This is a genomic window from Paraburkholderia steynii, assembly GCF_900100565.1.
Lineage (GTDB): Bacteria > Pseudomonadota > Gammaproteobacteria > Burkholderiales > Burkholderiaceae > Paraburkholderia > Paraburkholderia terrae.
This window is the reverse complement of sequence record NZ_FNDI01000001.1, coordinates 146777-204447: the sequence shown is the minus strand read 5'-3', so window position 1 is coordinate 204447 and position 57671 is coordinate 146777. Positions and strand designations below refer to the sequence as shown.

The 57671-nt window shown below is 64.1% G+C and carries 48 protein-coding genes; 33 read left to right on the top strand and 15 right to left on the bottom strand.

Translation table 11 applies throughout. The features are described from left to right. Positions 1-89 precede the first annotated feature (89 nt). From tsaB to BLT65_RS00915, 4 genes are read left to right on the top strand one after another with little or no spacing between them, the layout of a single operon-like run. Positions 90-962, top strand: coding sequence for a tRNA (adenosine(37)-N6)-threonylcarbamoyltransferase complex dimerization subunit type 1 TsaB (gene tsaB / locus BLT65_RS00930; RefSeq protein ID WP_091774117.1), 873 nt, complete (start codon positions 90-92; stop codon positions 960-962). Further along, entirely contained in the window at positions 959-1453 is a 495-nt protein-coding gene (gene rimI / locus BLT65_RS00925; protein WP_042307202.1) for a ribosomal protein S18-alanine N-acetyltransferase, read from the top strand. The genes tsaB and rimI overlap by 4 nt, the downstream gene beginning before the upstream one ends. Beyond that, on the top strand, positions 1440-2465 hold the full coding sequence (locus tag BLT65_RS00920) for a uracil-DNA glycosylase (protein WP_091774115.1): 1026 nt from the start codon (positions 1440-1442) through the stop codon (positions 2463-2465). Before rimI ends, BLT65_RS00920 begins: the two co-directional genes overlap by 14 nt. Beyond that, on the top strand, positions 2462-3442 hold the full coding sequence (locus BLT65_RS00915) for a DUF1853 family protein (protein WP_091774112.1): 981 nt from the start codon (positions 2462-2464) through the stop codon (positions 3440-3442). Before BLT65_RS00920 ends, BLT65_RS00915 begins: the two co-directional genes overlap by 4 nt. A gap of 22 nt (positions 3443-3464) precedes the next feature. Here the strand turns inward: BLT65_RS00915 and thiD are convergent, their stop codons facing one another. Beyond that, the gene (thiD, locus tag BLT65_RS00910; RefSeq protein ID WP_091774110.1) at positions 3465-4271 is read right to left on the bottom strand and encodes a bifunctional hydroxymethylpyrimidine kinase/phosphomethylpyrimidine kinase; all 807 of its coding nucleotides are present in this window, start codon (positions 4269-4271) and stop codon (positions 3465-3467) included. 96 nt (positions 4272-4367) lie between these two features. Beyond that, a complete protein-coding gene (gene lplT / locus BLT65_RS00905) occupies positions 4368-5675 on the bottom strand; it encodes a lysophospholipid transporter LplT (RefSeq protein ID WP_042307210.1) in 1308 nt (435 codons plus the stop codon). Positions 5676-5894: 219 nt separating this feature from the next. Between lplT and alr the strand changes: the two genes are divergently transcribed. The 3 genes from alr to BLT65_RS00890 all read left to right on the top strand — a co-directional run bounded on the left by alr (position 5895) and on the right by BLT65_RS00890 (position 8782). Then, entirely contained in the window at positions 5895-6965 is a 1071-nt protein-coding gene (gene alr / locus BLT65_RS00900; RefSeq protein ID WP_091774108.1) for an alanine racemase, read from the top strand. 35 nt (positions 6966-7000) lie between these two features. Beyond that, positions 7001-8377, top strand: coding sequence for a DNA repair protein RadA (radA, locus tag BLT65_RS00895; RefSeq protein WP_091774105.1), 1377 nt, complete (start codon positions 7001-7003; stop codon positions 8375-8377). 141 nt (positions 8378-8518) lie between these two features. Beyond that, entirely contained in the window at positions 8519-8782 is a 264-nt protein-coding gene (locus BLT65_RS00890; RefSeq protein WP_007580542.1) for a DUF2866 domain-containing protein, read from the top strand. Positions 8783-8819: 37 nt separating this feature from the next. On the opposite strand, the gene BLT65_RS00885 is transcribed toward BLT65_RS00890, so the two are convergent. Both BLT65_RS00885 and BLT65_RS00880 read right to left on the bottom strand, forming a co-directional pair. Continuing rightward, positions 8820-9872, bottom strand: a complete 1053-nt coding sequence (locus tag BLT65_RS00885) for a CaiB/BaiF CoA transferase family protein (protein WP_091774850.1) — start codon at positions 9870-9872, stop codon at positions 8820-8822. 91 nt (positions 9873-9963) lie between these two features. Beyond that, entirely contained in the window at positions 9964-11901 is a 1938-nt protein-coding gene (locus BLT65_RS00880) for an ATP-binding cassette domain-containing protein (RefSeq protein WP_091774103.1), read from the bottom strand. 126 nt (positions 11902-12027) lie between these two features. Here BLT65_RS00880 and BLT65_RS00875 point away from each other — a divergent pair, with 126 nt between their 5' ends. Further along, positions 12028-12519 carry a glutathione peroxidase gene (locus tag BLT65_RS00875; RefSeq protein ID WP_042307219.1) on the top strand — a complete coding sequence of 164 codons (492 nt, stop codon included), beginning with the start codon at positions 12028-12030 and terminating at the stop codon, positions 12517-12519. Between the two features lie 7 nt (positions 12520-12526). On the opposite strand, the gene cls is transcribed toward BLT65_RS00875, so the two are convergent. The 6 genes from cls to dapC all read right to left on the bottom strand — a co-directional run bounded on the left by cls (position 12527) and on the right by dapC (position 18938). Continuing rightward, positions 12527-13966 (bottom strand): cardiolipin synthase, encoded by a 1440-nt coding sequence (gene cls, locus BLT65_RS00870; protein ID WP_091774101.1) that lies wholly within the window; start codon positions 13964-13966, stop codon positions 12527-12529. 294 nt (positions 13967-14260) lie between these two features. Continuing rightward, entirely contained in the window at positions 14261-15148 is an 888-nt protein-coding gene (gene prmB / locus BLT65_RS00865; protein ID WP_091774098.1) for a 50S ribosomal protein L3 N(5)-glutamine methyltransferase, read from the bottom strand. Positions 15149-15163: 15 nt separating this feature from the next. Then, positions 15164-16303, bottom strand: a complete 1140-nt coding sequence (dapE, locus tag BLT65_RS00860; protein WP_091774096.1) for a succinyl-diaminopimelate desuccinylase — start codon at positions 16301-16303, stop codon at positions 15164-15166. 129 nt (positions 16304-16432) lie between these two features. Further along, positions 16433-16798: an ArsC family reductase gene (locus BLT65_RS00855; RefSeq protein ID WP_091774094.1), complete on the bottom strand. Its 366-nt coding sequence runs from the start codon at positions 16796-16798 to the stop codon at positions 16433-16435. After that, positions 16798-17625, bottom strand: a complete 828-nt coding sequence (gene dapD, locus BLT65_RS00850; RefSeq protein WP_091774091.1) for a 2,3,4,5-tetrahydropyridine-2,6-dicarboxylate N-succinyltransferase — start codon at positions 17623-17625, stop codon at positions 16798-16800. Before dapD ends, BLT65_RS00855 begins: the two co-directional genes overlap by 1 nt. Before the next feature lie 95 nt (positions 17626-17720). Beyond that, positions 17721-18938, bottom strand: a complete 1218-nt coding sequence (gene dapC / locus BLT65_RS00845) for a succinyldiaminopimelate transaminase (RefSeq protein WP_042307226.1) — start codon at positions 18936-18938, stop codon at positions 17721-17723. A gap of 278 nt (positions 18939-19216) precedes the next feature. On the opposite strand from dapC, the gene BLT65_RS47075 reads away from it, so the two are divergent. From BLT65_RS47075 to BLT65_RS00830, 4 genes are all read left to right on the top strand, one after another. Then, positions 19217-19378: a hypothetical protein gene (locus tag BLT65_RS47075; protein ID WP_167306433.1), complete on the top strand. Its 162-nt coding sequence runs from the start codon at positions 19217-19219 to the stop codon at positions 19376-19378. Beyond that, on the top strand, positions 19375-20352 hold the full coding sequence (locus BLT65_RS00840) for a DMT family transporter (protein ID WP_042307227.1): 978 nt from the start codon (positions 19375-19377) through the stop codon (positions 20350-20352). Before BLT65_RS47075 ends, BLT65_RS00840 begins: the two co-directional genes overlap by 4 nt. Before the next feature lie 167 nt (positions 20353-20519). Next, positions 20520-24038 carry a chromosome segregation protein SMC gene (gene smc, locus BLT65_RS00835; RefSeq protein WP_091774089.1) on the top strand — a complete coding sequence of 1173 codons (3519 nt, stop codon included), beginning with the start codon at positions 20520-20522 and terminating at the stop codon, positions 24036-24038. Positions 24039-24206: 168 nt separating this feature from the next. Next, positions 24207-25445 carry a cell division protein ZipA C-terminal FtsZ-binding domain-containing protein gene (locus BLT65_RS00830; RefSeq protein ID WP_091774087.1) on the top strand — a complete coding sequence of 413 codons (1239 nt, stop codon included), beginning with the start codon at positions 24207-24209 and terminating at the stop codon, positions 25443-25445. Between the two features lie 137 nt (positions 25446-25582). Here the strand turns inward: BLT65_RS00830 and BLT65_RS00825 are convergent, their stop codons facing one another. After that, positions 25583-26422 (bottom strand): alpha/beta hydrolase, encoded by an 840-nt coding sequence (locus BLT65_RS00825; protein ID WP_091774845.1) that lies wholly within the window; start codon positions 26420-26422, stop codon positions 25583-25585. Positions 26423-26673: 251 nt separating this feature from the next. Between BLT65_RS00825 and ligA the strand changes: the two genes are divergently transcribed. Next, positions 26674-28725, top strand: coding sequence for an NAD-dependent DNA ligase LigA (gene ligA, locus BLT65_RS00820; RefSeq protein WP_091774085.1), 2052 nt, complete (start codon positions 26674-26676; stop codon positions 28723-28725). After that, on the top strand, positions 28722-29255 hold the full coding sequence (def, locus tag BLT65_RS00815) for a peptide deformylase (protein WP_007580570.1): 534 nt from the start codon (positions 28722-28724) through the stop codon (positions 29253-29255). Before ligA ends, def begins: the two co-directional genes overlap by 4 nt. A gap of 81 nt (positions 29256-29336) precedes the next feature. On the opposite strand, the gene BLT65_RS47070 is transcribed toward def, so the two are convergent. The 3 genes from BLT65_RS47070 to map are packed head-to-tail and all read right to left on the bottom strand — an operon-like array spanning position 29337 to position 34944. Further along, complete coding sequence (locus tag BLT65_RS47070) at positions 29337-31520, bottom strand: pseudouridine synthase (protein WP_167306432.1); 2184 nt, start codon at positions 31518-31520, stop codon at positions 29337-29339. 6 nt (positions 31521-31526) lie between these two features. Beyond that, positions 31527-34106, bottom strand: coding sequence for a [protein-PII] uridylyltransferase (locus tag BLT65_RS00800; RefSeq protein ID WP_091774079.1), 2580 nt, complete (start codon positions 34104-34106; stop codon positions 31527-31529). A gap of 25 nt (positions 34107-34131) precedes the next feature. Then, positions 34132-34944 carry a type I methionyl aminopeptidase gene (gene map, locus BLT65_RS00795; protein WP_091774077.1) on the bottom strand — a complete coding sequence of 271 codons (813 nt, stop codon included), beginning with the start codon at positions 34942-34944 and terminating at the stop codon, positions 34132-34134. Between the two features lie 446 nt (positions 34945-35390). Between map and rpsB the strand changes: the two genes are divergently transcribed. The 16 genes from rpsB (at position 35391) to BLT65_RS00715 (ending at position 51643) form a co-directional block, all read left to right on the top strand. Then, a complete protein-coding gene (rpsB, locus tag BLT65_RS00790; RefSeq protein WP_042307235.1) occupies positions 35391-36143 on the top strand; it encodes a 30S ribosomal protein S2 in 753 nt (250 codons plus the stop codon). A gap of 189 nt (positions 36144-36332) precedes the next feature. Continuing rightward, on the top strand, positions 36333-37214 hold the full coding sequence (gene tsf, locus BLT65_RS00785; RefSeq protein ID WP_042307269.1) for a translation elongation factor Ts: 882 nt from the start codon (positions 36333-36335) through the stop codon (positions 37212-37214). 242 nt (positions 37215-37456) lie between these two features. Next, entirely contained in the window at positions 37457-38170 is a 714-nt protein-coding gene (gene pyrH, locus BLT65_RS00780) for a UMP kinase (RefSeq protein ID WP_007585409.1), read from the top strand. Positions 38171-38264: 94 nt separating this feature from the next. Continuing rightward, positions 38265-38825 carry a ribosome recycling factor gene (gene frr / locus BLT65_RS00775; RefSeq protein ID WP_007585407.1) on the top strand — a complete coding sequence of 187 codons (561 nt, stop codon included), beginning with the start codon at positions 38265-38267 and terminating at the stop codon, positions 38823-38825. 73 nt (positions 38826-38898) lie between these two features. Then, positions 38899-39681, top strand: coding sequence for a polyprenyl diphosphate synthase (uppS, locus tag BLT65_RS00770; RefSeq protein ID WP_091774074.1), 783 nt, complete (start codon positions 38899-38901; stop codon positions 39679-39681). Next, on the top strand, positions 39675-40496 hold the full coding sequence (locus BLT65_RS00765) for a phosphatidate cytidylyltransferase (RefSeq protein WP_007585403.1): 822 nt from the start codon (positions 39675-39677) through the stop codon (positions 40494-40496). The genes uppS and BLT65_RS00765 overlap by 7 nt, the downstream gene beginning before the upstream one ends. A gap of 21 nt (positions 40497-40517) precedes the next feature. Further along, positions 40518-41723, top strand: coding sequence for a 1-deoxy-D-xylulose-5-phosphate reductoisomerase (locus BLT65_RS00760; RefSeq protein ID WP_091774072.1), 1206 nt, complete (start codon positions 40518-40520; stop codon positions 41721-41723). Positions 41724-41730: 7 nt separating this feature from the next. Continuing rightward, positions 41731-43119: an RIP metalloprotease RseP gene (rseP, locus tag BLT65_RS00755; protein ID WP_042307237.1), complete on the top strand. Its 1389-nt coding sequence runs from the start codon at positions 41731-41733 to the stop codon at positions 43117-43119. A 65-nt stretch (positions 43120-43184) separates the two neighbouring features. Continuing rightward, on the top strand, positions 43185-45497 hold the full coding sequence (gene bamA / locus BLT65_RS00750; RefSeq protein WP_042307238.1) for an outer membrane protein assembly factor BamA: 2313 nt from the start codon (positions 43185-43187) through the stop codon (positions 45495-45497). An 86-nt stretch (positions 45498-45583) separates the two neighbouring features. Next, positions 45584-46075 carry an OmpH/Skp family outer membrane protein gene (locus BLT65_RS00745; RefSeq protein WP_007585396.1) on the top strand — a complete coding sequence of 164 codons (492 nt, stop codon included), beginning with the start codon at positions 45584-45586 and terminating at the stop codon, positions 46073-46075. A 125-nt stretch (positions 46076-46200) separates the two neighbouring features. After that, positions 46201-47277 carry a UDP-3-O-(3-hydroxymyristoyl)glucosamine N-acyltransferase gene (gene lpxD, locus BLT65_RS00740; protein ID WP_091774070.1) on the top strand — a complete coding sequence of 359 codons (1077 nt, stop codon included), beginning with the start codon at positions 46201-46203 and terminating at the stop codon, positions 47275-47277. Positions 47278-47446: 169 nt separating this feature from the next. Further along, entirely contained in the window at positions 47447-47908 is a 462-nt protein-coding gene (fabZ, locus tag BLT65_RS00735; protein WP_007585391.1) for a 3-hydroxyacyl-ACP dehydratase FabZ, read from the top strand. A 172-nt stretch (positions 47909-48080) separates the two neighbouring features. After that, a complete protein-coding gene (lpxA, locus tag BLT65_RS00730; RefSeq protein WP_042307240.1) occupies positions 48081-48869 on the top strand; it encodes an acyl-ACP--UDP-N-acetylglucosamine O-acyltransferase in 789 nt (262 codons plus the stop codon). Between the two features lie 3 nt (positions 48870-48872). Continuing rightward, the gene (gene lpxB / locus BLT65_RS00725) at positions 48873-50042 is read left to right on the top strand and encodes a lipid-A-disaccharide synthase (protein WP_091774068.1); all 1170 of its coding nucleotides are present in this window, start codon (positions 48873-48875) and stop codon (positions 50040-50042) included. After that, positions 50039-50788, top strand: a complete 750-nt coding sequence (gene rnhB / locus BLT65_RS00720; RefSeq protein ID WP_131242619.1) for a ribonuclease HII — start codon at positions 50039-50041, stop codon at positions 50786-50788. The genes lpxB and rnhB overlap by 4 nt, the downstream gene beginning before the upstream one ends. Positions 50789-50857: 69 nt before the next feature. Beyond that, positions 50858-51643, top strand: a complete 786-nt coding sequence (locus tag BLT65_RS00715) for a TrmH family RNA methyltransferase (protein WP_091774839.1) — start codon at positions 50858-50860, stop codon at positions 51641-51643. Positions 51644-51659: 16 nt separating this feature from the next. Here the strand turns inward: BLT65_RS00715 and ppsR are convergent, their stop codons facing one another. Next, entirely contained in the window at positions 51660-52475 is an 816-nt protein-coding gene (gene ppsR / locus BLT65_RS00710; RefSeq protein WP_042307243.1) for a posphoenolpyruvate synthetase regulatory kinase/phosphorylase PpsR, read from the bottom strand. A gap of 537 nt (positions 52476-53012) precedes the next feature. Here ppsR and ppsA point away from each other — a divergent pair. From ppsA to BLT65_RS00690, 3 genes are all read left to right on the top strand, one after another. Further along, on the top strand, positions 53013-55418 hold the full coding sequence (ppsA, locus tag BLT65_RS00700; protein ID WP_042307244.1) for a phosphoenolpyruvate synthase: 2406 nt from the start codon (positions 53013-53015) through the stop codon (positions 55416-55418). Positions 55419-55537: 119 nt separating this feature from the next. Beyond that, entirely contained in the window at positions 55538-55990 is a 453-nt protein-coding gene (locus tag BLT65_RS00695; protein ID WP_091774064.1) for an NfeD family protein, read from the top strand. Between the two features lie 67 nt (positions 55991-56057). Further along, positions 56058-56984 (top strand): SPFH domain-containing protein, encoded by a 927-nt coding sequence (locus BLT65_RS00690; protein WP_042307245.1) that lies wholly within the window; start codon positions 56058-56060, stop codon positions 56982-56984. Positions 56985-57671: the final 687 nt, after the last annotated feature.

The following is a 57671-nucleotide window of genomic DNA, read 5'->3' as shown; positions in this document are numbered from 1 at the left end:
ATTCTTCCAAACGCCGGGCGCGGCTGTCGGGCACGCGTCGGGTTTTGTTCGCATCCGGCGATGCAGGGTGCCGCATTACAATAGCGGTCATGACGAAAATCGTGCTGCTTGCCCTCGATACTTCGACCGAATTCTGCTCGGTCGCACTCCTGTCCGCCGAATCCGCCGACGCTGCGTCATCGGCCGATGCGGACGCGCCTGCGCCCGAACCGCGCGTGTGGACGCGTCACGAAGCGACGGGCGCCGTCTCCAGCACGCGGCTTCTGCCTGCCATTCGCGAACTGTTCGACGAAGCGGGTCTCGCACTCGCCGACTGCGACGCGATTGCGTTCGGCTCGGGTCCCGGCTCGTTCACGGGTTTGCGCACCGCGACGGGCGTCGCGCAGGGTCTCGCGTTTGGGTTGAATTGCCCGGTGGTGCCGATCGGTACGCTGCTCGCGTGCGCCGAAAGCGTACGGCTGCGCGATCCGTCGGTAACACGCGTGCTCGCCGCGCTCGACGCCCGCATGGACGAGGTCTATTGGGCCGACTACGCGTGGGACGACGGCGCGGGCGAATGGCGTACGGTTCATTCCGCGTCGCTTGGCGCGCCGGATGCGCTCGCGTTGCCGGATCAGCCGTTCGCGCTCGCGGGCAATGCTGCTGCCGCTTTTGGCGAGCGGCTCACGGCGGTATCGGCGGCGCGTAGCGTCGATCGGGAAGCCGTGCCGCACGCATTGCCGGTTGCGTTCGCCGCGCTGCGGGCGTTCCGCGCGGGGCGTACGCTGCCCGCCGACCAGGCCGCGCCGGAGTACATCCGCGACAAGGTTGCGCAGACCACGGAAGAGCGCATGGCCGCGAAAGCGGCGCAAGTGCAGGCAGCGGCAGCGCTGAAGGGGCAGCCGGGCAACGAGTCCGAAGCTGGTAAATCGGGTAAAACGGGCCAGGCGGCCCAAACCGCGCACGACGAGGGCACGCGATGAGCGGTGTGTTGCTGGCGGACCGTTACATGTCGCCGATGACCGAAGGTGATCTCGACGAGGTCGCCGCTGTCGAAAAGCTCGCTTACGAGTTTCCATGGAGCCGGGGCAACTTCGAAGACTCGCTGCGCAACGGCTACTTCGGCATGTGCCTGCGGCACGTGACGGGCACGCTGATCGGCTATTGCGTGCTGATGCCCGTCGTCGATGAAATGCATCTGCTGAATCTGTGTGTCGCGCCCGTGGCGCAGCATGCGGGCGCGGGACTCGCGCTGCTGCGCGAAGCCGTGCGCGTCACGCACGGCGAAAAGCTCGCGGGCATGCTGCTCGAAGTGCGGCCGTCGAACCATCGCGCGATCAAGCTGTACGAGCGCTTTGGCTTTACGTCGATTGGCCGTCGTAAGAACTATTATCCGGCGCGGCATCGCAGCCGGGAGGACGCCATCGTCATGCGTTTCAGTTTCGCGAAGGAGGGCGCAGATGGCGCTGCATGAATCTGCATTGGAAGAACTCGGCCTGGCGGCGAGGTGGGTGCGTCGCGGGATCACGCAGGACGCGGCAGTCGAGCCTGCACCCGAAAGCGCCGCCGATACTGCGGTGAGCGAAGCGCCGCTTGCACGCGCCGATAGGGCCGCGGCCGGAAGCAATGAAACGGTGCGCGCGCAAGCAACCGGTTCGATCGAAGCGCAGTCGGGCGCTGCAATGTCGGGCGACATCGTTGAGCCCGCAATCAAACCCGTCGCGCGAGCCGAAGCGCAAGCGGCGCATGCGCCCGAATCCCGCCGCGCGCCACCTCCCGCATCGGACGCGCCGCCGCCGTCATCCGATGACGACTTTGCCTGGTTCGACGACCTTCCCGCCGAACCGCCTTCGCATACGTCGGAGATAGAAGCCAAAGCGGACAGCCCCGGACAGCCGTCCATAGATACGCTCGACTGGCCCGCGCTCGAAGCCCGCGTATCGGCATGCGAACGCTGTCGTCTGTGCGAGCGGCGCACCAACACGGTGTTCGGCGTCGGCAATCGCGAAGCCGACTGGATGCTGATCGGCGAAGCGCCCGGCGAGAACGAGGACAAGCAGGGCGAACCGTTCGTCGGCCAGGCGGGCAAGCTGCTCGACAACATGCTGCAATCGCTCGATCTCGCGCGCGGCACGAACGTCTACATCGCGAACGTGATCAAGTGCCGGCCGCCCGGCAACCGCAATCCGGAACCGGACGAAGTCGCGCGCTGCGAGCCGTATCTGCAACGCCAGGTCGCGCTCGTGAAGCCGAAGCTGATCGTGGCGCTCGGGCGCTTCGCCGCGCAGAGCCTGCTGAAGACGGAGGCGAGCATTTCGTCGCTGCGCGGACGCGTTCACGAATATGAAGGCGTGCCCGTCGTCGTCACCTACCATCCCGCGTATCTGCTGCGCAGCCTCGGCGACAAGTCGAAGTCCTGGCAGGACCTGTGCCTTGCCCGCGACACGTGGCGCAACGCAGCCGCGCAAGGAGAAGGGCCGAAATGAGCGAAGACGCCGGGCCGACCGCTTCGTTCGAGGCGCCGTCAGCGGCCCGGCTCGATGCGCTCGCCGATGCCGCCGTGCGCGACATCGCGTGGCTGCTGTTCAGTCCCGACCTGTTGCGCGCGCAACGGCCACCCGGTGTGCTCGCGACACCCTTCGAATCGCCCGATGAAGTCGCTGCATCGCTGGACTGGCTAGAAGCGCAGGACGCCGACCCCGCCGCGTTGCATCGGCATATTGCGGCGGCACGCGTGACGCGCCTCGGGCGCTACGCCGAGTGCCTGCTCGGATGGTTTCTGCAGCAGGGTCCGGCGGCGCGCCTGATCGCGGCGAACGTCGCGTTGCGCCGCGCCGGCGTCACGCTCGGCGAATGCGATTTTCTCGTCGAGACGCAGGCGGGCAGGCGGCTGCACTGGGAACTGGCCGTCAAATGCTATCTGCACGCAGGCGATGGCCGCGGCGAACTGGCCGACTACGTGGGCCCGAATCTGCAGGACCGCTTCGATCTGAAGCTCGCGCATCTGCTCGATCATCAACTGCCGCTCAGCGCGCGCGAAGAGTTTGCGTCGCTCGGACATCGCGGTCCGTGGGACCCGCAGATGTTCGTCAAGGGGTGGCTGTTCTATCGGAATGGCCTTGCGGAGCGCGACCCCATCGAAATCGATCCTACGCACGCGCGCGGATGGTGGACGACGCGCGCCGAGTGGCCGTCGTTTTCCGGCACGCAGGCCGATGCGTGGATGCTGCTGCCAAGGCTCGAATGGCTCGCGCCGCGCGTGCGCGATGGGCGTCACGCGCCGGGCTTCGTATCAGCGGATGCGCTCGCGCAGCAACTCGCGCAACAGACCGGCCCGACGATGGTCGCAGCGTTCGTCGAGCGTGCTGATGGACTGTGGACCGAGCGCTCGCGCGGCTTCATCGTGCCCGACGACTGGCCCGAGCGGGCGCAGGCATTTGCACGCGAGCAGACGGCCCGCTGACAAAGCGCTCAGCGGCTGCGTTCTACCACCAGCGATAGAAGTGATGCACCGGCCCGACGCCATGACCGACGTCGAGTCGGCCGCTCTGTTCTAGCGCGCCCGTCAACCAGACTTTCGCATCGGCGACGGCGCTCGCGAGGTCGTCGCGCTGCGGAATCAGCGCCGCGATCGCCGACGACAACGAGCAACCCGTGCCGTGCGTATTCTTGACGGGCACGCGCGGACCGGCGAGACGCATCGTGCCGCTGTCCTGAATCAGCCAGTCGGGGCTGTCGGCGGCGGCGAGGTGGCCGCCTTTCATCAGCACCGCGCGCGCGCCCAGCTTGCGCAGCGCTTCGCCCTGATCGACCATCGCGGCTTCATCGGTCGCGCTCGATGTGCCCAGCAGCGCGGCCGCTTCCGGCAGGTTCGGCGTCAGCAGATCGGCGAGCGGCAGCAGTTCGCTGCGCACGGCGTCGACGGCTTCGGGCGCGAGCAGCGCGTGATTGCTCTTCGAAATCATCACGGTATCGAGCACCACATGCTTCGGCTGGTGACGGCGCAGCGCGTCGGCGACGGCGCGCACGATCGATGCGTTCGCAAGCATGCCGATCTTCACGGCGTCGATGCGGATGTCGTCGAACACGGCATCCAGTTGCGCGGTGACGAAGCCGGGGTCGGGCGTGTGGATGGCCGTCACGCCGCGCGTGTTCTGCGCCGTCAATGCCGTGATCACGCTCGCGCCGTACGCGCCGAGCGCCGAGAAAGCCTTGATATCGGCCTGAATGCCGGCGCCGCCGCCGGAGTCGGAGCCGGCGATCGTCAGGACGTTGGGAATCGGTCGGGTCATGGAAGAACCTGAAAAGCGGAGCGCGCGTGGCGCGCTGGGACAGGACGGATACGCGGCGGCAGCGAAGATGCGGCAGCGGCGGGTGTCAGTGCCGCGTCAGTGCCGGGCTTCGCCGATCAGCGACACGGAATCGAACGCACGCTGGTTCGCCTGATGGCGGCGCATCACGAGCCACATCATCACGCACACGAAGGTGCCGAACAGCACGATCACGATCGCGACGGGCACGTCGAGCCACACGAGCACGGCGTACAGGCACAGCATGATGAGCACGGAGAGATTTTCGTTGAAGTTCTGCACGGCGATCGAGTGACCCGCCGACAGCAGGACGTGCCCGCGATGCTGGAGCAGCGCATTCATCGGTACGACGAAGAACCCCGACAGCGCACCGACGATCATCAGGAAGATATAGGCAAAGATCAGATAACCGGGGACGTGCATCTTGCCGAAGTAAAAGCCCCAGTGCGACGGGAACATATGCTTCGTATAGAAAGCCATCAGCATCACCGCGATGCCCATGATGATGCCGACGGGCAGCACCGACAGCGACTTCTTCAACGGCACGCGCGCGGCCGCGATCATCGCGCCCGCCGCGACGCCCACGGCGACCACGGCCTGCAGGATCGCGCCTTCCGACAGCGACATGCCGAGCGACACTTCCGCCCACTTCAGCACGATGAATTGCAGCGTCGCGCCCGCGCCCCAGAACAGCGTCGTGACGGCGAGCGAAATCTGGCCGAGCTTGTCGTGCCACAGCACGACAAAGCAGTCGGCGAAATCAGTGATGAGCTTGATCGGTCCGTGCGCCTGACGCGGATAGCGGGCGCCCGTGTCGGGAATGCGCAGATTGAAGAGCGCGGCAATGATGTAGATCAGGATGATGATGAGCATCGCAGCTTCCGCCGGCGTATGGATCGCGGACGGCGTGTGTTTGATGACGTGCGATGCAATATGTGGGCTGATCAGTGCGCCGCCGAGCACGGTGCCGAGAATGATCGAGCCGACGGTCGTGCCTTCAATCCAGCCGTTCGCGGCGACGAGGCGGTCAGGCGGCAGCAGCTCGGTGAGAATGCCGTATTTGGCGGGCGAGTAGGCGGCGGCGCCAAAGCCCACGATGCCGTATGCCAGCAGCGGATGCGCGCCAATCAGCATCGTGAGGCAACCGACCACCTTGATCGTATTGGTCACGAACATCACACGGCCCTTCGGACGGGAGTCCGCGAAGGCGCCGACAAAAGCCGCGAGCACGACGTACGACAGCACAAAAAACAGCTTGAGCAGCGGCGTCATCCAGTTCGGGGCGTGAAGATCTTTCAGCAGTGCAATAGCAGCGATCAGAAGCGCATTGTCGGCCAGCGACGAAAAAAACTGCGCGGCCATAATGGTGTAAAAACCTTTTTTCATCTGATGCGATGCTTTCCTCGCTGCGGTCTGTCCGCCCCGGCCGTGAGGTGTGCGTCCGGGCTTATTCCGTTCGAAATGGGTTGTGCGCACGGCTTTATATCACGAAAATAGCCGAATCCCGACTAGCAGAATCCTTGATCGCATTGTCGCGGTTGCCTCGGGGGCGTTGCAAACGCCCTGTAAGCTGCTGATTCGACAATGTCTTTACGAAAATATCCCATGCCGCGCCCAGTCTCAGCCACGATTCATACCGCCGCTCTCGCCAATAACCTCGCAGTTGCCCGCCGTTATGCGCCGAAGTCCAAAATCTGGGCCGTCGTCAAGGCCAACGCCTACGGTCACGGACTCGCGCGAGCGTTCCCGGGCTTGCGCGCAACCGACGGCTTTGGTTTGCTCGACCTCGAAGAAGCCGTGAAGTTGCGTGAATTGGGCTGGGCCGGGCCAATTTTGTTGCTCGAGGGCTTTTTCCGGCCGACGGATATCGACGTCATCGACCGCTACAGCCTGACCACGGCGCTGCATTCGGACGAGCAATTGCGCATGCTGGAAATGGCGCGTCTGTCCAAGCCCGTCAATATCCAGCTAAAAATGAACAGCGGCATGAACCGGCTCGGCTACACGCCCGAGAAGTTCCGCGCCGCGTGGGAGCGCGCGCGGGCCTGCCAGGGCGTGGGCCAGATCACGTTGATGACCCATTTCTCGGACGCTGACAGCGAGCGCGGCATCACCCATCAGATGGAAGCGTTCGAGCGCGGCGCGCAGGGCATCGCGGGCGCGCGCAGCCTGTCCAATTCGGCCGCTACGCTCTGGTATCCGGAGGCGCATTTCGACTGGGTGCGCCCGGGCGTGATGTTGTACGGCGCGTCGCCCTCGGGCTTGAGCGCGGAGATCAAGGACACGGGCCTGCAACCGGCAATGACGCTGAGCTCGGAACTGATCGCGGTGCAGACGCTCAAGGAAGGCAGCACGATTGGCTACGGCTCGATTTTCACCGCGCGCGCAGGCATGCGCGTCGGCGTCGTTGCGTGCGGTTACGCCGACGGCTATCCGCGTGTCGCGCCGGAAGGCACGCCCGTGATCGTCGACGGTATTCGTACGCGGATCGTCGGGCGCGTGTCGATGGACATGATCACCGTCGATCTCACGCCGTGTCCGCAGGCGAATGTCGGCTCGCGCGTCGAGCTGTGGGGCGCGCAGTTGCCCATCGACGACGTTGCGCAGTCAGCCGGCACAATCGGCTACGAGCTGATGTGCGCCGTCGCACCGCGCGTGCCTGTGCGTGCCGAATAATCCACATCAAGAACCACGACGCGTGACAAAACAAGTTGGCTAAACAAAAAACGTTGTACATCTGCACGGAATGCGGCGGGCAGTCGCCGAAGTGGCAGGGCCAGTGCCCTGCGTGTCATGCGTGGAATACACTCGTCGAGTCGGTTGCGGAGTCGCCTTCCGCGCACCGCTTCCAGGCGCTCGCCAAGAGCCAGCCGGTGCAGCGGCTCGCCGAGATTCATGCTTCGGACGTGCCGCGCTTTTCGACGGGCGTCGGCGAGTTCGATCGCGTGCTCGGCGGCGGGCTGGTGGCGGGCGGCGTCGTGCTGATCGGCGGCGATCCGGGGATCGGCAAATCGACGCTGCTGTTGCAGTCGCTTGCGGAAATCGCCAGCGAACGGCGGGCGCTCTATGTGAGCGGCGAGGAGTCGGCGGCGCAGATTGCGTTGCGCGCGCAACGGTTGTCGCTGCTCGAACCGGGCTCGCACGCCAGCGAGCTGAAGCTGCTCGCCGAAATCCAGCTGGAGAAAATCCAGGCGACCATCGCCGACGAAAGGCCGGACGTCGCCGTGATCGACTCGATCCAGACCATCTATTCGGAAGCGCTGACGTCCGCGCCAGGATCGGTGGCGCAGGTGCGCGAATGCGCGGCGCAACTGACGCGCGTCGCCAAGCAGTCGGGCACGGCCATCATCATGGTCGGCCACGTGACGAAAGAGGGCAGCCTCGCGGGCCCGCGCGTGCTCGAGCATATCGTCGATACCGTGCTGTATTTCGAAGGCGACACGCATTCGTCGTTCCGGCTCGTGCGCGCGTTCAAGAACCGCTTCGGTGCCGTCAACGAGCTGGGCGTGTTCGCGATGACGGAACGCGGCTTGCGCGGCGTCGCGAATCCGTCGGCACTGTTCCTGTCGCAGCACGAGCAGATCGTGCCCGGCTCGTGCGTGCTGGTCACGCAAGAGGGCACGCGGCCGCTGCTGGTCGAAGTGCAGGCGCTCGTCGATGCGGCGAACGTGCCGAATCCGCGCCGGCTGGCCGTCGGCCTCGAACAGAACCGCCTTGCGATGCTGCTCGCCGTGCTGCATAAGCACGCAGGCATCGCCTGTTTCGATCAGGACGTGTTCCTGAACGCAGTGGGCGGCGTGAAGATCACTGAACCCGCCGCCGACCTCGCCGTGCTGCTCGCGATTCATTCGTCGATGCGCAACAAGCCGCTGCCGAAGGGGCTGATCGTATTCGGCGAAGTGGGATTGGCGGGTGAAATCCGGCCGTCGCCGCGCGGTCAGGAACGTCTGAAGGAAGCCGCGAAACTCGGCTTTTCGATTGCGCTGATTCCGAAGGCGAACGCGCCGAAGCAACCCATCGACGGATTGCAGGTGATCGCCGTCGAGCGCATCGAGCAGGCCATCGACCGTATCCGAACGCTCGAATAAGCCGGACTCAGACGTCTGCGGATCGCGTCGGCTTTCTGGCGTAATCCGCTGTAAATTTCTCAACCGCGGCTGTAACCCAAGCGACTTTCGTTTTCCCTATCCTCGTGAAATGGAATGTCACGAGCGGAAAAAGGAAGCGTCTTGAAACAGTCCCATGAATCCTCAGCCGAGTTTCTCTCGAACCTGCGCGGCTGCCGCGTATCCGCGCCCATCCAAGGGCTTTGGGGCGGCGGCTGCCGGATCGTCGAATGGATCGACACGACGGGGCAGATTTCGCGGCGTGTGGTCGCGGAAGATGTGACGGCCGATGAAGTGCGGGCGACCATCCGGCATCATGTGGAAGGCCGCAAGCACCGGTTGATCGACGACGAGCGGGAGCCACGGCAGACCTTGCCGCGGCGTTAAAGCGGCCTCACGGCGCTCACCGCGCCCGCCAGGCGCCTTAGTCCGATTCCCCGTCGCTTGCCTGCTGCTCCATCAGCGCCTCGCGCGCGGCCGCATTGAAGAGCGGATGCTGGGCGGCTTCCGCCGGCGTCAGCACGGGCGACACGCAACAATCCAGCGGCACCAGCAGCGCGGCCCATTCGTCGAGCGCCCGCGTGGCGATTACGTCGGCCACGTCCTTGATCAGCTGCACCGCGTCCGGTCCGGCGATCGCCTGGCCGAGGCTCCAGTGGCGCGTCGCCCAGTCGGGGCGGTCGAGCGCCATGCACAGCGTTTCCCAGAATTTGAGTTCGAGCGCGCCGACGGCGAGCCAGCGCCCGTCGAGCGTGCGATACAGGTTGTAGCAGGGCACGCCGCCATTGAGCAGGCTGCTGCCCGCGACGGGCGCCGTGCCGTCGTTGGCGAGCGCGACTTGCGCGACGACGTTGTTCGCGTACGTGCAATGCGCCATCGACACATCGACGAACCGCCCATCGCCGCCGCGCGCAACGGCCCACAGCGCGGCGAGAATCTGATTGACCGCCGACAGCGCGCCGCCGAGCAGATCCGCAATCTGGAAGTTAGGCACGATCGGCGCGCCGTCGCGCGACGCCAGTTGGTCGAGCACGCCCGCATAGCCGATGTAATTCAGATCGTGCCCGGCCAGCTGCGCGAACGGCCCATCCGCGCCGTACCCCGAAATCGCGCAGTAGACGAGCTTCGGGTTGATCACGCGCAACACGTCATAGCCGAGGCCGAGCCGCTCCATCACGCCGGGCCGGAAGCTTTCGATCAGCACGTCCGCTTCGCGCGCGAGCGCCATCAGCACGGTGCGTCCGCCTTCGGACTTCAAGTCGAGCCGCGTTTCGCGCTTGCCGCGATTCACCAGCCGGTAGAACGCGCCGGGTCGTCCCGCCACGCGGTCGGTGCTGCTTTGCATCATCGTGCGCGTTGCGTCGCCGGCGCCGGGCGCTTCGATCTTCAAAACGTCGGCGCCCATTTCCGCGAGCCGGAGCGTCGCGACGGGACCAGGCAACAGGCGTGTCAGATCGAGCACGCGCAAGCCCTTCAGTGCGGCAGTAGACGACAATGCCCAGCCCTCCCATCGATTGCTGGCGCGGCCTCGATTCCCTGTCTGTTCCTTCGCGGCGGCGAAGGGGCCGTTAGCCGATTTGTTCGAGTTCCTCGTGCGCTTCGAGCCAGTCGGCTTCGAGCGTTTCGAGTCGTGCAGTGACATCTGCCTGACGGCGTATCGCTTCCGTCAGCTTTGTTTTTTGCTCGGCGGCGTAGCTGGCGGGATCGGCGACGAACGTATCGAGCGTCGCTTTTTCCGCGTTCAGCGCATCCATTTCCTTTTCGATCTTCGCGATGCGAGTCTGCAACGGCTTCTTCAGATGCGCGAGCTTCTGGCGCGTTTCCGCTTCGAGACGGCGCTGCTCCTTGCGATTCACCGAGGCATCCGCGCCGTTCACGTCGCCGTTCGAAGCATCTGCCTTGAGCGCCGCGCGCTGTTCGGCGGCATGTTGCAGCAGCCAGTCGCGATAGTCGTCGAGATCGCCGTCGAATGGCTGCAGTTTGTGCTTCGCGACGAGCATAAACTGGTCCGTGGTGGCGCGCAGCAAATGCCGGTCGTGCGACACGAGAATCAGTGTGCCTTCGAACTGCGCGAGCGCCATAGTCAAAGCGTGGCGCGTTTCGAGGTCGAGGTGATTGGTCGGTTCGTCGAGCAGCAACAGGTTCGGCTTCTGCCAGATGATCAGCGCCAGCGCGAGACGTGCCTTTTCGCCGCCGGAGAAGGGCGCGATGGCGGCCGTCGCCATGTCGCCGGAGAAGTTGAAGCTACCGAGGAAGTCGCGCAATTCCTGCTCGCGCGTGTCCGGCGCGAGCCGCGCCAGATGCTGCAATGGGGAATCGTCGGGCCGCAGCGTTTCCAGCTGATGCTGCGCGAAGTAGCCGATCTGCAGACCCTTGCCTTCGCGCACATGGCCGCCGAGCGGCGCCAGCGTACCCGCGAGCGTCTTGATCAGCGTCGACTTGCCCTGGCCGTTCGCGCCGAGCAGGCCGATGCGCTGCCCGTTCTGGATGGACAGCGCGACACGATCGACAATGGGAATCTCGCCGCCGTCCACCGCGTGATAACCGCAGCGCACGTCTTCCATCACCATCATCGGATTGGGCGCGGAATTGGGCGCGCGGAACTCGAACGTGAACGGCGACGCGATATGCGCGGGCGCGATCAGCTCCATCTTTTCGAGCGCTTTCATCCGGCTTTGCGCCTGGCGCGCCTTGGTCGCCTGCGCCTTGAAGCGGTCGACATAGCTCTGCAGATGCTCGATGGTCTTGCGCTGCTTTTCGTAAGCGCTCTGTTGCAGCGCCAGTTGTTGGGCGCGCAGCACTTCGAACTGCGAGTAGTTGCCGCCGTACCGCTTGATCTGCTGGTTCTCCAGATGCAGCGTAACATTGCAGATCGAGTCGAGAAATTCGCGGTCGTGCGAGATCACGATCAGCGTGCCCGGATAACGGTGCAGCCAGTCTTCGAGCCAGACGATTGCATCGAGGTCCAGGTGGTTGGTCGGCTCGTCGAGCAGCAGCAGGTCCGATCGGCACATCAGCGCTTGCGCGAGGTTCAGGCGCATGCGCCAGCCGCCTGAGAAACTGCCGACGCTCGCGCGCGTCTGTTCGAGCGTGAAGCCGAGGCCGAGCAGCAATGCCTCGGCGCGCGCGGGCGCCGTGTAGCCGTCGGCGTCGGCGAACGCGGCGTGCGCTTCGGCCTCTGCCGCGCCGTCGTGCGCGGCGGACGCCACCGCAATGCGCGCTTCGATCGCGCGCAGGGCGGCGTCGCCATCGAGCGTGTAGTCGAGCGCGGTCTTGTCGGCGGCAGGCGTCTCTTGCGCGACGTGCGCGATCTGCCACGACGGCGGGATCGAAACATCGCCGCCGTCCGCGTGCAGTTCGCCGAGCAGCACGGAGAACAAAGTGGATTTGCCCGCGCCGTTAGCGCCCACGAGACCGGCCTTCTCGCCGGGATTGAGCGTGAAGGTGGTTTGTTCGAAGAGCGGCTTCGTGCCGCGCGCGAGACTGAACTGGTTAAAACGGATCACAGCAGGGCCGGCTCGAAGAAAAACGCTATTTTAGACTGCGCGGCGCGCGCTCAGGCATTGGCCGATCGGCCAGGTGGCGCGCGGCATCGAAACACCTACACTAACGACATTCCTGGAGGGCGGCACATGGCAGCGGACAACACTTCTATTTATTCCTTTTCGGCGAGCACACTGGGCGGCGAGCCGGTCAGTCTCGACCGCTACGACGGCAAGGTGATGCTGATCGTCAACACGGCGAGCGAATGCGGTTTCACGCCGCAGTACGCGGGCTTGCAGAAGCTTCACGAGCAGTACGCGGCGCGCGGGCTGCAGGTGCTGGGCTTTCCGTGCAACCAGTTCGGCAAGCAGGAACCCGGCGACGCCGCGCAGATCGGCGCATTCTGCGAAAAGAACTACGGCGTCACGTTCCAGATGTTCGACAAGATCGACGTCAACGGTTCGGACGCGCACCCGCTGTTCAAATTTCTGAAAGACGAGGCGCCCGGCGTGCTCGGCATCGAAGCGATCAAATGGAACTTCACGAAGTTCCTCGTCGACCGCAGCGGCAAGGTCGTCAAGCGCTACGCGCCGACCACGAAGCCCGAAACGATCACAGACGACATCGAAGCGCTGCTGTAAGCACGCGTCACAGGATCGGCGCGAAGAGCCGCGCGACATGCATCAACACGCGCCGCAGTGCCGGCGCGTTGCGATACTCGCTGCGGTCGATCTCGAACGATTCGGCGAAGTCGCGCAGCAGCATCTCTTCGACTTCGTGCGCAAAGCCGTGGTCCACGGTCAGCACCATGATCTCGAAGTTCAGGCGAAACGACCGGTTGTCGAGATTCGCGCTGCCCACGGCCGCCGCGACGTCGTCGATCAGCACCACCTTTTGATGCAGAAAGCCCGGCCGGTAACGGAACACGCGTACGCCCGCGCGTATCGAGTCGTACGCGTAGAGCTTGGACGCCTCGAACACGACGCGGTGATCGCGCCGGCTCGGAATCAGGATGCGCACGTCGACGCCGCGCAGTGCCGCGAGCCGTAAGGCGGCGAACACGGCTTCGTCGGGCACGAGGTAGGGCGTGGTGATCCAGACACGCTCGCGCGCCGCATTGATTGCTTCGACGAAGAACAGCGAGCAGGTTTCTTGTTTGTCCGCCGGGCCTGTCGGCACGACGAGGCAGTGCATGCCATCGCCGGGTCTCGCGGGCGGCGGTGAGTCGAAGACCGGCAGATCCTGCGTGGCCCAGTACCAGTCTTCCGTGAACACGAACTGGATGCTGGCGACGGCGGGGCCGCGCACTTCGATATGCGTGTCGCGCCACGGCGACAGGGGCGGCTTGCCGCCCAGATACTCGACGCCGACGTTATGTCCGCCGACGAACGCGCGCTCGCCGTCCACCACGACGATCTTGCGGTGATTGCGGAAGTTGAGCTGGAAACGGTTGACGAACTGCCGGTTCGTCGCGAACGGATGCATCTGCACGCCGCCCGCGAGCAGCGACGCGACATAGCGATGCGGCAGGTCGAAGCTGCCGATGCTGTCGTACAGCACATACACGCGCAGGCCTTGCGCGGCCTTCGCGAGCAGCGCGTCCTTGAGCATTTCGCCGAGCGCGTCGGCACGCACGATGAAGAACTGCACGACGATGTAGTGCTGCGCGGTTTCGATCGCATCAAGAATCGCGGCGAACGTTGCTTCGCCGTTCACGAGCGTGCGCACATGGTTACCCGGCAGAAACGGCATGCCGGACAGGCGCGTGAGCGAGCGCACGAATTGATGGCCGAGCACTTCCGTCGGACGGCCGTGCGACGAGGCTTCCGTGTCCCACTCAGGCGGATGCGCGCGCGTGCGCAGCGTTTCGTTCTCGAGGCGGCGCGCGTCCGCGTAACCGGCGAACTTGCTGCGCCCGAGGAACAGATACGGAACCAGCGTCAGATACGGCATCGCGACGAGCGACACCGCCCACGCGATCGCGCCTTGCGATGTGCGGGTGTGCAGGATGGCGTGGCAAGCCGCGATCACGCCCAGCGCATGGGCGAGAAACACGAGCGTGCCGATGTGAAGCAGATCGAATTGCATAAGCGTGCGAGCGTCGGCCTTCCGCTGCGCGTAGTTGACTTCGTGGCGGCACTTGTCGAGGCCGGGCTCGTTTACTTGGCTACATTGCCGGGCTACAGCAGCGCGGTCGCGCTCATATTACCGAAAGCGCTGGCGTCGCGGTCAGCCCGTCGTCAAAGCGTGACGGCCTTTTACGCAAATCGATGCTTATGCACATCGAATGCACGGGCCCAAAAGCATTCGACGCACGGCACCCAGGCGGGTGGCGTGCGTCGTGGTGTGCGACGATCAGGCGCTTGCGAGCACCTGACGGCCTCAATTGCCGGGCAGATCGCTGGCCTGGATCAGGAACACGTTGTCGTCGCCGGCGCTGGTCGACATCCACACGAGGTCGAGGCCGCCGAACGCCGCTTCGACATGCGCGCGCTCGTTGCCGATCTCGATCACCAGCACGCCTTCGTCGGTCAGCCAGTTGCGTGCATCGGCGATGATGCGACGCACGATATCCATGCCGTCCGCGCCGCCCGCGAGCGCCATTTCCGGCTCGTGTTTGTATTCAGCGGGCAGCGCCTTCATCGATTCCGCGTTCACGTACGGCGGATTCGTGATGATCACGTCGTAGCGGCGCTCGGGCAGCGGCGCATACAGATCGCCTTCGAAGAGCGCCACGCGCTCGTCGAGCTGGTAGTCGTGGACATTGCGCGCCGCGACTTCGAGCGCGGCGGGCGACAGGTCAACGGCATCGATGTCGGCATTCGGGAAGGCGTGCGCCGCGAGAATCGCGAGACAGCCGGAGCCCGTACACAGTTCGAGCACCGCGCCAACCTGTTCGGGGTCCTCGACATACGGCTGCAAGCCATCCTGCAGCAGCTCGCCAATGAACGAACGCGGCACGATCACGCGCTCGTCGACATGGAAGCGATAGCCGTGCATCCACGCTTCCTGCGTGATGTAGGCGGCGGGCACGCGATCCTTCGCGCGCCGCTCGACCACTTTCAGCACCGCGTCGATTTCTTCGGACGTGAGGCGTGCATCGAGAAACGGCTCGAGCAGGTCGATGGGCAGATGCAGCGTGTGCAGCACGAGATACGCGGCTTCGTCATAAGCGTTCGACGAGCCGTGGCCGAACGCCAGGTCGGCCTGGTTGAACTGCGACACCGCATGGCGCAGCACATCGCGAACCGTGGAAAACGGATGAGTCATGGTCTGGGCCCTCCGTCAGGCGATCAGTTGTTCGAGCACGCGTCGATAGACGTTCTTGAGCGGCTCGATATGTGCAACTTCGACATGTTCGTCGATCTTGTGGATGCTCGCATTCAACGGGCCGAATTCGATCACCTGCTTGCAGATGCGCGCGATGAACCGGCCATCGGACGTGCCGCCCGTGGTGGACAGTTCCGTCGTGAGGCCCGTTTCGGCGTGGATCGCGCTTTCCAGCGCATTCGACAACTCGCCGCGCGGCGTCAGAAAGGGCTGGCCGCTCACGGTCCACTTCAGGTCGTACTCGAGGCCGTGCTTGTCCAGAATCTGGTGTACGCGGCTTTGCAGTTCTTCCACCGTGCTCGCCGTCGAAAAGCGGAAGTTGAACATCACTTCCGCGTGACCCGGAATGATGTTGGTCGCGCCCGTGCCGCTATGGATGTTCGAAACCTGCCAGGTGGTAGGCGGGAAATATTCGTTGCCTGCGTCCCAGTGCTCGGCGACCAGTTCGGCGAGCGCGGGCGCGAGCAGATGCACCGGGTTCTTCGCGAGATGCGGATAGGCAATGTGCCCTTGCACGCCCTTGACGGTCAGCTTGCCCGACATCGAGCCGCGGCGGCCGTTCTTCACCATGTCGCCGAACTGCACGCTCGACGTCGGCTCGCCCACCACGCAATAGTCGAGACGCTCGCCGCGCGCTTGCAGCGCTTCAACGACCTTCACGGTGCCGTCCGTCGCCGGGCCTTCTTCGTCGCTCGTGATGAGCAACGCGAGCGAGCCGCGATGCTGCGGATGCGCGGCGACGAACTCTTCGCTCGCCACCACGAAGCCGGCAATCGACGCCTTCATGTCGGCGGCGCCGCGTCCGTACAACTTGCCGTCGCGGTGAGTCGGCTCGAACGGCGCGGAGGTCCATTGATCGAGCGGGCCCGTCGGCACGACGTCGGTGTGACCCGCGAACGCGAGCAGCTTGCCGTCCTGGCCCGCGGTGCCGCGCTTGACGGCCCACAGGTTCGTCACGCCGTTCGATTCGATCGTTTCGCATTCGAAGCCGATTGCGGACAGGCGCTCGATCAGCAGGCGCTGGCAGTTCTGGTCGTCGGGCGTGACGGACGCGCGGCCGATCAGGGCTTCGGTAAGGGCAAGTGTGCCGGACATCGATTCAGTTCCTTCCAACCAGCAGATGAGACGCGTGGCCAACGGTCACGCTTGAATCCAGGGTGAAAAAATGCCGGCCCGAAGGGGCCGGCAACAGCTTTTACCTGCGTGCGTTGAAGCGCAGAAAGCTCAGGCGAACAGCGACGCGTAGTTTTCCGCCGAAAAGCCCAGCGTCTTCACGCGGCCGTTCACGACGATGACGGGCCGCTTGATGATCGACGGTTTGTGGATCATCAGCGCGATCGCACCGGCCGTCGTGTCGGCCTCGGCCTTATGCACGTCCGACAGGCCGCGCCAGGTCGTGCCGCGCTTGTTGATGAGCTGATCGAGCGGCACATCCTCGAGCCAGTCCTCGATCAGCTTGTCATTCACGCCGGCCTTCTTGAAGTCGTGAAACTCGAACTCGACGCCGTGTTCCTCGAGCCACACGCGCGCTTTCTTCACGCTGTCGCAATTCGGAATGCCGTAGACGGTCGTCTTCGCGCCGCGCGCCATCAGTCGCCTCGCAGCAGTTCGTTCAGGCCGACCTTCGCGCGCGTCTTGGCGTCGACCTTCTTGACGATCACGGCGCAGTACAGGCTGTGCGACCCGTCCTTCGACGGCAGGTTGCCCGCGACCACCACCGAGCCAGCCGGAATGCGGCCATACGTGACTTCGCCCGTTTCGCGGTCGTAGATCTTCGTGCTCTGGCCGAGGTACACGCCCATCGAAATAACCGAGTTCTCTTCGACGATCACGCCTTCGACGACTTCCGAGCGCGCGCCGACGAAACAGTTGTCTTCGATGATGACGGGGTTGGCCTGCAGCGGCTCCAGCACGCCGCCGATGCCCACGCCGCCCGACAGGTGTACGTTCTTGCCGATCTGCGCGCACGAGCCGACGGTGGCCCACGTATCGACCATCGTGCCTTCGTCGACGTAGGCGCCGATGTTCGTGTACGACGGCATCAGCACGACGTTCTTCGCGATGAACGAGCCGCGGCGCGCGATGGCGGGCGGCACGACGCGGAAGCCGCCTGCGGCGAAGTCTTCAGCCGTGTAGTTGGCGAACTTCGACGGCACCTTGTCGTAGAACTGCGAGTAACCGCCGGCCGGCATCGGCGCGTTGTCTTCGAGGCGGAACGACAGCAGCACGGCCTTCTTCAGCCACTGGTTGACGACCCAGTCGCCATCCTTCTTTTCGGCGACGCGCAGCGCGCCCTTGTCGAGTTGCTCGATGGCATGCGCGACGGCTTCGCGCACGTCGGCGGGCGCGGCCTTCGGCGACAGCTCGGCGCGGTTGTCCCAGGCGGTATCGATGATCTGCTGAAGTTGTTGCGACATGTTCGTGGTGCTCTTTCGAGAAGGTTGAAATCGGAAAGCGGGTGAGGGTGGAGCGCAGCGGCGGCGCTCCCTGCGACGTGTGAGAAATGCCGGATCTAGCTTTTCAGCGAGCGGCAGAACTCGACGATGCGCCGCGCGCCCTCCGTGCATTCGTCGACGCCCGCGACCAGCGCGAGGCGGACGAAGTCGCGGCCAGGGTTCGTGTCGTGCGCGGTGCGCGCGAGATACGAGCCGGGCAGAACCGTCACATTATAGTCGGCGTACAGGCGGCGGGCGAACTCGTCGTCCGTCAGGCCCGTGCGCGCGACGTTCGCCCACAGGTAGAACGCGGCGTCGGGCAGCTTGACGTCGAGCACGTCGGCGAGCATCGGCGTGACGGTCGAGAACTTCTGCACGTACATCGCGCGGTTTTCGCGCACGTGCGCCTCGTCGCTCCACGCAGCAATGCTCGCAGTTTGAAAGACGGTCGACAAGGCGGCGCCGTGATAAGTCCGGTATAGCAGGAACTGCTTGAGAATGGCCGCGTCGCCCGCGACGAAACCCGAGCGCATGCCCGGCACGTTCGAGCGCTTTGACAGGCTCGACAGCATCACGAGCCGCTCGAAACCCCGGCCGAGCTTGTGCGCCGCTTCCAGACCGCCGAGCGGCGGACGCGCCTCGTCGAAATAGATCTCCGAGTAGCATTCGTCCGACGCGATCACGAAGCCGTGACGGTCCGACAGCTCGAACAGTTCGCGCCAGTCGTCGAGCGTCAGCACGGCGCCCGTCGGGTTGCCCGGCGAGCAGACGTAGAGCAGCTGCGTGCGCGCCCAGACGTCATCGGGAATGGCGGAATAGTCGCACGCGAAGTTGCGCTTCGGGTCGCTGTTGGCGAAGTATGGCTGCGCGCCCGCCAGCAGCGCCGCGCCTTCGTAGATTTGATAGAACGGGTTCGGACAGAGTACGATCGCAGGTTCGCCCCTGGCGTTTTTCTTCGGGTCGATCACCGTCTGCGCCAGTGCGAACAGCGCCTCGCGCGAGCCGGACACGGGCAGCACCTGGGTGGCGGGGTCGACGGGCGGCAGGTTGTAGCGCCGCGTGACCCATTTCGCGATGGCTTCGCGCAGCGCCGGCGTGCCGAGCGTGAGCGGATAGGCCGCGAGACCGCCGAGCGAATCGATCACGGCTTTCTTGATCAGCTCGGGCGTCGGATGTTTCGGCTCGCCGATCCCGAAGCTGATGTGCGCAAGGCTGGCGGGCGGTGTGACGTCCTTGAAGAGCAGGCGCAGCTTTTCGAAGGGATAAGACTGAAGGGAGTCGAGTAGCGGATTCACTTGGCGGTTCGGCGTAGGTTCGGCGTGTTGCAGGACGGATTGTCGGACTGACACAGGCTGACACAGCGAAAGCGGCGCGCGGCGGACACGATGCGCAGGCCCTTGGATGCGGTGGCATCGAAGCGGCTGCGCGGCACCGGCGACGAGCGATCGATTATAGCGTGTCGGCGGGCCGCGGCACGGCGCATCGGCCATCTGGACAAGGCTTTGCGGCGCCGGGAACGAGATGGGCGCGCCAAACGCGATGCGCCCGGCACAAAGAAGAAAGTGGAGACACAATGCGGGCAGTCACCGGATGCAACGGTAAAGAATTCAGCGGCAAAGGCTGGCAGCGATCACGCGCCGCCGTCGCCGGGAATACACAGGGCAACAAGGGCAACACGCAACGCAAGGCAGTCATGCAATACACGCTGGACATCGGCGGGAGCATCGCGCGATGAATCTCCCGCTTCGCAACACCTTGGGCCACGCATGGCCGACGCTCGCGATCATGCTGGGCGCGTCGGTATGGGGCATGGTCTGGTATCCGCTGCGCATGCTCCACGCGCTTGGCGTGACGGGCACGGCCGCGAGCGCGCTGACGAGCGGCGCGGGGTGCCTGTTCGTGCTGCTCGTGCGGCGCAGCGCGATCAGGACGGTCCGCTGGCATTGGCTGCTGCCCGCGCTCGCGCTGTTCGCGGGCATCACCAATCTTGGCTTCGTGTGGGGCGCGATCCACGGCCAGGTGATGCGCGTGCTGCTGCTGTTCTATCTGACGCCCGCATGGACCGCGCTTTTCGCGCATTTCATCCTGCACGAGCGGCTGACGTGGGCGGGCGCGGGGCTCGCTGCGCTGTCGCTGGCGGGCGCAATGATGATGCTGTGGTCGCCGCAGCTCGGCATTCCCGTGCCCGGCAGTCTCGCTGAATGGGCGGGGCTCGCGGCGGGCATGTCCTTCGCGATGAGCAACGTGCTGACCCTCAAGACGAGCCGCGTGCTGCCCGGCATGAAGGCGGAGATGCGTACGGCGGTGATCTTCGGTGGCGCGGCGATTTTTGGCGGTTGCGCATCTTTCTTCGAATCGATGCCCGCGCCGCCGACGGGCGAGCACATCGGCATGGCCGTGTTCCTCGTGCTCGCGATCGGCTTCGTGCTGGCCACCAACAACATGCTCGTGCAATACGGACTCGCGCGCGTGCCGGCCAACCGGGCGTCGATCATCATGCTGTTCGAGATCGTCATCACAGCGCTCACGGCGTGGCTGTTCGCGGGCGAAGTGCCCGGTCCGCGCGAATGGGCGGGCGGCGCGTGCATCGTGCTGGCGTCGGCGCTGTCGAGCTGGGTGCATCGGGCGAAGCCTGCGGAGAAGACGGACGCCGGCAAGGATGGAAACGCCGATGGCAACGGTAAGAATCGCCCACGCGCGATGGTATGATTGCCCCTCATTGGCCGGCGGTGCAGCGTAGGGCGCACCGCGGCGCCGGAATCGCAGCGGGCTCGCGCTCCATCGTGCCGTCAGTCGGGGTGTGAACCCGATGGCGGTTCGCAGATGAACCCGCGCGTTCCGTTTCCATAAATTATTTCTCAAACAGCGAAATCGCCGTGCGTCTGACCTCGATCAAACTCGCTGGCTTCAAGTCATTCGTCGATCCCACGCATTTCCAGGTTCCGGGCCAGCTCGTCGGCGTGGTCGGTCCCAACGGTTGCGGCAAGTCCAACATCATCGATGCCGTGCGCTGGGTGCTCGGCGAATCGCGCGCCTCGGAGCTGCGCGGCGAGTCGATGCAGGACGTGATCTTCAACGGCTCGACGGCGCGCAAGCCGGGTAGCCGCGCCAGCGTCGAACTCGTGTTCGACAACGCCGACGGCCGTGCCGCCGGCCAGTGGGGCCAGTATGCCGAAATCGCCGTCAAGCGCGTGCTGACGCGCGACGGCACGTCGAGCTACTACATCAATAATCTCCCGGCGCGCCGCCGCGACATTCAGGACATCTTCCTCGGCACGGGTCTCGGCCCGCGCGCGTACGCGATCATCGGGCAGGGCATGATTGCGCGGATCATCGAGGCGAAGCCCGAAGAACTGCGCGTGTTTCTCGAAGAAGCCGCGGGCGTGTCGAAGTACAAGGAACGCCGCCGCGAAACCGAGAACCGTCTGCACGACACGCGCGAGAATCTGACGCGCGTCGAGGATATCGTCCGCGAACTGACGGCGAATCTGGAAAAGCTCGAAGCGCAGGCCGTCGTTGCGACGAAGTACAAGGATCTGCAGGCCGAAGGCGAAGAAAAGCAGCGCCTGTTGTGGCTGTTGCGCAAGAACGAAGCGGGCACCGAGCAGGACAAGCAGAAGCGCGCCATCGAACAGGCGCAGATCGACCTCGAAGCGCATACGGCGAAGCTGCGCGAAGTCGAAGCGCAACTCGAAACGCTGCGCGTCGCGCACTATTCGGCCAGCGACGCGATGCAGGGCGCACAAGGCGCGCTGTACGAAGCGAACGCCGAGGTGAGCCGCCTCGAAGCCGAGATCAAGTTCATCGTCGAATCGCGCAACCGCGTGCAGGCGCAGATCGCCGCGCTGACGGCGCAGCGCGAGCAGTGGCTCGCGCAGGCGCAAAAGGCTCAGGACGATCTCGAAGACGCCGAAATCCAGCTTGGGGAAGGCGAAGAAAAGGCTGTGATCGCCGAAGAGACGGCGGCCGCGAAGCACGACGCGATGCCCGCGCTCGAAGCGCGCTGGCGTGATGCGCAATCGCAACTGAACGAGGAACGCGCCGGTATCGCGCAGACCGAGCAGGCGCTCAAGCTCGAAGCCGCGCACCAGCGCAACGCCGACCAGCAGTTGCAGCAGTTGCAGCAGCGTCAGGAACGTCTGAAGACGGAAGCGGGCGGATTGGACGCGCCCGACGAGGCGCAGCTTGAAGAGTTGCGCATGCAGCTTGCCGAGCACGAAGAGATTCTGAGCGAAGCGCAAGCGCGTCTCGCCGATGCACAGGACACGCTGCCGCGTCTGGACGGCGAGCGCCGCGCCGCGCAAGATCGCGTGCAGGCGGAAAGCGCGCAGATCCATCAGCTCGAAGCACGTCTGGCCGCACTGCGCCAGTTGCAGGAAAACGTGCAGACGGAAGGCAAGGTCCAGCCGTGGCTCGACAAGCACGAGCTTGGCGCGCTGCCGCGTCTGTGGAAGAAGCTGCATGTCGAAGCCGGTTGGGAAACCGCGCTCGAATCTGTGCTGCGCGAGCGTCTTGCCGCGGTCGAAGTGTCGAATCTCGACTGGGTGAAGCACTTCGTCAGCGACGCGCCGCCCGCCAAGCTCGCCTTCTACGCGCCGCCCGCGGCCGGTCAGCCGGTCGCTGCGCCACCGTCGCTGCGACCGTTGGTGTCGCTGGTGCGCATCGACGACGCCGGTATCCGCGCGGTGCTCAACGATTGGCTCGGCAACGCGTTCATCGCCGACGATCTGCCCCAGGCGCTGTCGATGCGCGCGCAACTGCCGGAAGGCGGCGCGTTTGTCGTGAAGGCCGGGCACGTCGTGACGCGCGTCGGCGTGCAACTGTACGCGGCCGATTCCGAGCAGGCGGGCATGCTCGCGCGTCAGCAGGAAATCGAAAACCTGACGCGCCAGGTGCGCGCGCAGGCGCTGCTCGCCGAAGAGGCGAAGGCAGCCGCGATTCGCGCGGAAGCCGCGCATACGCAGGCATCGAATGCGTTGACGGAAGTGCGCCAGCAAGCCGAGCGCGCGACCCAGCGCGTACACGCGCTGCAGATGGACGTGCTCAAGCTCACGCAGGCGCACGAACGCTACACGCAGCGCAGCACGCAGATCAGCGAGGAACTCGAAGAGATCACCGCGCAGATCGACGAACAACGCGCGTTGCGTGCCGAATCGGAAGCGAACTTCGAGCGCCACGACGGCGAACTCGCCGAGTTGCAGGCGCGTTTCGAAGACAACCAGCTTGCGTTCGAATCGCTCGATGAAGAACTTGGCAACGCGCGCAACGAAGCGCGAGAGCTCGACCGCGCCGCCACCGATGCACGCTTTGCCGCGCGCAACTCGGCGAACCGTATCGACGAGCTGAAGCGCAGTATTCAGGTCGCGCATGAGCAGAGCGAGCGCGTCGCCGGTTCGCTCGAAGACGCGCGCGCCGAACTCGAAACGATCAACGAGCAGACAGCGCACACGGGTTTGCACGACGCGCTCGAAATCCGCCGCGCGAAAGAAGAGTCGCTGCACGCGGCGCGTCTCGAACTCGACGATCTGACCGCGAAGCTGCGCGCTTTGGACGAACTGCGGCTGACCACTGAACGCTCGTTGCAACCGCTGCGCGACCGCATCACCGAATTGCAGTTGAAGGAACAGGCCGCGCGCCTGAACGCCGAGCAGTTCATCGAGCAGCTGACGGCGGCGGGTGTCGACGAAGCCGACCTGCAGGCAAAGCTCACGTCGGACATGAAACCGTCGTATCTGCAGGGCGAAGTGACGCGCATCAACAACGCGATCACCGCGCTCGGCCCCGTCAACATGGCCGCGCTCGACGAGCTGAAGGCGGCGTCGGAACGCAAGACTTTCCTCGACGCGCAATCGGCCGACCTGAACAACGCAATCGAAACGCTCGAAGACGCGATCCGCAAGATCGACCAGGAAACGCGCACGCTGCTGCAAGGCACGTTCGACCAGGTGAACCATCATTTCGGCGAGCTGTTCCCGCGTCTCTTTGGCGGTGGCCAGGCGAAACTCATCATGACGGGCGACGAGATTCTCGACGCCGGCGTGCAGGTGATGGCGCAGCCGCCGGGCAAGAAGAACTCGACGATTCACCTGCTGTCGGGCGGTGAAAAGGCGCTGACGGCGACGGCCCTCGTGTTCGCGATGTTCCAGTTGAATCCGGCGCCGTTCTGTCTGCTCGACGAAGTGGACGCGCCGCTCGACGACGCGAACACCGAACGTTTCGCGAACCTCGTGCGCGCGATGTCGGAGAAGACGCAGTTCCTGTTCATTTCCCACAACAAGATCGCGATGGAAATGGCGCAGCAACTGATCGGGGTGACGATGCAGGAGCAGGGCGTCTCGCGGATCGTGGCCGTCGACATGGAAACGGCTGCGGGATTTGTCCAGAATATCGTTTAAACGTCCACCCGCGTGCGGCTTTGGTTGTGCGCGGGTGTTGCTGAAACAGAAGAACTCGCTGCGCGTCTGCGCCCGCAGCGGCGGCACGTGCCACCTTCGGTGCCACGTGTCAGCCGCGCGAATCCGGCGTAGCGCGCAACGACGAAAAGAATTGCAGATGGAGCGTGCATGGACGAGTTGACACTCGGATTGATTGGCGCGGGCGCCGTGGTGGTCGGGGGAGTAGTGGTCTACAACGCGTGGCAGGGCGCGAAGGTGCGCCGCAAGATGCCGCGGCCGATGCCCGCCGATGCGGCGGACCCGCTCGTCCGGGACGACCAGATGGAGCAAAGCCCGTTCATCGAGCCGGCGCGCCCGACGACGCGCCGTGAATCCACTGCGGGCGAGCAGGCGGAAGCCGCTCGCGTCGAGCCGACTTTCGGCGGCGTCGCGCCGCTCGATACCCCTGCGGATATCCAGGCTGAGAACACGTCGCCGAACGGCTTCCCCGAAGATGAAGAGGCCGCGCAGCCGGGTGCCGAGGTGCAAGCCGACGACGAGCGCAACGAGCCGATTCTGCCCGCCGCCACGACGATTTCGTCGGCGCCGCCGGCCATTGTCGATCGACGTATCGACTGCATCGTGCCGATCAGGCTTTCGTCGCCCGTGACGGGCGACAAGGTGCTGCCGCTCGCGCAGCGTCTGCGCCGCGCGGGCAGCAAGCCGGTGCATATCGAAGGCAAGCCGGAAGGCGGCGGCGCGTGGGAACTGCTGCAAAACGGCGTGCGCTACGAAGACCTGCGCGCGGCCGCGCAGCTTGCGAACCGCAGCGGCCCGCTCAACGAGCTGGAGTTCTCCGAGTTCGTTACGGGTGTGCAGCAATTCGCCGACGCGCTCGATGCATCGCCCGAGTTTCCGGACATGATGGAAACGGTGTCGATGGCGCGCGAACTCGACGGCTTTGCCGCGCAATGCGACGCGCAACTGTCGATCAACGTGCTGTCCGATGGCGCGCCATGGTCGGCCAACTACGTGCAGGCCGTCGCGTCGCAGGACGGACTGCTGCTGTCGCGCGACGGCACGCGCTTCGTCAAGCTTGACGCCAAGCAAAGTCCGGTGTTCATGCTGCAGTTCGGCGACACCAACTTCCTGCGCGACGATCTCACGTACAAGGGCGGCCAGATGATCACGCTGGTGCTCGACGTGCCCGTCGCGGATGAAGACATCCTGCCGTTCCGCCTGATGTGCGACTACGCGAAGTCGCTGGCCGAGCGTATCGGCGGGCGCGTGGTCGACGATGGCCGCCGGCCGCTGCCCGAAAGCGCGCTGCTCGCGATCGAGCAGCAGTTGATGACGCTTTATGCGAAGCTCGAGCAGGCGGGGATTCCCGCTGGCTCGCCAGCGACGCGGCGACTGTTCAGCCAGTAAGCGCACGACACTTGTTACGCGACGAAGCGTCGTCGCAACTATACAAACCGCCTGACGCGCGCTGCCGCTTCAGGCGGTTTTCATTTTGACTTGCCGATTCGCGTAGTTGCCTTGCGCAGCGCACTCTGCGGACGGCTTCATCCCACGTCGTCCTGCCACGGTTGGCCGCTGATCCACGCCTTGATCGCGGCGACCACCGCCTCGTCCCTTCCATAGAACCCATGATGCGATAGCGCCTCGCAGGGTTTGCCGCGCACGTCGCCGCCATGCACGGTGATCAGCGCGTACTGGCCGCTCTCCGCGATGCGTCTTAGCGCTTCGTACGAGCAGAGGAAGCAGCCGTCATCGGCGTGCTGCACGAATAGCTGGCGCGGACGAATCGCGCCGTAATCGAAGCCGATCAACGGCGTGGCCTGGCCGCGCGCGGGACTGCTGAGCGTGGAGGTATGCACGACGGCGTCCCATACGTCGGGCAACGCGCGGCCTACATAGGCCGTCGAGATCGTGCCGCGGCTGGTGCCGACCAGCACGAGCTTCGCCTGCGGGAAGCGGTTGCGCAGACTGGCTGCGACCTGGGCGAGATCCTGCGCGGAGCGCGGCGACGCGCGGAACGCGTCGGAGTAGCCGCCGGGTTGATCGGACGGGGCATCGACGATTGCCGTTGCGAATTGCGCGTCCACGAAGAGCTGGCGTGCGCGAATCAGGAAGTTGTTCTTCTCGCGCATGCGGATCGCGCCGTCGGGCTGTTGCGACAGTTCGAGATCGCCCGCGCTGCCTGGAAACATCACGAGGACCCAACGCGGCGCGCTGCCGTCTTGCTGCGTGAGTAGATAGGAGATCGACGTGCCCTCCGCGAGCGGCACGCTGACCACCTGCTCGCTTGCCATTGCGCCTCGCGCGCTGAAAAGGGCTAGCGCTCCCAGAAGCACGAGCAGGCAACGGACGAAATGGACAAAGCAGACGACGATAGCGGACATGGCGATAGGTTCTCCCAGTCGATGCGTGCCGCTGTGGACAGAAGCACGCGATGGACGGCAGGCGACAAGGTCGCATTGCGAGCCGCGCGCTGTCAACGGTTTGCGCGCGAACTGGCCGATCGGCCAGGACTTGTAGGAATACGTTCGGCCTGGGTTTGCGCGCGCACGAAACTGGCCATCCGGCCGATGCGACAGGAAGCGCTTCCTGAGATAATCTGACATCCCGTTACCATCCGCGAAACGCCGACAGCATGGCCCGAACCAACGTCCCTGATCCAGCAACCAGCGCACCCGCCGAGCGGGCGTTGTGGCTGCGCGCCGAACTCGAGCGCGCGAACCACGCGTACTATGTGCTCGACCAGCCGGACTTGCCCGACGCGGAATACGACAAGCTGTTCAAGGAACTGCAGCAGGTCGAAAGCGAGCATCCCGATCTGATCACACCGGATTCGCCCACGCAGCGGGTCGGCGGCGAAGTGGCGAACGGCTTTCAGCCCGTCGTACACGACCTGCCGATGCTGTCGCTGAACAACGGCTTTTCGGATGAAGACATCGCGGCTTTCGACAAGCGCGTGTCGGACGCGCTGCATGAGGCGAGTGTCGACTACGCGTGCGAACTGAAGTTCGACGGTCTGGCCATCTCGCTGCGCTACGTGGACGGCCAGTTCACGCAGGCGTCCACGCGCGGCGACGGCGCGACGGGCGAGGACGTGACGGAGAACGTGCGCACCATCCGCTCGATACCTTTGAAGCTCAAGGGCAAGCGTGTGCCGAAGCTGCTCGACGTGCGCGGCGAAGTGCTGATGTTCAAGCGCGATTTCGACAAGCTGAACCAGCGTCAGCGTGACGCGGAACAGCGCGAATTCGCGAACCCGCGCAATGCGGCGGCGGGCAGTTTGCGGCAACTCGATTCGAAGATCACCGCGCAGCGTCCGCTGTCGTTCTTTGCGTATGGGATCGGCGTGCTCGACGGCATTGAGATGCCGGCCACGCACAGCGAACTGCTCGACTGGTATCACGAGATGGGCTTGCCCGTGAACAGCGAGCGCGCGGTCGTACAGGGCGCCGAAGGGTTGCTCGGCTTCTTCCAGAAGGTGGGCGAGAAGCGTGACAAGCTGCCGTACGACATCGACGGCGTCGTCTACAAGGTGAACCGCCGCGACCAGCAGGACACGCTGGGCTTCGTTTCACGCGCACCGCGCTTCGCGCTCGCGCACAAGTTCCCTGCGCAAGAGGCGTTGACGAAGCTCGTCGCCATCGACGTGCAGGTCGGACGCACGGGCGCGATCACGCCCGTCGCGCGGCTGGAGCCGGTGTTCGTCGGCGGCGCGACCGTGACGAACGCGACGCTGCACAACGAGGACGAAGTACGTCGCAAGGACATCCGTATCGGCGACACGGTGATTGTGCGGCGTGCGGGCGACGTGATTCCCGAGGTAGTCGGCGCGCTGCTCGACCGGCGTCCGGCCGACGCGCACGAGTTCGTGATGCCGACGCAATGCCCCGTATGCGGTTCCGCGATCGAACGTCTGCCGGACGAAGCAATCGCGCGCTGCTCGGGCGGCCTGTTCTGTCCGGCGCAGCGCAAGCAGGCGCTGTGGCACTTCGCGCAGCGCCGCGCGCTCGATATCGACGGGCTGGGCGAAAAGATCATCGATCAACTCGTTGAACTGAATCTGGTGCGCACGCCCGCCGATCTCTTCAACCTCGGCTTTACGACTCTCGCCGAACTCGACCGCTTCGCGGAAAAGTCCGCGCAGAACCTCATCGACTCGCTCGAAAAGGCCAAGCACACCACGCTCGCGCGCTTCATCTACGCGCTCGGCATCCGGCATGTTGGCGAATCGACGGCGAAAGATCTGGCGAAGCACTTCGGCTCGCTCACGCCGATCATGGATGCATCGGTCGAAGAACTGCTCGAAGTGAACGATGTCGGCCCCATCGTCGCCGAGGCGATCCACCAGTTCTTTGCCGAGGAGCACAACCGCACGGTCATCGAGCAGTTGCGCGCGCCCGGCAAGGTGACATGGCCGGAAGGACCGCCCGCGCCGAAGGCGCCGCAGGGCGTGCTGGCGGGCAAGACGGTCGTGCTGACGGGCACGCTGCCCACGATGGGCCGCGACGAGGCGAAGGAGTTGCTGGAAGCGGCCGGCGCGAAGGTGGCCGGCTCGGTGTCGAAGAAGACCGATTACGTGGTGGCGGGTGCCGAAGCGGGCAGCAAGCTCGCAAAGGCCGAGGAACTCGGCATCCCCGTGCTCGACGAAGATGGTATGCGTAAGCTCCTGGAGGGGCAGACAACATGATTCACGAGATCCTCAAGATGGGCGATCCGCGCCTGCTGCGCATCGCCAAGCCAGTCGATCATTTCGACACGCCCGAACTGCACGAACTCGTCCGGGACATGTTCGAGACGATGCATGACGCCAATGGCGCCGGGCTCGCCGCGCCGCAGATCGGCGTCGATCTTCAGGTCGTCATCTTCGGTTTCGGCCATAACGAGCGTTATCCCGACGCGCCTTCCGTGCCGGAAACGGTGCTGATCAATCCGACCATCACGCCCGTATCGCTGGATACGGAAGAGGGCTGGGAAGGCTGCCTGTCGGTGCCGGGCTTGCGCGGCGCCGTCAGCCGCCTGTCGATGATTCGCTATCACGGCTTCGATCAGTTCGGCAAACCGATCGATCGCGTCGCCGAGGGCTTCCATGCGCGCGTCGTCCAGCACGAGTGCGATCACCTGATCGGCAAGCTGTATCCGATGCGTATCACAGACTTTTCCAAGTTCGGCTTTACCGAAGTGCTGTTTCCCGACCTCGATCCGAAATCGGACGATTGAGTTTCAGACGCCGAAAAGGAAAAAGCCCGCGTGAGCGGGCTTTTTTCATCTCGAGAGGCGTCAATGGACTGACGCCCGATCTCAGAACGACTCGTCCGGACCGAGATAGCGCCACTGCCCTGGCGGCAATGCGCCGAGCATGACCCGACCCATCCGCACGCGCTTGAGGCCCACGACCTCCAGCCCGACCAGTTCGCACATCCGGCGAATCTGACGCTTCTTGCCTTCGCGCAGCACGAAGCGCAGTTGTTCGCCGTTCTGCCAGTCGACCAGTGCGGGCTTGAGCGGCACGCCGTCGAGTTCGAGGCCGTGGCGCAATTGCTCGAGACTTTCGTGCGGGAAGTGTTGCTCGACGTCCGTTTCGACGTCGCCGTACGCGACGCGCACCAGGTATTCCTTGTCGATTTCCGAATGGCCGCCGATCAACTGCTTCGCGACGCGGCCGTCCTGCGTCAACACCAGCAAGCCCGTCGAGTCGATGTCGAGGCGGCCCGCAGGCGCAAGCTGGCGCAGATGCGCGACCGAGAAGCGCGTGTCCGTCTGGTCGCCGTCCCAGTGGTTCTCGGGTTTGACGAGCGTCACGGCCGGCTCGTAACCGTCTTCCGCCTGACCCGATACCAGGCCAACCGGCTTGTGGATGAGGATCGTGACCAGCTTCATCTGCATGGCTTGCGCGGCGGGATCGATCTGGATATCGGCGTCGGGGCGCACCTTCGTGCCGAGCGTATCGATGACGGTGCCGTCGACGGTTACCCAGCCTTTCTCGATCCATTCGTCCGCTTCGCGGCGCGAGCACAGGCCGAGTTCGGACATCAGCTTCGACAGGCGCAGGTTGCCGGGGGCGTCGTTGAATTCGCCCTCGTCGCGATGGCGCGGGGCGGGCTCCGGGCGAGCCTTGCGCGCCGGTTTCGGGGCCGCGCGGTCGAATTGGGCCGGGCGGTCGAAACTGTCGTCGAGCGAGCGTGGGTCGCGTTTTGTCTTCGGTACGCGCGGTGCTGCGCTGGTTGACGCATCGCCGTCTGCGCGGTTTGCGTACGCGCTCTTCACTGGCTTCGCGTAGGTGCGTTCGCCGCGGGCTTGCGCGTCGTCGCTGCTAGTACGGCGCGGCGCACCTTCGCTGCGCGGGCGTCGTTCGGCGGATGCATCGCGCTCGCCGGAGAGGCGCGGGCGGGGCGATTCGCTGCGGTCGCGCGGTGCGCTACGGCGTGCGTCGCCCTCCCGCGGTGCGCGGGGGGCGCGGCGTGCGTCGTCGTCACGGCCAAAGCGCGGTGCGCTACGGCGTTCGTCGCCTTCGCGCGGGGCGCGGGGAGCCCGGCGCGCATCGTCGTCACGGCCGACACGCGGCGCACTACGGCGTTCGTCGCCGTCACGCGGAGCGCGGGGGGCGCGGCGTGCGTCGTCGTCGCGGGAGAAGCGCGGTGCGCTGCGGCGTTCGTCGCCGTCACGCGGGGCGCGGGGAGCACGGCGTGCATCGTCGTCACGGCCGACACGCGGCGCACTACGGCGTTCGTCGCCCTCACGCGGGGCGCGGGGCGCACGGCGTGCATCGTCGTCACGGGAGAAGCGCGGCGCACTACGGCGTTCGTCGCCGTCACGCGGGGCGCGGGGCCCACGGCGTGCGTCGTCGTCGCGAGAGAGACGCGGTGCGCTGCGGCGTTCGTCACCCTCACGCGGAGCGCGGGGTGGACGGCTTGCGTCGCCGTCACGGGAGAAGCGCGGTGCGCTGCGCCGTTCGTCGCCATCGCGGGAAAAGCGCGGTGCGCGTTCGCCTGCGCCTGCCGAAGCGGCGCCACGCGAAGGACGATCCGACGGCGCGCGTCGTTCGGTCCGGTCGCCCGCGTCACGACGGAAACCACCGCTTCCTGCCGAGCCTTCCTTACGCGCCGGACGGTCACCCGTCGAACGGCGTTCGAACGTGCCGGAATCGCTACGTTCGCGCGAACCCGCGCCCGCTGCGCGCGCGGGCCGGTCGCCGGAGCGCGGCGATGCGCCGTCACGCGCACCCGCCGACGGTCCGCGTCGTTCGCCCGGGCCGCCCGCAGGCTTGCCGGCAGCGCGCCTCGGTGTTTCGCCGCTCGCTGCCGCGCCTCGGCGCGCAGCACCTGCGCCGGCGGAGCCGGCGCCGCCGCGCGGCCCCGTCGAAGCAGCGCCTTTGGCTGGGGCGGCGGGCCGCGTCGTCTTGCGTGCAGTCGTGCTGCCCGGACGCACAGGGGTGCGCTCGGACGAACTCGGCCGCGGATGCTTGGCTGTCAGTTTGACTCGCATGAAATCTCACACTGCGATCGCGCGCAGCAGCTCCGTTTCGACCTGGATTTGTCGACGGTTGTCAGAGAGGCCGTGTCCATCGAGTAGGAACACGTCCTCGACGCGTTCGCCGAGTGTATTGATCCGCGCCGCATGGACGCCGACCCGGTGCTCGGCCAGCACGCGCGCGATCGAATAAAGAAGGCCCGGCCGGTCGTTGGCCGACACGGACAGGATGTAATACTGGCCGCGCTCGTCGGCCCGCAGGTCGACGCGCGGCGTCACGGGGAACGTGCGCGACAGGCGCGACAGCCGGCCCTTCGACGGCTCCGGCAACAACGTGCCTTCCGCCTTCAGGCGCCCTGCCAGTTCCTGTTCGACGAGGTTGGCGATGTCGCGATAGTGGACGTCACGCTCGGTATGCGCAACGAGAAAGTTGTCGAGCGCATAGCCGTGCCGGGTGGTGCTCACGCGCGCATCGAGCACGGACAGCGAATTGCGGTCGAAATACGCGCAGATGCCCGCAAACAGATCGGGGCGGTCCTTCACGTAGACGAGCACCTGCAGCGCCTCGCCGATGGGCGAGGGACGCGCGCGCACGATCGGCGTCTCCGTCTCCACGTGACGGTGCAGCACGCGCGTCTGCCACGCGATGTCGGCGGCGTCGTGGCGCAGGAAGTAGCCGACGTCGAGCTTGTCCCACAGCGCGCGGTGCGCGTTCTCGGGCACCGTTTCGAGGCGCAGCAGCGCGAGCGCTTCTTCCTGGCGCTGCTTGAGTTCCGAATGCGCGTCCGGGCGGGCGCCGCCGAGTACGGCGAGCGTCGCGCGGTACAGGTCTTCGAGCAGCTTGCCTTTCCACGTGTTCCAGACTTTCGGGCTGGTGCCGCGAATGTCGGCCACCGTCAGCAGATACAGCGCCGTCAGGCGCCGCTCGGTGCCGACCAGATCGGCGAACCGCTTGATCACTTCCGGGTCGCTCGTGTCCTGCTTCTGGGCGACCTGGCTCATCGTCAGGTGATGCTGGACGAGCCAGACGATCAGCGCCGTGTCGTCGGTGGAAATGTCGTGCTCGCGGCAGAAGCGGCGCGCGTCGGCCATGCCGAGGGTGGAGTGATCGCCGCCGCGGCCTTTCGCGATGTCGTGGAACAGCGCGGCCACGTACAGCACGTACGGCCGCTCGAAGTTCACGATCAGCTGGCTGCAGAACGGGTATTCGTGTGCGTGCTCGGCGACCGCGAAGCGTCGCATGTTCCGAAGCACCATCAGAATGTGCTGATCGACGGTATAGACGTGATACAGATCATGCTGCATCTGTCCGACGATGCGGCGGAAGTTCAGCAGATAGCGCCCCAGCACGCTGGTCTGGTTCATCAGACGCATCGCATGCGTGATGCCCTGCGGCTGCTTGAGGATTTCCATGAAGAGGCGCCGGTTTTCCGGATCGCGCCGCCAGCGGTGGTCCATCTTGTCGCGCGCGTTGTACAGCGCGCGCAGCGTGCGTGCAGACAGCCCTTTGACGCCGGGCGTCTCTTCATACAGCAGGAAGGCTTCGAGGATCGCGTTCGGCTCGCGCTCGAAAACGTCGTCACTGGCGATTTCCAGCATGCCTTGTTTCTCGACGAAACGATCGGACAGAACGCGAGTGATACCGCTCGTGCTGGGAAAAAGCTGCGCTTCGATGTTCTGGATCAGAATGGTCGACAGCTGCGTGACGGCTTTGGCGGCCCAGTAGTAGCGGCGCATCAGCTGCTCGCTGGCGCGTCGCGTGGACGTGGCCTTGAAGCCGAAGCTCTCGGCGAGCGGATTCTGCAGGTCGAACACCAGAATGTCCTGGCGACGCCCCGCCAGCACGTGCAGACGCGCGCGCAGCGCTTTCAGGAAGCCTTCGTTGCGGCGCAGTTCGCGCGCTTCACGGTCGGTGATCAGGCCGCGCGCATCCAGCTCGCGCCAGCTGCTGCCGAAGCCGGCTGCTTGGGTAATCCACAGAATCAGCTGAAGGTCGCGCAGACCGCCTGGACTTTCTTTGACGTTCGGTTCGAGCGAGTAGGGCGTGTCCTGGAATTTCGCATGACGCTGGCGCATTTCCAGGACTTTTGCCTGGAAGAACGCGCGCGGGTCGAGTGCGTCGCGGTAGCGCAGCGAAAAGCTCTCAAACAGCGCCGTGCTGCCGACGATGCGCCGCGCTTCGAGCAGCGAAGTCTGCACGGTGACGTCGTTCGCCGATTCCTCGATGCATTGCGAGACCGTGCGCACGCTGCTGCCCAGTTCCAGCCCCAGATCCCACGCGAGCCCGATGAAGCGCTCGATGCGCGCTTCGAGATGCGCCACTGGCTCGTCGGGCAGCAGCACCAGAATGTCGATGTCGGAGTGGGGTGCGAGTTCGCCGCGCCCGTACCCGCCGACGGCCAGCAGCGCCAGCGATGCGGGCAGTTCGCACGCGGTCCACGCGCCGCGCAGCGCGTCGTCGGTGATGCGCGCGAGCGCGTGCATCAGCGTGTCGACATTGGTCGCGGTCTTGAAGCGATCGAGCAGCGGGGTCTTGGCCACCTTGTAGTCCGCCTTGAGAGACGTGGCATCGGAAAGGGCGACAGCGTGAACGCTACTCATAGGCGGCGGGTGGCGGGGAAGGTGATCAGGCTGTGGCGGCGGCCGCGATTTGCGGGCGAGCGGGCGTGCCGGCGGAAACGGTCAGCACTTCGTAGCCCGTCGGCGTGACGAGAATGGTGTGCTCCCATTGCGCGGACAGGCTGCGGTCCTTGGTCTTGACGGTCCACTGGTCGGGCATCGTCCGGATGTCACGGCGGCCGGCGTTGATCATCGGCTCGATCGTGAAGATCATGCCCGCCTGCAACTCGATGCCCGTGCCCGGGCGGCCGTAGTGCAGCACCTGCGGCTCGTCGTGGAAAACCTGGCCGATGCCGTGCCCGCAATACTCGCGCACGACGCTGTAGCCGAGGCCTTCCGCGTGCTTCTGGATTGCATAACCGATGTCGCCGAGATGCGCGCCCGGGCGCACCTGCTCGATCCCGAGCCACATGCATTCGTACGTGGTCTGGACGAGGCGCTTCGCCATGATCGAGCCTTCGCCGACGATGAACATGCGGCTCGTGTCGCCGTAATAGCCGTTTTTGATGACCGTGACGTCGATATTGAGCGCGTCGCCGTTCTTCAGCGCCTTGTCGCCGGGAATGCCGTGACAGATCACGTCGTTCACCGACGTGCAGACGGCCTTCGGAAACGGCGGATAGCCCGGCGGCTGATAGTTCAGCGGCGCGGGAATCGTGCCCTGCACGTTCGTCATGTATTCGTGGCACAGGCGGTCGAGTTCGCCCGTCGTGATGCCGGGTTTGACGAACGGCGTGATGTAGTCGAGCACCTCGCTCCCGAGGCGTCCGGCGATGCGCATCTGCGCGATATCGTCTTCGTTTTTGAGCGTAATAGCCATGAGTCGGGCCTGAAATGCGGGTTATCGTGTAATTATCGCACCTTATTCACGTGATCGCTGGAATTTGCGGGGCGCGAGGGTTGGCCGCGGCGCTTGTGGCGGGCGTTCCGCGCGGCCTTGCCGGGCGGCCAGATGGTGCGCGAGCAGGGCAATTGCCGCCGCTGCGGTGCAACCGGTGGTCCACACGGTAGCTACCGCGCAGGTTGAGTCCTGCAATGCTCGCGTGCTATACTCTTTGGCTAAGTCAATCGCCAGTTTGAATATTCCATATTCAACTCGGCGGCAGGCTTCTTCGTGAGCGGCGTCATGCATGTATATGACGCGGTTCGCGGAATTCGCAAGCCGGCGCACCCAGGGTGTTCGCGGCGTCAGGTCTTCCCGAAGCGGCGAAGACGGCGCGGCGGATACGGCAGCCGGCTTAAGACCCAACCCTAGCGGAGATTTTCATGGCAGTTACCATGCGTCAAATGCTGGAAGCCGGTGTCCACTTCGGTCACCAGACGCGCTTCTGGAACCCCAAGATGGCCCCCTTCATCTTCGGCCATCGCAACAAGATTCACATCATCAACCTCGAAAAGACGCTGCCGATGTACAACGACGCGCTGAAGTACGTGCGTCAACTGGCAGCGAACCGCGGCACGATCCTGTTTGTCGGCACGAAGCGTCAATCGCGCGACACGATCGCTGAAGCAGCGCAACGCGCAGGCATGCCGTTCGTCAACGCACGCTGGCTCGGCGGTATGCTGACCAACTTCAAGACGCTGAAGGTTTCGATCAAGCGCCTGAAGGACATGGAGGCAGCAGTCGAGGCAGGCGAGCTCGAGAAGATGAGCAAGAAGGAAGCGCTGCTGTTCGAACGCGAAATCGCCAAGCTGCAAAAGTCGATCGGCGGCGTGAAGGACATGGGCGGCATTCCTGACGCAATTTTCGTCGTCGACGTCGGCTATCACAAGATTGCCGTGACGGAAGCGAACAAGCTGGGCGTGCCCGTCATCGCCGTGGTCGATACGAACCACTCGCCGGAAGGCGTGGATTACGTGATCCCGGGCAACGACGACGCAAGCAAGGCTGTCGCGCTGTACACGCAAGGCGTGGCTGACGCGATCATCGAAGGCCGTGCGAACGCGGTCAATGAAGTCGTGCAGGCTGCCCGCGGTGGCGACGGCGACGAGTTCGTCGAGGTCAACGGGGAAGCGTAAAGCACCCTGTGTCCGGCAAAAAAGGGGGCTCTCTATAGGCCCCCTTTTTTTAAGTCGCGACGATCTGAATGAGCGTGCCGCAACGGGCACGCGGCAGCGCCCGAAAAAAGTGCGCTGCGCAGGAAACGAAATCCTGTCGCCGGCATCGAATGCGGGCGGCGTGTGACAGACAGACTCAAGGAGCGAATGATGGCGGCAATTACCGCAAGCATGGTGGCAGAACTGCGCGCGAAGACCGATGCGCCGATGATGGAATGCAAGAAGGCGCTGACGGAAGCCGACGGCGACATGGCGCGTGCGGAAGAACTGCTGCGCGTGAAGCTCGGCAACAAGGCAAGCAAGGCAGCGTCGCGCGTCACGGCTGAAGGCGTGATCGCTTCGTTCATCGAAGGCGGCGTTGGCGCGATCGTCGAACTGAACTGCGAAACCGACTTCGTTTCGAAGAACGACGACTTCATCGGCTTCACGAAGCAGGTCGCCGAACTCATCGTCAAGCAAAACCCGGCTGACGTCGCTGCACTGTCGGCGCTGCCGCTGGAAGGCTCGACGGTCGACGCAGTGCGCTCGGCGCTGGTCGGCAAGATCGGTGAAAACCTGTCGATCCGCCGTTTCGCACGCTTCGAAACGTCGAACAAGCTGGCCGCGTACCTGCACGGCACGCGTATCGGCGTGCTGGTCGAGTACACGGGCGCGGACGAGCAGGTCGGCAAGGACGTCGCGATGCACATCGCGGCAATGAAGCCGGTCTCGCTGTCGTCGGACGAAGTTCCCGCTGACCTCATCGCCAAGGAACGCAGCATCGCCGAACAGAAGGCTGCTGAATCCGGCAAGCCGGCTGAGATCGTCGCGAAGATGGTCGACGGCTCGGTGCAGAAGTACCTGAAGGAAGTGTCGCTGCTGAACCAGCCGTTCGTGAAGAACGACAAGCAGACGATCGAGCAGATGCTGAAGGCAGCGAACTCGAGCGTGCAGAAGTTCGCGCTGTTCGTGGTCGGCGAGGGCATCGAGAAGCGTCAGGACGACTTCGCGGCCGAAGTCGCTGCGCAAGTCGCTGCTGCAAAGCAGCAATAAGCGTTATTTAAGTTTCACGCAGTACTGTTTCACCCGCGGCGGAGCTGGACTTCGCCGCGGTCGGCAGCGCCACCGGGCTGCGCGCGCGAAAGCCGTGCCGCAGCCACCTGTCGGCAGGCCCCGATCAGTCGTCGAGGCAGGTCAATTTGGCGGCGCTTGCCCGAACCCCTATTTCACCCCTACAGTTAGTTTCTTGTTGTTTGGCGGCTTTTTGCCCTGCTCAGCGCGACCCGGATATCTCTATGCCCACTGCCTATAAACGCGTCCTCCTCAAACTCTCTGGCGAAGCCCTGATGGGCGACGATGCATTCGGCATCAATCGCGCGACGATCGAAAGAATGGTGGCGGACATGGCCGAGGTGGTACGGCTCGGCACGCAACTGGCGGTGGTGATCGGTGGCGGCAATATCTTTCGTGGCGTGGCGGGCGGCGCAGCGGGCATGGACCGTGCAACGGCTGACTACATGGGCATGCTGGCCACGATGATGAACGCGCTGGCGCTGCAGGACGCAATGCGTCACGCCGGCATCGAGGCGCGCGTGCAGTCGGCGTTGCGCATGGACCAGGTGGTCGAGCCTTACATCCGTCCGCGCGCGATCCGTCAGCTGGAAGAGGGCAAGGTCGTGATCTTCGCGGCCGGCACGGGCAACCCGTTCTTCACGACAGATACCGCTGCTGCGCTGCGCGGCTCGGAAGTGGGCGCCGAAGTGGTGCTGAAGGCGACCAAGGTGGACGGCGTCTACTCGGCTGACCCGAAGAAAGACCCGTCGGCCACGCGCTATACGACGATCAGTTTCGACGAGGCGATCGGCCGCAATCTGCAGGTGATGGACGCGACGGCTTTCGCGCTGTGCCGCGACCAGAAGCTGCCGATTCGCGTGTTTTCGATCGTCAAGCCGGGCGCGCTCAAGCGCATCGTGCAGGGCGAAGACGAAGGCACCCTCGTCCACGTGTAAACTCTCTTTCACGTCTGTGGGCTTGAACGCGGGCTCAGGCTGCGCCTCGCGCGCTTATGGGCCCGCATCGTTTTGATGGTTCGGAGGTTTAATCATGTCTTTGGCTGACACCAGGAAAAGCGCTGAGCAAAAGATGCAGCGCTCGATCGACGCGTTCAAGAACGATCTGTCGAAGATCCGCACGGGCCGTGCTCACACGGGCCTGCTCGATCACATTCAGGTTGACTACTACGGCTCGCCCGTGCCGATCTCGCAGGTCGCGAACCTGACGCTGATCGACGCGCGCACGATCGGCGTGCAACCGTGGGAAAAGAAGATGATCACGGTCGTCGAAAAGGCGATCCGCGAATCGGATCTGGGTCTGAACCCGGCGTCGCAAGGCGACGTGATCCGCGTACCGATGCCCGCGCTGACGGAAGAGCGCCGCCGCGAACTGACGAAGGTCGTCAAGAGCGAAGGCGAAACGGCCAAGGTGGCCGTGCGTAATCTCCGCCGCGACGCGAACGAGGCGCTGAAGAAGCTCGTGAAGGACAAGGAAATTTCGGAAGACGACGAGCGTCGCGGTAGCGACGACATCCAGAAGCTGACGGACAAGTTCGTGGCCGAAATCGACAAGCTGGTACAGACCAAGGAAGGCGAGATCATGACGGTTTGACGGTCTGGCGCACACCAGACCTCAAGACTTTCACTGATCACCGTTTCTTTCTTTGCAGCTTTACCCGACGGCCATGACCTATACAAGCTCAACCGTTCGCGTCCCTGACGTCTCAGCCGTACCGCGTCATATCGCGATCATCATGGACGGCAATGGCCGTTGGGCGACGCAACGCCGTCTGCCGCGCGTGGCGGGCCATACGCGCGGCGTCGACGCCGTGCGCGCAGCCGTCGAGGCGTGCGCGCGCCAGGGCGTCGAATATCTGACGCTGTTCGCATTCAGTTCGGAAAACTGGCGCCGTCCGACCGACGAAGTGTCGTTCCTGATGCGCCTGTTCGTGACCGCGCTCGAGCGCGAGATCGGCAAGCTGCACGCGAACGGCATCCGCCTGCGCGTAGTTGGCGATCTGTCGATGTTCGACAAGAAGATCCAGGATCTGATCAACCGCGCCGAAACCAAGACGGCGCGCAACACGCGCCTCACGCTCACCATCGCCGCGAACTATGGCGGCCGCTGGGACATCATGCAGGCCACGCGCAAGCTGGTCGAGCAATCGGTGGCGGCGGGCCGTCCCGTCGAGGTCAACGAAGATGCCTTCGCCGAGCATCTTGCGATGGCCTACGCGCCCGAGCCGGACCTGTTCATCCGCACGGGCGGCGAGCAGCGCATCAGCAACTTCCTGCTGTGGCAGCTCGCGTACACCGAGTTCTATTTCACCGACACCTACTGGCCGGATTTCGACGCCGACGCGCTCGGCCGCGCCATCGGTTCATACACGGGGCGCGAGCGCCGCTTCGGACGCACGAGCGCGCAGCTCGAGCCGCAATCGCAAAACGTCGATTCGCTTCCATGCTAAAAACCCGTGTCATCACGGCGATCGTCCTGCTGGCTATCCTTTTGCCTGTCACGCTTTGGGCGCCGATCGGCGGCTTTGGCGCGCTGATCGCGTTCGTCGTCGTGTTCGCCGCGTGGGAATGGGCGCGGCTTCTGAAGCTGCCGGGCGCCGGTCCCGTGATCTACGCGATCGTCGCCGCGCTGGCGCTGGTCGCCAGCACGAAGCTCGGCACGGGCGTCACGGCGCCGCGCCCGCTCTTCGAGGCGTCGTCAATCTTCTGGATATTCGCCGGCCCGTTCGTGCTGCTGCGCAAGCCGACGCTCGCGCAAGGCGCATGGCGGCCGTTCCTGCTGCTGGCGGGCGTGGTCGTGTTCGCAGCCTGCTGGCATGCGCTCGTCGCGGCGCGGATGGCGGGCGTGCCGTTCGTGCTTTCCCTGCTGCTGGTGGTCTGGTTGGCCGATATCGGCGCATACTTCGCGGGTAAGGCGTTTGGAAAGCACAAACTCGCGCCGTCGATCAGCCCCGGCAAGACCTGGGAAGGCGCGATCGGCGGGTGGTTGGCCGTGATGATCGTCGCGGCGCTGGCTGTCATCACGCATGCCTTCGCGCCGACCCTGTTTTCCGCGCTGCTCGACCATCTGGGCACCGCTCGTGCGTTTGCCACGCTGACCTTGCTGGTCGTGTTCAGCGTGGTGGGCGATCTGTTCGAATCGATGCTCAAGCGCCAGGCTGGCGTGAAGGATTCGAGCAATCTGCTGCCGGGTCACGGCGGCGTGCTCGACCGCATCGATGCTTTGTTGCCGGTGCTGCCGCTTGCGATGCTCGTGTTGTCGTAGCCATCGGCTAGAGAAAGAGATATGCAAAAACGAATTAGTTTGCTCGGTTCTACGGGCTCGATCGGAGACAGCACGCTCGACGTCGTCGGGCGTCATCCTGAGCGCTTCTCGGTGTACGCACTGACGGCACACCGCAACGGTGACAAGCTCGTCGAGCAATGCCTGCGTTTCAAGCCCGAAGTAGCCGTGGTCGGCGATGCCGATACGGCTGCGAGTGTGGCCGCGAAATTGCGCGCAGCGGGTTGCAAGACCGAGGTGACTTACGGTCCGCAGGCATTGGTCGACGTGTCGAAGAGCGACGGCTGCGACACCGTCGTCGCGGCGATCGTCGGCGCGGCGGGCCTCGAGCCGAGCCTCGCGGCGGCGCGCGCGGGCAAACGCATCCTGCTCGCCAACAAGGAAGCGCTCGTAATGTCGGGCGCGATCTTCATGGACGCAGTGCGCGACAACGGCGCGATCCTGTTGCCCGTCGACAGCGAGCACAACGCGATTTTCCAGTGCCTGCCGCGCGAGTCGGCGCTGCATGGCGGCGTGTCGAAGATCATCCTGACGGCGTCGGGCGGCCCGTTCCGCACGCGCGAACCGTCCAGTCTCGTCGACATCACGCCGGAAGAAGCGTGCAAGCATCCGAACTGGGTGATGGGCCGCAAGATTTCCGTCGATTCCGCGACGATGATGAACAAAGGCCTCGAAGTGATCGAGGCACATTGGCTCTTCAATCTGCCCGGCGATCGCATCGACGTGCTGATTCATCCGCAGAGCGTGATCCACTCGCTGGTGTCGTACGTGGATGGTTCGGTGCTCGCGCAACTGGGCAACCCGGACATGCGCACGCCCATCGCGCACGCGCTGGCGTTCCCCGATCGGGTCGATTCCGGCGTCGCGCAACTCGATCTCGCGCAGATCGCGCAGCTGTCGTTCGAGAAGCCTGATTACACGCGCTTCCCGTGCCTCGCGCTGGCGATGAAGGCGCTGGCTGAAGGCGGCGTCGCGAGCGCCGCGCTGAACGCGGCGAACGAGATCGCCGTCGAAGCATTCTTGACGCGCCGCATTGGCTTCATGGCGATCGCCCAGGTCGTCGATGCCGTGCTGAACGCATTGCCCAACCGCGAGGCGTCGAGCCTCGCCGACGTGGTCGACGCCGACGCCGCTGCGCGCCGCGCCGCCCACGCTTTCATCGACGGTCTGCCGGCGGGCGCTCGCCTTACGGAACGCGCCGTCCAGTGAGGCGTTTATGAACCTGCTGATCGAACTGGTCGCCTTCGCAGTCGCGATTGGCGTACTGGTGGTCGTCCATGAGTATGGCCACTACAGCATCGCTCGCCTGTGCGGCGTCAAGGTGTTGCGTTTTTCGATTGGCTTCGGCAAGCCGCTCGCGCGCTGGGTCAGCAAGAAGACGGGAACCGAGTGGACCATCGCGGCGCTGCCGCTCGGCGGCTACGTCAAGATGCTCGACGAGCGCGAAGAGGGCGCGCCCATTGCGCCCGAAGACCTGCCGCGCGCGTTCAACCGTCAATCGGTAGGAAAGCGCATCGCGATCGTGGCGGCGGGCCCGATCGCCAACTTCATTCTTGCCATCGTGCTGTTCGCAGCCGTGTTCGCGACGGGCGTTACCGAGCCCGCGGCGATCGTCGCGGCGCCCGCTGTCGAGACGGCCGCCGCGCGCGCGGGCTTCGACGGCGGCGAGACGGTGGTTGCCGTGCGCGATGCGAATGCGGGCGAATCGGAACCCGTGCGCTCGTGGTCCGATCTGCGCTGGAAGCTGCTTGGCGCCGCGTTCGATCACAAGCGCGTCGTGCTGACCGCGAAGGATACGCACGGCACATTCGACTTCCCGCTCGACTTGCAAAATCTTTCCGACAAGGAAGTCGATGACGACTTCATGTCACGCCTCGGTTTCGAACCGGGTGGCGGGACGCTGTCGGTGGCGGGTGTGCAGCCGGGCAGCGCGGCCTTGCAGGCGGGACTGCTGGCGGGTGACCGGATTCGCGCCGTCGACGGTCATCCCGCTGACAACGCGACCACCTTCATCAACTACATCAAGTCGCACGCGGGCAAGCCGATCGTGCTGCAAATCGAGCGCGGCGCGAAGAATCAGCAAGCGGGTGCATTACAGAATCTAACCATCGTGCCGGGCGCGCAGCGCGACGAAACGACGGGGCAACCCATCGGCCGTATCGGCGCAGAACTCGCAACGCAGGTGCCGTCCATCGACGTCCGCTATGGTCCTGTCGACAGCGTGCGCCTTGGCGCGCATCGCACGTGGGACCTTGCTGTGTACTCGGTTCGGATGTTCGGACGGATGATCGTCGGCGAAGCGTCGTTGAAGAATCTGTCTGGTCCCGTGACCATCGCGGACTATGCAGGCAAGAGCGCGAGACTCGGTCCGTCAGCATTCCTTTCGTTCCTCGCGCTTGTCAGCATAAGCCTCGGCGTGCTCAACCTTTTACCAATACCGGTATTGGACGGGGGGCATCTGTTATATTATCTGGTTGAAGCTGTTACCGGCAAAGCTGTATCCGATCGCTGGCAGCTCGTTCTTCAAAGAGCGGGACTGGCTTGTATCGTCGCCTTGTCGGCGATCGCGCTGTTCAACGATCTTGCTCGTTTAATCCATTTTTAAAGTGTCTGGCGGCGTACGATGGCGCCCGCCTGACCTGATGCAGCTATACACACTGGGGAAGCACGTTGTTTAAACCTCATCGCTTTGTTCCAAAGACGGTTGTAGCCGCGGCAATCGCCGCGCATGGGCTGGTAGCTCACGCGACGACACCTTTTGTGGTGAAAGACATTCGGATCGAAGGGCTGCAACGGGTAGAACCCGGCACGGTGTTCTCCTATCTTCCCATCAAGCAAGGCGATACGTTTACCGACGAAAAGGCTTCCGAAGCCATTCGCGCGCTGTACGCAACGGGTTTCTTCAACGACGTGAAGATCGCCACGGAAGGCGACGTCGTGGTGGTCCAGGTGCTCGAGCGTCCCGCCATCGGCACGATCGACTTCTCCGGCCTGCACGAGTTCGAGAAGGACAACCTGATCAAGGCGCTGCGCGCCGTCGGCCTTTCCCAGGGGCGCTATTACGACAAGGCGCTCGTCGACAAGGCCGAACAGGAATTGAAGCGCCAGTATCTGACGCGCGGTTTCTACGCAGCTGAAGTCACGACTACGATCACGCCGATCGATCGCAACCGTGTTGCGGTCCTGTTCGCCGTGATCGAAGGTCCGAGCGCGAAGATCCGCCAGATCAACTTCATCGGCAACAAGTCGTTCAGCACGGGCACGCTGCGCGACGAAATGCAGCTGTCCACGCCGAACTGGTTCTCGTGGTACACGAAGAACGACCTGTATTCGAAAGAAAAGCTTACGGGCGACCTCGAGAACGTTCGCTCGTACTACCTGAATCGCGGCTATCTCGAGTTCAACATCGAGTCGACCCAGGTGTCGATCACGCCCGACAAGAAGGACATGTATCTGACGGTGACGCTGCACGAAGGCGAGCCGTACACGATCAACAGCATCAAGCTCGCGGGCAATCTGCTCGACCGCGAAGCCGAGCTGAACAAACTGATCAAGATCAAACCGGGCGACAAGTTCTCGGCCGAAAAGCTGCAGGCTACGACGAAGGCCATCGTCGACAAGCTCGGCGAATACGGCTACGCATTCGCGACCGTCAACGCGCTGCCGCAGATCGATCAGGAACATCACAAGGTCGACCTGACGCTGCAGGTCGATCCGAGCCGCCGCGTGTACGTGCGCCGTATCAACGTGGTGGGCAACACGCGTACGCGCGACGAAGTCGTGCGCCGTGAAATGCGCCAGCTCGAAAGCTCGTGGTTCGATTCGAACCGCCTCGCGCTGTCGAAGGATCGTATCAACCGTCTCGGCTACTTCACGGACGTGGACGTCACGACGATTCCCGTCGAAGGCACGCCGGACCAGGTGGACGTCGACGTGAAGGTCGCCGAAAAGCCGACGGGCGCGATCACGCTGGGCGCGGGCTTTTCTTCGACGGACAAGGTGGTGCTGTCGGCGGGCGTGTCGCAGGACAACGTGTTCGGTTCGGGCACGAGCCTTTCGGTGAACGTGAACACCGCGAAGACATACCGTACGTTGACGGTGACGCAGGTCGACCCGTATTTCACGGTCGACGGCATCAAGCGCATCACCGACGTCTACTACCGCACGTACGAGCCGCTGTACTACTCGACGGATTCGAGCTTCCGTATCGTCACGATGGGTGGCGACCTGAAGTTCGGCATTCCGTTCTCGGAAGTGGACACGGTGTACTTCGGCGCGGGCTTCGAGCAAAACACGCTCGACGTCGACGCGAACACGCCGCAGGCCTACAAGAACTATGTGCAGGACTTCGGCCGCGTGTCGAACAACGTGCCGCTGACGGTCGGCTGGTCTCGCGACGCGCGTGACAGCGCGCTGGTGCCGAGCCGCGGCTACTTCACGCAGGCCAACGCCGAATACGGCACGCCGATTGGCGGCACCGAGTACTACAAAGCCGACTTGCAGGCGCAGTACTATTACTCGTTCTCGCGCGGCTTCGTGCTCGGCTTCAACGTGCAGGGCGGTTACGGCAACGGCATCGGCAACGCGTACCCGATCTTCAAGAACTACTACGCGGGCGGTATCGGTTCGGTGCGTGGCTATGAACCGAGCTCGCTGGGTCCGCGCGACAAGGTCACGAACGACCCGATCGGCGGCAACAAGATGTTCGTCACCAACGTCGAACTCACGTTCCCGCTGCCGGGTACGGGCTATGACCGCACGCTGCGTGTGTTCACCTTCCTCGACGCCGGTAACGTCTGGGGCGATTCGCGTCAGGGCGGCGACACGACGGTCGGTTCGAACGGCTTGCGTTACGGTTACGGTGTCGGTCTTGCGTGGATTTCGCCGATCGGGCCGCTCAAGCTGTCGCTGGGCTTCCCGGTCCAGAAACATACGGGCGACCAGTATCAGAAGTTCCAGTTCCAGATCGGTACAGCGTTCTGATCGCGCGCGCCGGAACTGGAACCCCTTACAGCATCGAGAGGATGACTTTGCTAACTGGTATGTTTTCGAAACGTGTGGCGTGTGCAATGGCGCTTGCCATGACGCTCGGCGTGGGCGCGGCGAACGCCGCGCTGGCGCAGGAAGCGCGAATCGCCGCGGTGAATTCGGATCGCATCCTGCGTGAGTCGGCGGCGGCGAAAGCGGCGCAGACCAAGCTCGAAGCGGAGTTCGCGAAGCGCGACAAGGACCTGCAGGACATGGCGCAGCGTCTGAAGTCGCTGTCCGACTCGCTCGACAAGAACGGCGCGTCGCTGGCGCCGGCCGATCGCGCGCAGAAACAGCGCGATCTGTCGCAGCTCGACACGGATTTCCAGCGCAAGCAGCGCGAATTCCGTGAAGACCTGAACCAGCGCCGCAATGAAGAACTGGCGGCTGTGCTCGACCGCGCGAACAAGGTCATCAAGCAGATCGCCGAGCAGCAACACTACGATCTGATCGTGCAGGAAGCGGTCTACGTCAGCCCGCGTATCGACATCACCGACCAGGTGTTGAAAGCGTTGGCCGCATCGGGCAATTGAAATCGGGCAACTGAAGCCGGGCCGGACGGCGCCCACGCCAGCCGTCCGGCGCACACCTTCCGGCGCGCGCGAGATCCGCGAAAAGCGCGCAAGTTAGGCAAATGAACAGCAGGAGCAGTACACGCATGGCATTCACGCTCGAGGAGATCGTCCAGCAATTCGGCGGAGAGATCGTCGGCGATCGCGCGCACCGCGTCGGCAATCTGGCGCCGCTCGATCAGGCTGGCCCCGATCAACTGGCGTTTCTCGCCAACCCGAAGTATCTGGCGCAAGTCGAGACGACGCGCGCGGGCGCGGTGCTGATCAACGCGGCGGATCTGGACAAGGTCACGTCGCGCGACGGTCGTAATTTCATCGTCACGCCGAATCCCTACGCTTACTTCGCGCGCCTCGCGCAGGCCTTCATCGACATGGCCTCGCCGAAGGCGAAGCCCGGCGTGCATCCGTCTGCAATCATCGACCCGTCCGCGCAGATCGCGGCGAGCGCCGTGATCGGCCCGAACGTGACGGTCGAAGCGGGCGTTTCGATCGGCGAAAACGTGCGGCTCGACGCGAACGTGTTCGTCGGGCGCGGCACGCAGATCGCCGCGGGCTCGCATTTGTATCCGAACGTCGCCGTGTATCACGGCTGCAAGATCGGCGAGCGCGCAATCATTCACGCGGGCGCCGTAATCGGCTCGGACGGCTTCGGATTCGCGCCGGACTTCGTCGGTGAAGGCGATGCGCGCACGGGCAGCTGGGTCAAGATTCCGCAGGTTGGCGGCGTGTCGATCGGACCGGACGTCGAAATCGGTGCAAATACCACGATCGATCGCGGCGCGATGGCCGATACTGTCATCGAAGAATGCGTGAAGATCGACAACCTCGTGCAGATCGCCCACAACTGCAAGATCGGCGCCTACACGGTAATCGCCGGCTGTGCGGGCATCGCGGGCAGCACGACGATCGGCCGTCACTGCATGATCGGCGGCGCGGTCGGCATTGCCGGCCACGTCACGCTGGCCGACTACGTGATCGTCACCGCACAGTCGGGTGTATCGAAGTCGCTTCTGAAGCCCGGCATGTACACGAGCGCGTTCCCGGCCGTCGACCATGCCGACTGGAACAAGAGTGCCGCGTTGGTGCGCAACCTCGACAAGTTGCGCGACCGCATCAAGGCGCTCGAAGCCGCAGTCGCCAGCGCCTCCGGAGACAAGGCGTAAGCATCTCGGGCACCATAGGCACGACCGGAAGGAAACGCCGGCGCGCGCGGCCCCCGGATCGCGCGCAGCCGGAACAGGAACGGGCGGCAGGGCGCGTCGTCATCATCCATGCCCTTGCACCCAGCATTCGAAGTCATCGTCGCGCAACCCTTGCGTGAGCAGAAACACCATGAGCACCGAAAAAATCAATCTCGACATTCACAAGATTCTCACGCTGCTGCCGCACCGCTATCCGATCCTGCTGGTCGATCGGGTGCTCGAACTCGAGCCGCACAAGAGCATCAAAGCGCTGAAGAATGTGTCGATCAACGAACCGTACTTCATGGGTCACTTCCCGAAGCGCCCGGTTATGCCTGGCGTGCTGATTCTGGAAGCGCTCGCGCAGACGGCAGCGCTCCTGACCTTCGCGGAAGAGCCGCACGATCCGAACAACACGCTGTACCTGTTCGTCGGCATCGACAATGCGCGCTTCAAGCGGGTCGTGGAGCCGGGCGACCAGTTGATCCTGAACGTCACGTTCGAGCGCCATATGCGCGGCATCTGGAAGTTCAAGGCGCGCGCGGAAGTGGACGGCCAGGTGGCTGCCGAAGCCGACCTGATGTGCGCGGTGCGCCAGACGGACAGCGAGTAATGCCAGCGGCCGGGCAGCCGTGAACGGTGTGTCCGGTAATGCGCGAGGCAGAACCATCGAAACCTTGAGCGGTCACAAAACGGGTTGCATCGTGACCGCTTCAACGCGTCGGATGACGCCGCAGCGTCATCGGCGCCATGTAACTGATACGCGGAAATACTAGCGAGGGCGCATGAGCAGGATTCATCCTACTGCGATCATCGAGTCGGGCGCGCAGCTCGACGAATCGGTCGAAATCGGACCGTACGCCGTTGTCGGCGCGCACGTCACGATCGGCGCACGCACGACCGTCGGTTCGCACAGCGTGATCGAAGGCCACACGACGATCGGCGAAGACAACCGGATCGGTCATTACGCATCGGTCGGCGGGCGTCCGCAGGACATGAAGTACCGGGACGAGCCGACGCAGCTCGTGATCGGCAATCGCAACACGATCCGCGAGTTCACCACGATCCACACGGGCACCGTGCAGGACAAGGGCGTCACGACGCTCGGCGACGACAACTGGATCATGGCCTACGTGCATATCGGCCACGACTGCCAGATCGGCAGCAACGTGATCCTGTCGAGCAACGCACAGATGGCGGGCCACGTGATCATCGGCGATCACGCGATCGTCGGCGGCATGTCGGGCGTACATCAGTTCGTGCGGATCGGCGCACATTCCATGCTCGGTGGCGCCTCGGCGCTCGTGCAGGACATTCCGCCGTTCGTCATCGCGGCGGGCAACAAGGCGGAGCCGCACGGCATCAACGTCGAAGGGCTGCGTCGTCGCGGCTTTTCGCCGGATGCGATCTCGGCGCTGCGCTCGGCCTACCGTCTGCTGTACAAGAACGGCCTGTCGCTCGAAGAGGCGAAAGTGCAGTTGCGCGAGCTCGCAACGGCGGGCGGCGACGGCGACGAGCCGGTGCGCGCGCTCGTCGAGTTCGTCGAGCAGTCGCAGCGCGGCATCATCCGCTAACCGATGCCGTTGCCTACCAGTCCGCTACGGCTCGCAATGGTGGCCGGCGAGCCGTCGGGCGATCTGCTGGCGGCTTCGTTGCTGGACGGGCTCGCTGCCCGTCTGCCTGACAACACGCAGTACTTCGGTATTGGCGGCCCGCGCATGATCGCGAAGGGCTTCGACGCGCATTTTCCGATGGAAAAGCTGTCGGTGCGCGGCTACGTCGAAGCGCTGAAGCACATTCCCGAAATTCTCGGCATTCGCAACGAGCTGAAGCGCCAGTTGCTGGCCGAGCCGCCGTCCGCCTTTATCGGCGTCGATGCGCCCGACTTCAACTTCGGCCTCGAGCATCCGCTGCGCGACGCGGGCATTCCGACCATTCACTTCGTCTGTCCGTCGATCTGGGCGTGGCGTGGCGGCCGCATCAAGAAGATCGTCAAGGCCGTCGATCACATGCTGTGCGTGTTCCCGTTCGAAAAGGCGCTGCTCGAGAAATCGGGCGTGAAGGCGACCTACGTCGGGCACCCGCTCGCTGACGAGATTCCGCTCGAACCGGACACGGCAGGCGCGCGCCGCGTGCTCGGCCTGCCCGAAAGCGGCCCGGTGATCGCGGTGCTGCCGGGCAGCCGGCGTTCGGAAATCTCGCTGATCGGCCCGACGTTCTTCGACGCAATGGAACTGATGTTGCAGCGCGAGCCGGGCGTGCGTTTCGTGATGCCGGCTGCAACGCCGGCGCTGCGCGAACTGCTCAAGCCGCTCGTCGAAGCGCATCCGAAGCTGCCGCTGACGCTGACGGACGGCAACGCGCAAGTCGCGATGACGGCCGCCGACGCGATTCTCGTGAAAAGCGGCACGGTCACGCTGGAAGCGGCGCTGCTGAAAAAGCCGATGGTGATCTCGTACAAGGTGCCTTGGCTGACGGGACAGATCATGCGTCGGCAGGGCTATCTGCCGTACGTCGGCTTGCCGAATATTCTGGCGGGGCGTTTCGTCGTGCCCGAAATCCTCCAGCACTTCGCGACGCCGGAAGCATTGGCGGACGCCACGTTGACCCAGTTGCGCGACGACGCAAACCGGCGCACGCTGACGGAAATCTTCACCGAGATGCATCACGTGCTCAAGCAGAACACCGCGCAGCGGGCTGCGGAAGCGGTCGTCGCCGTCATTGAAGCGCGCCGGGGGCGTCCGTGACCCGCGCGACCGCCGTGGCTGCGTCGCGCCGCAAGGCATCGGCGAAGAAAGCGGACCAGGGCGGCCTCGATTTTTCGTCGCCGGAAGACATCATTTGCGGTGTCGACGAAGCAGGGCGCGGTCCGCTGGCCGGGCCAGTGGTGGCCGCCGCCGTGATTCTCGATCCGTCGAAGCCGCGCATTCGCGGCCTCGACGATTCAAAGGCGCTGACGGCAAAAAAGCGCGACGAACTCTACGAGAAGATCATCGAGCGTTCGCTCGCGTATTGCGTCGCGTCGGCTTCCGTCGAGGAAATCGATGCGCTGAACATTCTGCACGCAACCATGCTCGCGATGAAGCGCGCGGTCGAAGGCCTGAAGGTCACGCCGACGCTGGCGAAGATCGACGGCAATCGTTGTCCGACGCTGAGCATTCGTAGCGAGGCGATCATCAGCGGCGACGCGCTGGTGCCGTGCATTTCGGCCGCGTCGATTCTCGCGAAAGTCACGCGCGACCGGATGCTGCTCGAACTGCATCAGATGTTCCCGGTATATGGCTTCGATGCGCACGCCGGCTACGGCACGCCGCAGCATCTGACGGCGTTGCGCGAGCATGGTCCGTGCGAGCATCATCGACGCTCGTTTGCCCCCGTGCGGGAGGCGCATCTGCGGCTCGGCACAGGCATCGGTTTGCCGAAAGGCGTGATAGTCGTGCCGCCCGCAGCCGCCGACGATGCATTCCTCGCCGACGACAGCGCGCCGTTCTGACGTCACGCAAATCACGATCAAGCGCCCGCGGGCGCTTTTCTTTTCACCGTTATTCTTTTCGTGCTGCCTGTGAAAGCCATCACCTCGCGGGACAATCCGCTCTACAAGCGTCTGAAGGCATTGGCCGGCTCGACGCATCAACAGCGCAAGAGCGGCCATGCGCTGCTCGAAGGGTTTCACCTCGCGAGCGCCTATCTCGACGTCGCGGGTCAGCCGGAAATGTGTGTCGTCACGGAAGGCGCGCTGCGCCACGATGAAGCGCAGGCGATCGTCGCGCGGATCGAGGAACGGCGCATCGTCACGCTGCCCGACGCGCTGTTTGGACAACTGTCGAATGTCGTCAACGGCGTCGGCCTGTTGCTGCTCGTCGAGAAGCTCGATCTGCCGTTGCCTGAGCGCGTGACGCAGGGCTGCGTCGTGCTCGACGGCGTGCAGGATGCGGGCAATGTCGGCTCGATTCTGCGCAGCGCGGCGGCAGCGGGCATCGGTCACGTGTTCTGTGCGCCGGGCACCGCTTACGCGTGGTCGTCGAAGGTGCTGCGCTCAGGGATGGGCGCACATTTTCTGCTGCAGATTCACGAGGATGTCGATCCGCAGACGCTGATCGAAACGCTTGATGTGCCTATCGCGATTACGGACTCTCACGGGGCTGAAGCGATCTACGACACGGATCTCAAGGGGCCTGTCGCCTGGGTGTTCGGCAATGAAGGGGCGGGTGTGTCGCAGGCGTGGCGTGATGCGGTCACGTACCGCGTGACGATTCCGCAGCCGGGCGGGATGGAGTCGCTCAATGTCGCGGCGGCCGCCGCCGTGTGTCTTTTCGAGCAGTGCCGGCAGCAACGCGCTGCCGGCTGAATTCACCGCATCGCCATCAATACGACGACCGGTCCAGCTTGATTTCCTGCAGGATCGTCGTCGCGATTTCCTCGATCGACTTGTGCGTCGACGAGAGCCACTTGACCCCTTCGCGCCGCATCATCGTCTCGGCTTCGTTGATCTCGTAGCGGCAGTTTTCGAGCGCCGCGTACTTGCTGCCGGGACGCCGCTCGTTGCGGATTTCCGAAAGCCGCTGCGGATCGATGGATAAACCGAACATCTTCGTACGATGCGCGAGCAGCGGCGTCGGTAGCTTGCCGCGCTCGAAGTCTTCGGGAATCAGCGGATAGTTTGCCGCTTTCACGCCGTACTGCATCGCCAGATACAGGCTGGTTGGCGTCTTGCCGCTGCGCGACACGCCGACGAGGATCACGTCGGCTTCTTCCAGATTGCGATTGGACTGGCCGTCGTCGTGCGCGAGCGAGAAGTTGATCGCCTCGATCCGGTTCTTGTACTCCTCGGTGTCGGCGTTCTGGTGGCCGCGGCCCATCGCGTGGCTCGACTTCAGCTCCAGTTCCTGTTCGAGCGGCTCGACGAAGGTCTGGAACATGTCCAGCACGAGCGCGTTCGAATCCTTCACGATCTGGTTCGACGCGCTATTGACGAGCGTCGTGAAGACGATCGGGCGGCGGCCTTCGTGCTGAGCGGCTTCGTTGATCTTTTCGAGCGTGGCGTAGGCTTTTTCCGTCGAATCGACGAAGGGCACGCGGACCAGACGGAACTTCTGGTCGAACTGGGAGAGGATCGAATGCGCGAAGGTTTCGGCAGTGATCCCGGTACCGTCGGAGACGATGAATACGGTTGGCGGCATCAGTGGGCAGGGAACATGAGCGTCAAAATCCGCTCGAATCAGACATTGCCGCGTGGCGCGCGCCGCCCGGTGGCTGGCCGGAAAACGGCAGCGGCGCAGCACGATACGACACGCGGCGCAGCGTGCGCCCGAACGGGCAAAAAGGCCCACGCGCGGCCTGGATAAAGCCGCGGGCGGTCACGCAAACCCCGGCGGCAAGCCGCGCGCGCCGTTCGGGGCGCATTTATCGTCCGACTGTCACATTTTGAGAGTCGGCACGGTAGAATAGCGGCAACCTGTTGGATAAGCAATTGCAGCCAAATCGCGTGTAACTATCTGTTATCGCTCTTTGATTGCGTCGTGATTTGTTCGTAAGTTGCACGGCAACGCTGCAAGTTCGTTCAATCCTCCGCTTCGTCGGGCTTCGTGCCGGGCATGAAGCCTTCTGCGATTGTTTCTCCAACAGGTTGCGCAAGGCACGAGTCAACGCTCCCAATGAGCGCCTCGTGTTCGAGCCCACTTGCGCAATCGAGCATTTTTTTCCACTTAGGGGCTTGTATGACTAACGCAGTTAACGTTGCTAAGGATCAGGCGTATGTAGTTCCATTCGAGCAGTTGCGAATGACCGACGTGGAAATCGTCGGCGGCAAGAATGCTTCGCTCGGCGAGATGATCAGTCAGCTCGCCGAAGCTGGCGTGCGCGTGCCGACGGGTTTCGCCACGACGGCGCTCGCATTCCGCGACTTTCTGCATCACAACAACCTGACCGAACGCATCGCCCAACGTCTCGAGACGCTCGACGTCGACGACGTGAAGGCACTCGCCGCTGCGGGCAAGGAGATCCGTCAATGGATCGTCGACGCCCCGCTGCAGGCGCGTCTCGAACAGGAAATCCGCGCAGGCTTCGACACGCTGCAAAAGAGCTCGCCTGAAGAACTGTCGTTCGCGGTCCGCTCGTCGGCCACGGCGGAAGACCTGCCGGACGCATCGTTCGCCGGTCAGCAGGAAAGCTACCTGAACGTGGTCGGCGTCGAAGACGTGCTCGATCGCATGAAGCACGTGTTTGCGTCGCTCTACAACGACCGCGCCATCTCCTATCGCGTCCACAAGGGCTTCACGCATGCTGAAGTCGCGTTGTCGGCGGGTGTGCAGCGCATGGTGCGCTCGGACGTCGGCGCAGCGGGCGTGATGTTCACGCTCGACACGGAATCGGGCTTCAAGGACGCAGTCTTCATCACGTCGAGCTATGGCCTCGGTGAAACCGTCGTGCAAGGCGCGGTGAATCCGGACGAGTTCTACGTCTTCAAGACCACGCTCGCGCAGAACAAATACCCGATCATCCGCCGCTCGATCGGCTCGAAGCTCATCAAGATGGAATTCACGAAGGCGGGTGAAGAAGGCCGCGTGAAGACCGTCGACGTGCCGCACGAGCAGCGCAACCGCTTCTCGATCACCGACGAAGACGTGATCGAGCTGGCGAAGTACGCCGTCATCATCGAAAAGCACTACCAGCGTCCGATGGACATCGAGTGGGGCAAGGACGGCCGCGACGGCAAGATTTTCATCCTGCAGGCGCGCCCGGAAACGGTGAAGAGCCAGGGCGGCAACAAGGCCGAGCAGCGCTTCAAGCTGAAGGGTCAGTCGCAGGTGCTGGCAACGGGCCGCGCGATCGGCCAGAAGATCGGCGCGGGCCCCGTGCGCGTGATTCACGATCCGTCGGAAATGGAGCGCGTGCAGCCGGGCGACGTGCTGGTCGCGGACATGACCGACCCGAACTGGGAACCCGTGATGAAGCGCGCCGCCGCGATCGTCACGAACCGTGGTGGCCGTACCTGCCACGCGGCAATCATCGCGCGTGAACTGGGTGTGCCCGCCGTCGTGGGTTGCGGCGACGCGTCCGACGTGCTGAAGGAAGGCGCGCTCGTGACGGTATCGTGCGCGGAAGGCGATGAAGGCAAGATCTACGACGGTTTGCTCGAAACGGAAGTGACGGAAATCCAGCGCGGCGAACTGCCTGAAATTCCCGTCAAGATCATGATGAACGTCGGCAATCCGCAGCTCGCGTTCGACTTCGCGCAGCTGCCGAACAAGGGCGTCGGTCTCGCGCGCCTCGAGTTCATCATCAACAACAACATCGGCGTTCACCCGAAAGCGATTCTCGAGTACCCGAACATCGATCAGGACCTGAAGAAGGCTGTCGAAAGCGTCGCGCGTGGTCATGCATCGCCGCGTGCGTTCTATGTCGACAAGCTGACGGAAGGCATCGCGACGATCGGTGCTGCGTTTTATCCGAAGCCCGTGATCGTACGTCTGTCGGACTTCAAGTCGAACGAGTACAAGAAGCTGATCGGCGGTTCGCGCTATGAGCCGGACGAGGAAAACCCGATGCTGGGCTTCCGCGGCGCATCGCGTTACATCTCCGAAGACTTCGCGCAGGCGTTCGAAATGGAGTGCATCGCGCTCAAGCGCGTGCGTGAAGAAATGGGCCTCGACAATGTCGAGATCATGGTGCCGTTCGTGCGGACGCTGAAGCAGGCAGAGCGCGTGGTTGGACTGCTCGCGAAGTACGGTCTGAAGCGCGGCGAGAACGGCCTGCGGCTGATCATGATGTGCGAGATTCCGTCGAACGCGATTCTCGCCGAAGAGTTCTTGCAGTACTTCGACGGCTTCTCGATCGGTTCGAACGATCTGACGCAGTTGACGCTCGGCCTCGACCGCGACTCCGGCATGGAGCTGCTGGCAGCGGACTTCGACGAACGCGATCCCGCCATCAAGTTCCTGCTGAAGCGCGCGATCGAAACGTGCCTGCGTCTGGACAAGTACGTCGGTATTTGCGGCCAGGGTCCGTCGGATCACCCGGACTTCGCCGAGTGGCTGACGAAGGAAGGCATCGCGTCGATCTCGCTGAACCCGGACACGATCATCGAAACGTGGCAGGCGCTGGCGAAGGTGACGGCTAAATAAGCATTACGCATCGATTTGTGGCGGTACTTGAAACGTGCTGCTACGAACGATAAAAGCTGGACGCTTCATGCTATAAACACCCCGGTAGATCCGGGGTGTTTTGCTTTGTGGAGGCGCAAGTGTTCCAAAGTGGACTGTTCTGGTGGATCGGCGCAGGCGTGCTGATCGTGCTCGAACTGATGCACGGCACGTTCTATCTGCTGATGGTGGCGCTCGGCTTTATTGCAGCGGCGTTGGCGCGTCTCGCAGGGGCTGATCTGCCGCTGCAGCTCGGCATCGCGGCTGTCGTCGCGCTTGCCGCGGTGCTCTTGCTGCGCAAGTCGCGCTTCGGACGTAAAACGAAAACGCGCGCCGAAGCCGCGCGCAATCCCGACGTGAACCTCGATATCGGCTCGACGCTGACCGTGCCCGCGTGGCACGACGGACACGCGCGGACCAGTTATCGCGGTGCGTCATGGGAAGTCGAACTCGCGCCCGGCGAGCCGGAAGACGCCAATCTCTATGAAATCACCGCGCTGCGGGGCAGCTGTCTTGTCGTTGTCGCGAGCAGGCGTGCGGCGGCGAAGGCTTGAGCCGTCAGATACAGCGTAGGTGCATTCGAACGCGGACAACAACTCAAAAATAGATGGGGGTGCAGGAATGGAATCATCGAGCATCGTTGGGCTGGTGTTGTTGATTGTCGTGATCGTGGTCGCTGGGCAGACGATCAAGATCGTGCCGCAACAGCACGCATGGGTGATGGAGCGCCTCGGGCGCTATCACGCGACGCTGACGCCGGGTCTGAACTTCGTGCTGCCGTTCATCGACCGGATTGCTTACAAGCACATGCTCAAGGAAATTCCGCTCGATGTGCCGAGTCAGGTCTGCATCACGCGCGACAACACGCAGTTACAGGTGGACGGGGTGCTGTACTTTCAGGTGACCGATCCGATGAAGGCGTCGTATGGTTCGAGCAACTTCGTGTTTGCTATTACGCAGTTGTCGCAGACGACCTTGCGTTCGGTGATCGGCAAGCTCGAGCTCGATAAAACGTTCGAGGAGCGCGACTTCATCAATCATTCGATCGTGTCGGCGCTCGACGAAGCTGCGTCGAACTGGGGCGTCAAGGTGCTGCGCTATGAGATCAAGGATTTGACGCCGCCTAAGGAGATTCTCCACGCGATGCAGGCGCAGATTACCGCGGAGCGTGAGAAGCGCGCGCTGATCGCGGCATCGGAAGGGCGCAAGCAGGAGCAGATCAATATCGCGTCTGGGGGCCGCGAGGCGGCGATTCAGAAGTCCGAAGGCGAGCGGCAGGCGGCGATTAACCAGGCGCAAGGCCAGGCGGCGGCGATTCTGGCTGTTGCTGAGGCTAATTCTCAGGCAATCCAAAAGATCGCGGCGGCGATTCAGTCTACGGGTGGGATGGAGGCTGTGAATCTTAAAGTTGCTGAGCAGTATGTGGGTGCGTTTGCGAATCTCGCGAAGGCGGGGAATACGTTGATCGTGCCAGGGAATATGGCGGATATGGGGTCGATGATCGCCGCGGCGTTGACGATTGTGAAGCAGTCTAAGAGTGTTGTGTGATAGGTTTTCTGTCTGCGACGCTGGGTGGTCCGCTTTGCTTTGCGCTGGCATCCGCGCTTTGTTAGCGTGCTTCACGCGTTGCCCCTGTGCGGGGCGGCACCTACTTTTCTTTGCCGCCGCAAAGAAAAGTAGGCAAAAGAAAGCGGCTAACCCCGCCAATTCTAGTTCTTGCCTGAGGGCCCCCAACGGGTCTTGCGCTTCACACGACGGCGTTTCTGTTCGCGTTCGTTGCCAACGCTCTGAATGAGCGCCTCACCCACTTCAAACACCCGTACTAGTGCTCACGGCAGCGAACGGTATGTGCCGCCAAGGTGGCAAACTGTGTGTAGGTTGTCGCGACTTATAGGGTTGCGCTCTTACAGGGTGGGGCGCCTGCGCTATCGGTCCGAAGTGATGCGTGTGGAGCACAAGGGGCCTACACACAGTTTGCCACCTGGGCGGCGGTGGACTACCTGGCAAGGCGTGTTGTAATGCGGACATATGAAGCGGGTGAGGCGCCGCGCAAGAGCGCTGGCAACGAACATGGGTCACGTGATTGCCGCGTGAAGCGTAAGAACCTTCGGGGGCCCTCAGGCAAGAAGAAATGTTGGCGGTGTTAGCCGCTTTCTTTTGCCTACTTTTCTTTGCGGCGGCAAAGAAAAGTAGGTGCCGCCCCGCACAGGGGCGACGCGTGAAGCACGAAGGCAA

Bases quoted from the DNA above. Each gene is read 5' to 3' on its own strand.
- rimI (WP_042307202.1), top strand. From the start codon at position 959: ATGAGCGGTGTGTTGCTGGCGGACCGTTACATGTCGCCGATGACCGAA.
- dapE (WP_091774096.1), bottom strand. From the start codon at position 16,303: ATGTCCGGCACACTTGCCCTTACCGAAGCCCTGATCGGCCGCGCGTCC.
- thiD (WP_091774110.1), bottom strand. From the start codon at position 4,271: ATGACCCGACCGATTCCCAACGTCCTGACGATCGCCGGCTCCGACTCC.
- pyrH (WP_007585409.1), top strand. From the start codon at position 37,457: ATGCCCACTGCCTATAAACGCGTCCTCCTCAAACTCTCTGGCGAAGCC.
- ppsA (WP_042307244.1), top strand. From the start codon at position 53,013: ATGACTAACGCAGTTAACGTTGCTAAGGATCAGGCGTATGTAGTTCCA.
- prmB (WP_091774098.1), bottom strand. From the start codon at position 15,148: ATGACTCATCCGTTTTCCACGGTTCGCGATGTGCTGCGCCATGCGGTG.
- frr (WP_007585407.1), top strand. From the start codon at position 38,265: ATGTCTTTGGCTGACACCAGGAAAAGCGCTGAGCAAAAGATGCAGCGC.
- BLT65_RS00760 (WP_091774072.1), top strand. From the start codon at position 40,518: ATGCAAAAACGAATTAGTTTGCTCGGTTCTACGGGCTCGATCGGAGAC.
- tsaB (WP_091774117.1), top strand. From the start codon at position 90: ATGACGAAAATCGTGCTGCTTGCCCTCGATACTTCGACCGAATTCTGC.
- lpxA (WP_042307240.1), top strand. From the start codon at position 48,081: ATGAGCAGGATTCATCCTACTGCGATCATCGAGTCGGGCGCGCAGCTC.
- lpxB (WP_091774068.1), top strand. From the start codon at position 48,873: ATGCCGTTGCCTACCAGTCCGCTACGGCTCGCAATGGTGGCCGGCGAG.
- fabZ (WP_007585391.1), top strand. From the start codon at position 47,447: ATGAGCACCGAAAAAATCAATCTCGACATTCACAAGATTCTCACGCTG.
- rpsB (WP_042307235.1), top strand. From the start codon at position 35,391: ATGGCAGTTACCATGCGTCAAATGCTGGAAGCCGGTGTCCACTTCGGT.
- BLT65_RS00915 (WP_091774112.1), top strand. From the start codon at position 2,462: ATGAGCGAAGACGCCGGGCCGACCGCTTCGTTCGAGGCGCCGTCAGCG.
- tsf (WP_042307269.1), top strand. From the start codon at position 36,333: ATGGCGGCAATTACCGCAAGCATGGTGGCAGAACTGCGCGCGAAGACC.
- BLT65_RS00745 (WP_007585396.1), top strand. From the start codon at position 45,584: ATGGCGCTTGCCATGACGCTCGGCGTGGGCGCGGCGAACGCCGCGCTG.
- BLT65_RS00690 (WP_042307245.1), top strand. From the start codon at position 56,058: ATGGAATCATCGAGCATCGTTGGGCTGGTGTTGTTGATTGTCGTGATC.
- BLT65_RS47075 (WP_167306433.1), top strand. From the start codon at position 19,217: ATGCGGGCAGTCACCGGATGCAACGGTAAAGAATTCAGCGGCAAAGGC.
- uppS (WP_091774074.1), top strand. From the start codon at position 38,899: ATGACCTATACAAGCTCAACCGTTCGCGTCCCTGACGTCTCAGCCGTA.
- alr (WP_091774108.1), top strand. From the start codon at position 5,895: ATGCCGCGCCCAGTCTCAGCCACGATTCATACCGCCGCTCTCGCCAAT.
- lpxD (WP_091774070.1), top strand. From the start codon at position 46,201: ATGGCATTCACGCTCGAGGAGATCGTCCAGCAATTCGGCGGAGAGATC.
- lplT (WP_042307210.1), bottom strand. From the start codon at position 5,675: ATGAAAAAAGGTTTTTACACCATTATGGCCGCGCAGTTTTTTTCGTCG.
- map (WP_091774077.1), bottom strand. From the start codon at position 34,944: ATGGCTATTACGCTCAAAAACGAAGACGATATCGCGCAGATGCGCATC.
- dapD (WP_091774091.1), bottom strand. From the start codon at position 17,625: ATGTCGCAACAACTTCAGCAGATCATCGATACCGCCTGGGACAACCGC.
- BLT65_RS00830 (WP_091774087.1), top strand. From the start codon at position 24,207: ATGGACGAGTTGACACTCGGATTGATTGGCGCGGGCGCCGTGGTGGTC.
- BLT65_RS00800 (WP_091774079.1), bottom strand. From the start codon at position 34,106: ATGAGTAGCGTTCACGCTGTCGCCCTTTCCGATGCCACGTCTCTCAAG.
- cls (WP_091774101.1), bottom strand. From the start codon at position 13,966: ATGCAATTCGATCTGCTTCACATCGGCACGCTCGTGTTTCTCGCCCAT.
- BLT65_RS00855 (WP_091774094.1), bottom strand. From the start codon at position 16,798: ATGGCGCGCGGCGCGAAGACGACCGTCTACGGCATTCCGAATTGCGAC.
- BLT65_RS47070 (WP_167306432.1), bottom strand. From the start codon at position 31,520: ATGCGAGTCAAACTGACAGCCAAGCATCCGCGGCCGAGTTCGTCCGAG.
- BLT65_RS00825 (WP_091774845.1), bottom strand. From the start codon at position 26,422: ATGTCCGCTATCGTCGTCTGCTTTGTCCATTTCGTCCGTTGCCTGCTC.
- def (WP_007580570.1), top strand. From the start codon at position 28,722: ATGATTCACGAGATCCTCAAGATGGGCGATCCGCGCCTGCTGCGCATC.
- BLT65_RS00875 (WP_042307219.1), top strand. From the start codon at position 12,028: ATGGCAGCGGACAACACTTCTATTTATTCCTTTTCGGCGAGCACACTG.
- BLT65_RS00920 (WP_091774115.1), top strand. From the start codon at position 1,440: ATGGCGCTGCATGAATCTGCATTGGAAGAACTCGGCCTGGCGGCGAGG.
- BLT65_RS00765 (WP_007585403.1), top strand. From the start codon at position 39,675: ATGCTAAAAACCCGTGTCATCACGGCGATCGTCCTGCTGGCTATCCTT.
- ligA (WP_091774085.1), top strand. From the start codon at position 26,674: ATGGCCCGAACCAACGTCCCTGATCCAGCAACCAGCGCACCCGCCGAG.
- rseP (WP_042307237.1), top strand. From the start codon at position 41,731: ATGAACCTGCTGATCGAACTGGTCGCCTTCGCAGTCGCGATTGGCGTA.
- BLT65_RS00840 (WP_042307227.1), top strand. From the start codon at position 19,375: ATGAATCTCCCGCTTCGCAACACCTTGGGCCACGCATGGCCGACGCTC.
- ppsR (WP_042307243.1), bottom strand. From the start codon at position 52,475: ATGCCGCCAACCGTATTCATCGTCTCCGACGGTACCGGGATCACTGCC.